General features: G+C 71.1%; 45 protein-coding genes (2 of these 45 cut by a window edge). 22 read left to right on the forward strand and 23 right to left on the reverse strand.

Annotation, left to right across the window (positions count from 1 at the left end; translation table 11 throughout):
* The 6 genes from G4D86_RS17500 to G4D86_RS17525 all read right to left on the reverse strand — a co-directional run.
* A protein-coding gene (locus tag G4D86_RS17500) for a MerR family transcriptional regulator (RefSeq protein WP_163995084.1) crosses the window boundary here: on the reverse strand, positions 1 to 473 show its 5' portion. The gene continues 541 nt to the left of window position 1, outside the view; only the first 473 of its 1,014 coding nucleotides appear in the window; the start codon lies at positions 471 to 473; its stop codon lies off the left edge, out of view.
* A 96-nt stretch (positions 474 to 569) separates the two neighbouring features.
* The gene (locus G4D86_RS17505) at positions 570 to 731 is read right to left on the reverse strand and encodes a hypothetical protein (protein WP_163995085.1); all 162 of its coding nucleotides are present in this window, start codon (positions 729 to 731) and stop codon (positions 570 to 572) included.
* 81 nt (positions 732 to 812) lie between these two features.
* Entirely contained in the window at positions 813 to 1,844 is a 1,032-nt protein-coding gene (locus G4D86_RS17510; RefSeq protein ID WP_163995086.1) for a pectin acetylesterase-family hydrolase, read from the reverse strand.
* 82 nt (positions 1,845 to 1,926) lie between these two features.
* Complete coding sequence (locus tag G4D86_RS17515; RefSeq protein WP_163995087.1) at positions 1,927 to 3,444, reverse strand: class I adenylate-forming enzyme family protein; 1,518 nt, start codon at positions 3,442 to 3,444, stop codon at positions 1,927 to 1,929.
* Positions 3,444 to 5,120, reverse strand: a complete 1,677-nt coding sequence (locus G4D86_RS17520; RefSeq protein WP_163995088.1) for an isovaleryl-CoA dehydrogenase — start codon at positions 5,118 to 5,120, stop codon at positions 3,444 to 3,446. The genes G4D86_RS17515 and G4D86_RS17520 overlap by 1 nt, the downstream gene beginning before the upstream one ends.
* A gap of 131 nt (positions 5,121 to 5,251) precedes the next feature.
* On the reverse strand, positions 5,252 to 6,451 hold the full coding sequence (locus G4D86_RS17525; protein WP_163995089.1) for an FIST signal transduction protein: 1,200 nt from the start codon (positions 6,449 to 6,451) through the stop codon (positions 5,252 to 5,254).
* A gap of 255 nt (positions 6,452 to 6,706) precedes the next feature.
* On the opposite strand from G4D86_RS17525, the gene G4D86_RS17530 reads away from it, so the two are divergent.
* Together G4D86_RS17530 and G4D86_RS17535 are read left to right on the forward strand one after the other, a co-directional pair.
* Complete coding sequence (locus G4D86_RS17530; protein ID WP_163995090.1) at positions 6,707 to 7,735, forward strand: BPSS1187 family protein; 1,029 nt, start codon at positions 6,707 to 6,709, stop codon at positions 7,733 to 7,735.
* A gap of 322 nt (positions 7,736 to 8,057) precedes the next feature.
* Positions 8,058 to 10,901 (forward strand): cation-translocating P-type ATPase, encoded by a 2,844-nt coding sequence (locus G4D86_RS17535; RefSeq protein WP_163995091.1) that lies wholly within the window; start codon positions 8,058 to 8,060, stop codon positions 10,899 to 10,901.
* A 4-nt stretch (positions 10,902 to 10,905) separates the two neighbouring features.
* On the opposite strand, the gene G4D86_RS17540 is transcribed toward G4D86_RS17535, so the two are convergent.
* The gene (locus G4D86_RS17540; protein WP_240360304.1) at positions 10,906 to 11,802 is read right to left on the reverse strand and encodes a DUF547 domain-containing protein; all 897 of its coding nucleotides are present in this window, start codon (positions 11,800 to 11,802) and stop codon (positions 10,906 to 10,908) included.
* Positions 11,803 to 11,863: 61 nt separating this feature from the next.
* Here G4D86_RS17540 and G4D86_RS17545 point away from each other — a divergent pair, with 61 nt between their 5' ends.
* Positions 11,864 to 12,913 (forward strand): aromatic ring-hydroxylating oxygenase subunit alpha, encoded by a 1,050-nt coding sequence (locus G4D86_RS17545; RefSeq protein ID WP_163995092.1) that lies wholly within the window; start codon positions 11,864 to 11,866, stop codon positions 12,911 to 12,913.
* Positions 12,914 to 12,925: 12 nt separating this feature from the next.
* Here the strand turns inward: G4D86_RS17545 and G4D86_RS17550 are convergent, their stop codons facing one another.
* The gene (locus G4D86_RS17550; protein ID WP_163995093.1) at positions 12,926 to 13,144 is read right to left on the reverse strand and encodes a hypothetical protein; all 219 of its coding nucleotides are present in this window, start codon (positions 13,142 to 13,144) and stop codon (positions 12,926 to 12,928) included.
* Between the two features lie 144 nt (positions 13,145 to 13,288).
* Positions 13,289 to 14,716, reverse strand: coding sequence for a TolC family protein (locus tag G4D86_RS17555; protein WP_163995094.1), 1,428 nt, complete (start codon positions 14,714 to 14,716; stop codon positions 13,289 to 13,291).
* Positions 14,717 to 15,030: 314 nt separating this feature from the next.
* Here G4D86_RS17555 and G4D86_RS17560 point away from each other — a divergent pair, with 314 nt between their 5' ends.
* Positions 15,031 to 15,522: a MarR family winged helix-turn-helix transcriptional regulator gene (locus tag G4D86_RS17560; RefSeq protein WP_420821859.1), complete on the forward strand. Its 492-nt coding sequence runs from the start codon at positions 15,031 to 15,033 to the stop codon at positions 15,520 to 15,522.
* A gap of 42 nt (positions 15,523 to 15,564) precedes the next feature.
* Here G4D86_RS17560 and G4D86_RS17565 read toward each other — a convergent pair whose 3' ends face one another.
* Genes G4D86_RS17565 through G4D86_RS17575 form a run of 3 tightly spaced genes read right to left on the reverse strand, consistent with a single transcriptional unit; the run spans position 15,565 to position 17,524 of the window.
* Complete coding sequence (locus G4D86_RS17565; protein WP_163995095.1) at positions 15,565 to 16,356, reverse strand: energy transducer TonB; 792 nt, start codon at positions 16,354 to 16,356, stop codon at positions 15,565 to 15,567.
* A gap of 16 nt (positions 16,357 to 16,372) precedes the next feature.
* Complete coding sequence (locus G4D86_RS17570; protein WP_163995096.1) at positions 16,373 to 16,810, reverse strand: ExbD/TolR family protein; 438 nt, start codon at positions 16,808 to 16,810, stop codon at positions 16,373 to 16,375.
* Positions 16,811 to 16,813: 3 nt separating this feature from the next.
* On the reverse strand, positions 16,814 to 17,524 hold the full coding sequence (locus G4D86_RS17575) for a MotA/TolQ/ExbB proton channel family protein (RefSeq protein ID WP_163995097.1): 711 nt from the start codon (positions 17,522 to 17,524) through the stop codon (positions 16,814 to 16,816).
* A 299-nt stretch (positions 17,525 to 17,823) separates the two neighbouring features.
* On the opposite strand from G4D86_RS17575, the gene G4D86_RS17580 reads away from it, so the two are divergent.
* Positions 17,824 to 19,041, forward strand: a complete 1,218-nt coding sequence (locus G4D86_RS17580; RefSeq protein ID WP_163995098.1) for a hypothetical protein — start codon at positions 17,824 to 17,826, stop codon at positions 19,039 to 19,041.
* Positions 19,042 to 19,090: 49 nt separating this feature from the next.
* Here the strand turns inward: G4D86_RS17580 and G4D86_RS17585 are convergent, their stop codons facing one another.
* From G4D86_RS17585 to G4D86_RS17600, 4 genes are all read right to left on the reverse strand, one after another.
* Positions 19,091 to 20,086 carry an aldo/keto reductase family protein gene (locus G4D86_RS17585; protein WP_163995099.1) on the reverse strand — a complete coding sequence of 332 codons (996 nt, stop codon included), beginning with the start codon at positions 20,084 to 20,086 and terminating at the stop codon, positions 19,091 to 19,093.
* 12 nt (positions 20,087 to 20,098) lie between these two features.
* Positions 20,099 to 20,581 (reverse strand): DoxX family protein, encoded by a 483-nt coding sequence (locus tag G4D86_RS17590; protein WP_163995100.1) that lies wholly within the window; start codon positions 20,579 to 20,581, stop codon positions 20,099 to 20,101.
* A 50-nt stretch (positions 20,582 to 20,631) separates the two neighbouring features.
* Positions 20,632 to 21,456 (reverse strand): helix-turn-helix transcriptional regulator, encoded by an 825-nt coding sequence (locus G4D86_RS17595; RefSeq protein WP_163995101.1) that lies wholly within the window; start codon positions 21,454 to 21,456, stop codon positions 20,632 to 20,634.
* 73 nt (positions 21,457 to 21,529) lie between these two features.
* The gene (locus G4D86_RS17600; RefSeq protein ID WP_163995102.1) at positions 21,530 to 22,114 is read right to left on the reverse strand and encodes an RNA polymerase sigma factor; all 585 of its coding nucleotides are present in this window, start codon (positions 22,112 to 22,114) and stop codon (positions 21,530 to 21,532) included.
* A gap of 124 nt (positions 22,115 to 22,238) precedes the next feature.
* Here G4D86_RS17600 and G4D86_RS17605 point away from each other — a divergent pair, with 124 nt between their 5' ends.
* A complete protein-coding gene (locus G4D86_RS17605) occupies positions 22,239 to 22,451 on the forward strand; it encodes a YgaP family membrane protein (protein ID WP_163995103.1) in 213 nt (70 codons plus the stop codon).
* A gap of 87 nt (positions 22,452 to 22,538) precedes the next feature.
* On the opposite strand, the gene G4D86_RS17610 is transcribed toward G4D86_RS17605, so the two are convergent.
* Positions 22,539 to 24,503 carry an alpha-amylase family glycosyl hydrolase gene (locus G4D86_RS17610; RefSeq protein ID WP_163995104.1) on the reverse strand — a complete coding sequence of 655 codons (1,965 nt, stop codon included), beginning with the start codon at positions 24,501 to 24,503 and terminating at the stop codon, positions 22,539 to 22,541.
* A 956-nt stretch (positions 24,504 to 25,459) separates the two neighbouring features.
* On the opposite strand from G4D86_RS17610, the gene G4D86_RS17615 reads away from it, so the two are divergent.
* The 10 genes from G4D86_RS17615 to G4D86_RS17660 all read left to right on the forward strand — a co-directional run bounded on the left by G4D86_RS17615 (position 25,460) and on the right by G4D86_RS17660 (position 40,837).
* Complete coding sequence (locus G4D86_RS17615; RefSeq protein ID WP_163995105.1) at positions 25,460 to 27,031, forward strand: hypothetical protein; 1,572 nt, start codon at positions 25,460 to 25,462, stop codon at positions 27,029 to 27,031.
* Positions 27,032 to 27,060: 29 nt separating this feature from the next.
* Positions 27,061 to 28,059, forward strand: a complete 999-nt coding sequence (locus G4D86_RS17620) for an AAA family ATPase (protein WP_205519611.1) — start codon at positions 27,061 to 27,063, stop codon at positions 28,057 to 28,059.
* Positions 28,052 to 29,782 (forward strand): hypothetical protein, encoded by a 1,731-nt coding sequence (locus G4D86_RS17625; protein ID WP_240360305.1) that lies wholly within the window; start codon positions 28,052 to 28,054, stop codon positions 29,780 to 29,782. The genes G4D86_RS17620 and G4D86_RS17625 overlap by 8 nt, the downstream gene beginning before the upstream one ends.
* Positions 29,779 to 30,762 carry an ABC transporter ATP-binding protein gene (locus tag G4D86_RS17630; protein WP_163995107.1) on the forward strand — a complete coding sequence of 328 codons (984 nt, stop codon included), beginning with the start codon at positions 29,779 to 29,781 and terminating at the stop codon, positions 30,760 to 30,762. The genes G4D86_RS17625 and G4D86_RS17630 overlap by 4 nt, the downstream gene beginning before the upstream one ends.
* Positions 30,759 to 32,288 carry an ABC transporter permease gene (locus G4D86_RS17635; protein WP_163995108.1) on the forward strand — a complete coding sequence of 510 codons (1,530 nt, stop codon included), beginning with the start codon at positions 30,759 to 30,761 and terminating at the stop codon, positions 32,286 to 32,288. Before G4D86_RS17630 ends, G4D86_RS17635 begins: the two co-directional genes overlap by 4 nt.
* 8 nt (positions 32,289 to 32,296) lie before the next feature.
* Complete coding sequence (locus tag G4D86_RS17640) at positions 32,297 to 33,145, forward strand: DUF58 domain-containing protein (protein ID WP_205519612.1); 849 nt, start codon at positions 32,297 to 32,299, stop codon at positions 33,143 to 33,145.
* Positions 33,142 to 34,866, forward strand: a complete 1,725-nt coding sequence (locus tag G4D86_RS17645) for a BatA domain-containing protein (RefSeq protein WP_163995110.1) — start codon at positions 33,142 to 33,144, stop codon at positions 34,864 to 34,866. Before G4D86_RS17640 ends, G4D86_RS17645 begins: the two co-directional genes overlap by 4 nt.
* Positions 34,867 to 34,882: 16 nt before the next feature.
* Positions 34,883 to 36,223: a hypothetical protein gene (locus G4D86_RS17650; RefSeq protein ID WP_163995111.1), complete on the forward strand. Its 1,341-nt coding sequence runs from the start codon at positions 34,883 to 34,885 to the stop codon at positions 36,221 to 36,223.
* A 12-nt stretch (positions 36,224 to 36,235) separates the two neighbouring features.
* Positions 36,236 to 39,007: a VWA domain-containing protein gene (locus tag G4D86_RS17655; protein WP_163995112.1), complete on the forward strand. Its 2,772-nt coding sequence runs from the start codon at positions 36,236 to 36,238 to the stop codon at positions 39,005 to 39,007.
* Positions 39,008 to 39,445: 438 nt separating this feature from the next.
* Complete coding sequence (locus G4D86_RS17660) at positions 39,446 to 40,837, forward strand: DNA alkylation repair protein (RefSeq protein ID WP_163995113.1); 1,392 nt, start codon at positions 39,446 to 39,448, stop codon at positions 40,835 to 40,837.
* Between the two features lie 85 nt (positions 40,838 to 40,922).
* Here the strand turns inward: G4D86_RS17660 and G4D86_RS17665 are convergent, their stop codons facing one another.
* Positions 40,923 to 42,269: a hypothetical protein gene (locus G4D86_RS17665; protein ID WP_205519613.1), complete on the reverse strand. Its 1,347-nt coding sequence runs from the start codon at positions 42,267 to 42,269 to the stop codon at positions 40,923 to 40,925.
* Between the two features lie 205 nt (positions 42,270 to 42,474).
* On the opposite strand from G4D86_RS17665, the gene G4D86_RS17670 reads away from it, so the two are divergent.
* The gene (locus G4D86_RS17670) at positions 42,475 to 43,527 is read left to right on the forward strand and encodes a hypothetical protein (RefSeq protein WP_163995114.1); all 1,053 of its coding nucleotides are present in this window, start codon (positions 42,475 to 42,477) and stop codon (positions 43,525 to 43,527) included.
* 62 nt (positions 43,528 to 43,589) lie between these two features.
* Here G4D86_RS17670 and G4D86_RS17675 read toward each other — a convergent pair whose 3' ends face one another.
* Both G4D86_RS17675 and G4D86_RS17680 read right to left on the reverse strand, forming a co-directional pair.
* A complete protein-coding gene (locus G4D86_RS17675; RefSeq protein WP_240360306.1) occupies positions 43,590 to 48,383 on the reverse strand; it encodes a translocation/assembly module TamB domain-containing protein in 4,794 nt (1,597 codons plus the stop codon).
* Positions 48,380 to 50,521: a BamA/OMP85 family outer membrane protein gene (locus tag G4D86_RS17680; protein WP_240360307.1), complete on the reverse strand. Its 2,142-nt coding sequence runs from the start codon at positions 50,519 to 50,521 to the stop codon at positions 48,380 to 48,382. Before G4D86_RS17680 ends, G4D86_RS17675 begins: the two co-directional genes overlap by 4 nt.
* A gap of 178 nt (positions 50,522 to 50,699) precedes the next feature.
* Between G4D86_RS17680 and G4D86_RS17685 the strand changes: the two genes are divergently transcribed.
* On the forward strand, positions 50,700 to 51,008 hold the full coding sequence (locus G4D86_RS17685; RefSeq protein WP_163995116.1) for a hypothetical protein: 309 nt from the start codon (positions 50,700 to 50,702) through the stop codon (positions 51,006 to 51,008).
* 111 nt (positions 51,009 to 51,119) lie between these two features.
* On the opposite strand, the gene G4D86_RS17690 is transcribed toward G4D86_RS17685, so the two are convergent.
* On the reverse strand, positions 51,120 to 52,670 hold the full coding sequence (locus tag G4D86_RS17690; RefSeq protein WP_163995117.1) for a 4-alpha-glucanotransferase: 1,551 nt from the start codon (positions 52,668 to 52,670) through the stop codon (positions 51,120 to 51,122).
* 132 nt (positions 52,671 to 52,802) lie between these two features.
* On the opposite strand from G4D86_RS17690, the gene G4D86_RS17695 reads away from it, so the two are divergent.
* Genes G4D86_RS17695 through G4D86_RS17710 form a run of 4 tightly spaced genes read left to right on the forward strand, consistent with a single transcriptional unit; the run spans position 52,803 to position 55,400 of the window.
* Positions 52,803 to 53,384 carry a DNA-3-methyladenine glycosylase gene (locus G4D86_RS17695; protein WP_163995118.1) on the forward strand — a complete coding sequence of 194 codons (582 nt, stop codon included), beginning with the start codon at positions 52,803 to 52,805 and terminating at the stop codon, positions 53,382 to 53,384.
* A 35-nt stretch (positions 53,385 to 53,419) separates the two neighbouring features.
* Entirely contained in the window at positions 53,420 to 54,034 is a 615-nt protein-coding gene (locus tag G4D86_RS17700) for an RNA polymerase sigma factor (RefSeq protein ID WP_163995159.1), read from the forward strand.
* Positions 54,031 to 54,339 (forward strand): anti-sigma factor family protein, encoded by a 309-nt coding sequence (locus tag G4D86_RS17705; RefSeq protein ID WP_240360308.1) that lies wholly within the window; start codon positions 54,031 to 54,033, stop codon positions 54,337 to 54,339. The genes G4D86_RS17700 and G4D86_RS17705 overlap by 4 nt, the downstream gene beginning before the upstream one ends.
* Positions 54,336 to 55,400, forward strand: a complete 1,065-nt coding sequence (locus G4D86_RS17710; RefSeq protein ID WP_163995119.1) for a radical SAM protein — start codon at positions 54,336 to 54,338, stop codon at positions 55,398 to 55,400. Before G4D86_RS17705 ends, G4D86_RS17710 begins: the two co-directional genes overlap by 4 nt.
* A gap of 7 nt (positions 55,401 to 55,407) precedes the next feature.
* Here G4D86_RS17710 and G4D86_RS17715 read toward each other — a convergent pair whose 3' ends face one another.
* Together G4D86_RS17715 and G4D86_RS17720 are read right to left on the reverse strand one after the other, a co-directional pair.
* Positions 55,408 to 55,965: an RBBP9/YdeN family alpha/beta hydrolase gene (locus tag G4D86_RS17715; RefSeq protein ID WP_163995120.1), complete on the reverse strand. Its 558-nt coding sequence runs from the start codon at positions 55,963 to 55,965 to the stop codon at positions 55,408 to 55,410.
* A gap of 35 nt (positions 55,966 to 56,000) precedes the next feature.
* Positions 56,001 to 57,182 carry the 3' portion of a hypothetical protein gene (locus tag G4D86_RS17720; RefSeq protein ID WP_240360309.1) on the reverse strand. The gene runs 195 nt beyond the window's last position, so 1,182 of the gene's 1,377 nt are visible here — the last part of the coding sequence; the start codon falls outside the window, past its right edge — the gene reads right to left on this strand; it ends in the stop codon at positions 56,001 to 56,003.

Below are 57,182 nucleotides of genomic sequence, written 5' to 3' on the forward strand. Positions count from 1 at the left end.
ACGTCGGTGATGAGCGCCGCCCAGTCGGTGTAGATGCGCCGCCAGTTGCCGAAGATGGTCTTCAGCTCGTCGGCGCTGAAGTACTTGTCGCAGGTGGTCATCATCCGGATGGTGGCGAGCCAGTCGTCCATGTCCGGCACGCTTCCGGTCGCCAGCTTGGCCTGGAGCATGCCCAGCCGCGCACGCAGCTTCTCGGCCTGCTCTATCTGCACGTCGATGGCTCGCAGCTGCTGCTCCACGATGACGGGCAGGGTGGTGCCGCCACCGTCGTCCAGCAGCCGGCCGATGTCCTCCAGCGACAGGCCCAGCTGGCGCATCGCCTGGATGGCGTGCAGCCGTGCGATGTCCTCCGGCCCGTAGAGCCGGTAACCACCCTCGGAGCGGGTCGAGGGCGTGAGCAGACCGATGGCGTCGTAGTGGTGCAGCGTCCGCACCGTCAGCCCGGCATGCCTGGCGAGCTCCCCGATTCGCATCCCGTGTCCTCCCGTCCTGGCTTCCAGGATGAACCCTGACGCTACGTCAGGCTCAAGTCCTCAATGCCAGGACTGGGGGCCCATGGGAAGGCGGGGTCACGCCGTGTCGGACGGGGTGTCCGGCTGCTCCTGGGAGACGATGGGCTCCTGGAGGCTCCGCGTGACTTCCGGGACGAGCTCCTCGGTGTCGGGCCGCCGGGCCCACGCGGTAACGCGTCTGCGCACTTCAGCCTGTCGGGTGTCCTGGTCGAGTTCCATGAAGGCGCATCTCCGCGTACGGACCCGGGGACACCCTGGCCCGTCACGAAGTGTATGGATGGCACCTGACGACGCCGTCGCTCAAGGCTCCAGCACGTTGCTCCAGGCGGCATTGCCCTCTACCCACTGGGAGACCCAGTCCTCGAGCGCCACCCCGGTGGTGCTGGTCGTGGTGTCCAGGCTGCCCAGGAAGGTGTGCTGCGTCCCGCGCTTCAGGAAGTACCTCGCGTTGTCCTTCCCGTCGTACGACGCCGTGAGCAGCTGGAGCGTCCGCGTCTCGAAGTCCGCGGCGGAGTAGCCGAAGAAGTTGCTGAGCACGCCGTCCCGGCTCCACGCGAGCAGCCCGAAGCGCGACTCCGGATAGGTGTCCGCCAGGTACGCGGGGAAGCGAGTGAAGTCCGTCCCGCAGTTGGTGCACGAGGCGGGAATCGTCACGCCCCAGTTCGTGAGCCACGTGTCGAGGAGCGTGCCCGCGGGCGTCACCATCTGCCCCGAGTCGGCGAGGACGTGCACCTCGGCCGTGGGGAACGCGGCGGCGACGCGCTCGTAGTTCAACTGCGCGCCGAACGCACCCGCGCTGCTGCCCGCGAGGAACACGCGCTTCACGTTCGGGAAGGTGGAGACGAGCCGGGGGAGCCACGCCTCCACGTTGCTGGCGCCCTTGTGGTGCACCTGCTGCGTGCCGTAGGTCTGCACTGCGTTGCCCCCGTGGACGTCGCCCGTGCAGTAGGGGACGAAGACGTAGGACATGTCCCGGAAGGGGTTTGTCGGCTCCGCCCGGTCGAACATGTACGCGTTGCGGGTGCTGTCGGTCTGGAACTGGGCCGCCTGGTAGCCCGTGGTCAGGTTGCTGGCGCTGCGCAGGACGAAGCACGTCCGCTCGTCCCAGCAGGCGCCGCCTCCCTGCAGGTAGAGGTAGAGGTCCGTGCTCGCCTCGTTGGGGTTGACCGCGATGCCCGTCTGCTCGCCGTTGCCGCACTCGGTGCCGGGGACGTCCACCCAGGTCCAGGACTCGGGCGTCGCGTCGATGGGCGTCTTGTCCTCGTCATCACCACAGGCGGTGAGGGCGAGCGGGAGCGAAGCGAAGAGGAGGGTCAGCAGGAGCTTGCGCATGGCGGCGGTAGTGTCCCCGCCGCCGGAAGCTTCGGCAATCACCCGCTGGCGGCACGGGGGAGGGCCGTGGACTTCTGCACGCTCACGCCCGCGCGTACTTCTTGCGCAGCTCCACCTTGATGACCTTGCCCGAGGGCGTGCGGGGCAGGGTGTCCGCCACGTGGAAGACGCGCGGCGACTTGTACCGCGCCAGGCGGGCCTCGCAGTGGGCGCGCAGGCTGTTCTCGTCGAAGGTGGCGCCCGGCTTCAGGACGAGGACGGCGGCGACCGTCTCGCCCCAGTCCGTGTGCGGAAGGCCGATGACCGCCGACTCGATGAGGTCCGGATGGCTGGCGAGCGCGTCCTCCACTTCCTTCGAATAAACGTTCTCCCCGCCGGTGATGATCATGTCCTTCAGCCGGTCGACGATGAACAGGTAGCCGTCCGCGTCGATGCGGGCGACGTCCCCCGTGCGGTACCAGCCGTCATGGAACGCGGCGGCCGTGGCCTCCGGGTCGCGGTGGTAGCCCAGCATCATCGACTGGCACCGCATCCAGATTTCGCCCACCTCGCCCGGCTTCGCCTCCGTCTCGGTGTCGCGCATCACCTTCACGTCGCAGCCGCTGACGGCATACCGGCCGATGGAGCCCGCCTTGGCCACCTGCTCCTCCGGCCGCAGCAACGTGCCCGTGGGGCCCGTCTCCGTCATGCCGAAAATCTGGAAGAAGCGCTCGGTGCGGTAGCGCTTCGCGAGCAGGCGCGACGTGTCCGCGTCGATGGGGCCGCCGCCATACAGGAAGGTCCGCACGCTGCTGAGGTCGTACCGGTCGAAGTCCGGCACGACGCGCATGGGCATGAGGAAGGCCACCGGGGCGCCGAAGAACAGCGTGCACCGCTCGCGCTGAATCGTCTCCAGCATGCCGAGCGGGTGGTACTCCGGCATCATCACCACCGTGGCGCCGACGTAGAGGCTGCCCAGCAGCAGGTTGTTGAGCGGGAAGCTGTGCCACACCGGCATCGCCAGCAGGACGCGGTCGGTGGGGTCCAGGCCATAGGCCAGGCTGCTGGCGATGCCCGCGAACATGACGTTGGCGTGCGAGTGCAGGCAGCCCTTGGGCAGCCCCGTCGTGCCCGACGTGTAGAGAATCTCCGCGACGTCGCCGGGGGCACAGGCCCGCGAAGGGCGCGTCGCGGGCGCCGGAGCCCCGAACAGCGTCACACCGTCGAGCGTGTCATCCCCGCCGAGCAGCAGGACGCGGCACTTCTCACGGCTGCTGTCGGGCACGCTCGCGGCCAGGTCCTTGTCGGCGAGCAGCACCTTGCTCTCGCTGTGCCCCAGGATGAAGGCCAGCTCCGGCGGAGCGAGCTTGTGGTTGAGGGGCACCGTCGTGCCCCCCAGCCGCAGCGTCGCCAGGAAACCCACCACCCACGAGATGGTGTTGCGGCCGAAGACGGCGACCTTGTCGCCCGGCCCCACGCCGTACGTCTGCAGGTGGCCGGCCATCCGGGTGACGGCCGCGTCGAGCTCGGCGAAGGTGACGCGCCGGCCCGTGGTGACGAGCGCCTCGCGGGGGCCGTACTTCCGCGCCGCCGTCGTGAGCACTTCATCGAGCGTCCACATCACGCCGCCTCCGCGTTGAAGGCGCGCTCGATGAGGGCCTGCATCGGCGCGTGCGCGGGCAGCGTGCCGAACGTCTGTCCATGGGCGCCGCCCAGGCGCGACTCGCAGAAGGCGTCCGACACGGCGGTGTTGCCCGCGCGGATGAGCAGCGACGCCTGGAGCGCGACGGCGAGCCCCTCGACGATGAAGCGCGAGCGCGTCTCCATGGAGTCCGTGTTGGCCAGCTCCTTGTGCAGGCGCGCCGTCGCCGCGTCGTACGCCGCGTGCCCACCCTGCGCCGCGAGCAATTCCGCGAAGAGCGCCTCACGGCTGGCCGGCTCGCGCGAGGCCGCGCGCAGCACGTCCAGGCACTGGATGTTGCCGCTGCCCTCCCAGATGGAGTTGAGCGGCGCCTGGCGGTAGAGGCGCGCCAGGTTGGCCTCCTCGACGTAGCCCGCGCCGCCCAGGCACTCCTGTGCCTCGTTGACGAAGACGGGCGTGCGCTTGCAGACCCAGTACTTGCCCACGGCGGTGGCGATGCGCGCGAAGGCGGCCTCCTTCGCGTCGCGGGGGCTGGCGTCCACGGCGCGGGACACGCGCGCGGTGAGCGTCAGGTGGGCCTCGGACTCCAGCGCCAGGTCCGCGAGCACGTTGCGCATCAGCGGCTGGTCCACGAGTCGCTTGCCGAACGCGGTGCGGTGCCGGGTGTGGTGCAGGGCCTGCACCAGCGCCTGTCGCATCTGCCCGCTGGAGCCAATCATGCAGTCCTGCCGCGTCATCGCGACCATCTCCAGGATGGTGGCCACGCCGCGTCCCTCCTCGCCCACCATCCACGCGAAGGCGCCGTGCAGCTCCACCTCAGAGGAGGCGTTGCTCCAGTCGCCCAGCTTGTCCTTGAGCCGCTGGATGCGGATGGCGTTCAGCTCACCGTCCGGCGTGAAGCGCGGCATCAGGAAGCAGGAGATGCCGCCCTCGGCTTGCGCGAGCACGAGGAACGCGTCACTCATCGGCGCGGAGAAGAACCACTTGTGGCCCACGAGCGCGTAGGGCTGCCCGGGTCCGCGCGCGCTGCCCATCGGCTGGGCGCGCGTGGTGTTGGTGCGCACGTCGGAGCCGCCCTGCTTCTCCGTCATGCCCATGCCGACGGTGTTGCCCGTCTTCTGGGACGCGGGGATGAAGCGGCTGTCATAGGTGGCGGAGGCCACGCGCGGCACCCACTCGCGCGCCAGCTCCGGCTGGTGGCGCAGCGCGGGCACGCAGGCATACGTCATGGTGAGCGGGCAGCTGGTGCCCTGGTCGGCCTGGTTGTGCAGATAGAAGAGGGCCATGCGGGCCACGTGGGCCCCGGGCTTCGCTTCGTTGCGCCACGCGAAGCCGGACACGCCGTGGGCCATGCCCAGCTCCATCAGCTGGTGGTAGGCGGGATGGAACTCCACCTCGTCGCGGCGGTGGCCATAGCGGTCGAACGGGCGGAACTTCGGCTTGTTCTCGTTGGCCAGCACCGCCAGTTGCTGCATCTCCCCGCCCACCAGGGGGCCGTACTTCGCCAGGTCGGCCTCGGCCCAGCCGCCGCCCTCACGGGCCACGACTTCGCGCAGGACGGTGTCCGTCTTCCAGGCGTCGTAGACGAGCGGCGGGGGCTGGTTGGTGACTTCGTGGGTGACGAAGCCAGCGGCGATGGAGTGGGGGTCGGTCATGGTGGAGGTCCTCCCTCGGGCCGGGGCCCAGGCGTCCCTTGCTTACCGTGAATGGGGACCTCAAACCACTGGGGCCCCAGGGCACCCGCACCCCCGGCGTGGCCGGAATTGACGCCTGTTCGTCCGGCGTTTCAGCTGTTGCCCAGGAGCAGCAGGCTGGTCATCAGGTTGCCGTGCTCCGGTCGCTGCGGCATCACGCAGCCCTGCTCGCCAAAGGTGAAGACGGAGACGAATGGCGTCTGGCCCACCGTACGCTGGAAGTCCCGCAGCATGTCGGGGACCTGCTTCTGGATGGTGAGCATGCAGCCCGCGCAGTAGACGAGAAGCGCGCCGGCGAGCTTGTCCGGGGTGAGCCCCGAGCTGCCCAGTGCCCACTCCGCGAGCTGTCCGCTCTGCTTCACGAGCGCCCCTTCCGTGCTGCGCATCAGGACGAGCTGCTCACCTTCCTTCACGTCGGCGAAGAGCGTCAGCGCGCGCTCGGGCAGGAGGACCTTCTCCGGATGCACGACGACGTGCGTCTCGAGGCCGTCCATGGTCCGGGGCACGCCGAGCGGACAGAGCGTCGTGTTGCCCAGCACCGTGCCACCCGTCTGGAGGAACGGCTTCAGCGTGCCGCCGAGCCACTCGTTGTAGACCTCGGCCGCCGGCCGCCCGTCGATGGTGTACACGGTGCGTCCGCTCGCCCGGGTGACGACGCCGCGGTGACGCGTGACGAGATAGCCGCCCTGGCACATGGCCGTGAGCCGCCAGGGCCAGTCACACACGGCGAGCACCGCGCCCGTCCGGTGGACTCCCGCTGAAGACCAGACGGACCACTGTCCGGTGATGTCATTGTCGGCCGCGCTCCCTCCGACCAGGAGCGTGCGCTTCGGCAGCACGTCGTAGAGCCCGGCGAGCAGCGACTCCTCGCTGCCCGGTGTCGCGTGAACGATGGCGAAGCGCGCCGCCTCGGGCGGGATGTGGCCATCCTTCAGCGCGTTGCTGGCGAGCTCCCGGCCCTGGCCGCGGACATCGCCGTTGCGAGCCAGGGCACTCACGCCGAAGCGGAAGCCTTCTCCAACGAGCCAGAGCGCGCTCACGATTCGCTCGGTGCGAAAGCCCTCCGCCGAACCGACCCCCAGGCACGACGTCGCGCCGACGAAGGGCACTCCGGGGAGCTGCTCGACGAGCGCCTTCTGGAGTGCCGGCGTCTGGATGCCGACGGTGCAGTAGACGAACCCGCCCCGCACTCGCGCGCCAGCGGCCTGCTGACGCAGTTGCGTGACGAGCTCTCGCGCGGCGCTGGCCTCATCCATCGCGGTGGAATGGGTGACGACGATGCGAGCCGACATGTTGTCTCTCCGGGGATGTGCGGGACGACCGGGTCCGCGGACGCCGCCGCCGCTCGACGCGAGCGTACCACCCACGGATGCAGCGTCCGGAGACGCGCGGAGTGTGGCTGAGGGGCCTGCTCGACCCCCTCCTGGACCGAAAGTTCAAAGGACCCCGCAACCATTTTTCACGGGCCGTGTTGAAGGACGTGGCGCTCCGTGGGAGCGGCCGTCGCCAGCGGGAGTGAGCCGGCTGGCCATCGAGGAGGCAGCTGCTTGAGCAAGCCGAGGACGTGGATGCGGTGGTGTGCCCCGATTGCGCTGGGGCTGGGACTGGCCATGGGCTGCGGAGCCGAGCCCGCCGTGGAGTCGGGGACGGCTCCACCCGTGGAGAGTGTGCAGCAGGGCGTGACGACCTGCACCGGCCCCACGGGGGCCATCTGTCGCTTCGTCACTCCTGCGGAAGCGGGGACGCCGGGCTCGGGCAACTACCCGGACCCGCACGTCGTCATCCGCCCTGCGGTTCCGACGAAGGCGGAGCTCGTCGTCTTCCTGCCCGGCACGGGTGGCAAGCCGGAGAACTCGCTCAGCGGCAACTACGCGGATGCCGACCACAGCATCTATGCGAGTGCCAGCTCCAAGGGCTACCGCGTCATCGGGCTCACGTACCAGAACTCGCCGGCCATCGGCATGCTCTGCGGGAGCAATGATGGCTGCTTCCTCCCCACCCGCCGCACCCTCATCACCGGCGACGTCCAGCCCGGCAGCGCGGTGACCACGATGAACCGGGAGGACGCCATCATCCCCCGGCTCACCCGGTTGCTCGTGTATCTGCGTGACACGGGGGACCCGACTGGCGGCTGGGGCAGCTTCCTCATGAATCCCTCCTGCATCCCGCTGTTGTGCCGCCTCAACCCGGCGAAGGTCATCGTCTCCGGGCACTCGCAGGGCGGTGGCCACGCGGGCGTCATCGGCAAGGACTACGGCGTGCGCCGCGTGGTCATGCTCGCCTCGCCCTGCGACGCGCTCGGCAACCCGGGGCCCGCCGCGAGCTGGACGCTGCCGCCGTTCACCACGCCCACGGGCGCCGACACGTACCGCGGCCTCATCGCGCGCGGCCAGACGGGCACCGGCTACACCCTGGACCTCTGCGACCCGGATGCGCCCAGGCACTGGGCCCCGGAGCGGATGAACGCGCAGTGGAGCCGCATCACCAGCTCCACCGGCCTGTGCCCCACGGACCCGCACGCCTGTGTCATCCGGGACGCGCAGTTCTTCACCGAGTGGCAGAACCTGTGGCCGTAGCACCGTGAGCCGTGTCGCGAGGACACGCCCGCCGAGGGGCGTGTCCCCGCGGGACTCACGGCGCTGGGTCACCCTCCGGCTACGGCGCGAACTTCAGGAACAGCAGCTCCTCCTGGACGAGTCGTCCGCGAGGCCAGGGTTCATTCGTGGTGCCAGTTGCATTGGCACCTGAGATGCGGAATCGGCGGGGCGGCGCGTGAGGGCACCTCAATGTCCACCGCGCCCGCTCCCGGCCCGGGCGGGAGGTTCCAGCCGCCGAGCTTCCCCCTTGAGATGGAACTGGCGGCCACCATCACCAGATTGGTCGAGGAGGAGCCGCCCCATGCACGACCCGCCCCCTGCCAGCACCCTGGTGCGCACGCCGCCGCCCGCCGGGCCGCCCGCTACCCAGGCGTCCCCGTGGCATGCCCTGCCCCCTGACGCGGTGCTGTCCCAGGTGGAGAGCAGTCCGCGGGGCCTGACTGAAGGGCAGGCACGCGAGCGGCTGGCGCGCTTCGGCCCCAACGTCATCCAGCGCCAGAAGGGCGAGGGGCCGCTGAAGCTGCTCTGGCGGCAGGTGAACAGCCCCTTCATCTGGGTGCTCATCGCCTCCGCGGTGCTGGCCATCGCCATGGGCAAGGTGACGGACGGCCTGGTGGTGGCGGCCGTGGTGGTGCTCAACACCTTCATCGGCTTCGTGCAGGAGTACCGCGCGGGCAAGGCCATCGAGGCTCTCAGTCTCATGGTGCCGGAGAGCGCCACCGTGCTGCGCGGGGGGCAGAAGCAGTCGGTGCCGGCCGCGCAGCTGGTGCCCGGGGACGTGGTGGAGCTGGCGTCGGGTGACAAGGTGCCCGCGGACATGCGGCTGCTCGCGTCGCGCAACCTCCAGGTGGAGGAGGCCGCGCTCACGGGCGAGTCGGTACCGGCGCAGAAGCACGTGGCCCAGGTGGAGGAGGCGGCGGAGCTGGGAGACCGGACGAGCCTCGTCTTCGGCGGCACGCTGGTGACGTCCGGCACGGGCTCCGCGGTGGTGGTGGCCACCGGCCATGCCACGGAGCTGGGCCGCATCTCCACGCTGCTGAGCCAGGCCGCGGACCTCCAGACGCCGCTGACGAAGGCGCTGGCCGTCATCGGCAAGTACATCACCGTGGGCATCCTCGCCGTGTCCGTGGTGCTGCTGGGCGTGGGGCTGTGGCGCGGCTACGAGGTCAGCGAGGCCGTGGTGGTGGCGATTACCCTGGCGGTGGCCGCGATTCCGGAGGGCCTGCCCGCCATCGTCACCATTGCCCTGGCCATCGGCGTGCAACGCATGGCGGCCCGGCGCGCCGTCATCCGCAAGCTGCCCGCGGTGGAGACGCTGGGGAGCACCACCGTCATCTGCTCGGACAAGACGGGCACCCTCACGCGCAATGAGATGACGGTGCAGGCGCTGTGGACGCCGTCGGGCCGCTACTCGCTCAGCGGTGTGGGCTACGCGCCCACTGGCGAGCTGCGCCAGGACGGCCAGCCCCTGGGCGCGCTGCCCGACGACGTGCGCGAGCTGCTGCTGGCCGGCGCGCTGTGCAACGACGCCGCGCTCCAGGGGCGGGGCGGGCGGTGGGAGATGACGGGCGACCCCACCGAGGGCGCGCTGGTGGTGGCGGCGGAGAAGGCCGGCCTGCGCGTGGACGAGGCGCGCACGAAGTACGCGCGCCTGGACGCCATCCCCTTCGAGTCCGAGCACCAGTTCATGGCCACCCTGCACGACGACGGGCCGGAGCGCCGGCGCATCCTCCTCAAGGGCGCGCCGGAGGTGGTGCTGGGCTGCTGCGCTTCGCCTGACGGCGCCACTCCCGAGGCGGTCCTGGCGGAGGTGGAGCGGATGGCGCGGCAGGGCATGCGCGTGCTCGCGGTGGCGGGCCGCGACATGCCCGCCTCACACGCGGGCCTCTCCGAGCAGGACGTGGCCTGTGAGCTGCGGCTGCTCGGGCTGGAGGGAATGATTGACCCGCCGCGCGAGGAGGCCATCGCCGCGGTGCGGGCGTGCCACGAGGCGGGCATCGTCGTGAAGATGATTACGGGCGACCACCCGGCGACGGCGGAGGCCATCGGCGTGCAGCTCGGCCTCCTGAAGGAGGGCACCCCGGGCATCACCGGCGCGCGGCTGGCCACCATCGACGACGCGCAGCTGCCCGAGGTGGCCGTGGAGACGAACGTCTTCGCGCGCGTGGCGCCCGAGCACAAGCTGCGGCTGGTGCGGGCGCTCCAGGCGAAGCGGCACGTGGTGGCCATGACGGGGGACGGAGTGAATGACGCGCCCGCGCTCAAGCAGGCCAACATCGGCGTGGCCATGGGGATTACGGGCACGGCGGTGTCCAAGGAAGCGGCGGACATCGTGCTCACGGACGACAACTTCGCCTCCATCGCCGCGGCGGTGGAGGAGGGGCGGCGCGTCTACGACAACCTCATCAAGTCCCTGGCCTTCGTGCTGCCCACCAACCTGGGCCTGGCGCTCATCCTCCTGTTCGGCGTGGCCTTCTTCCCCATCCACGACATCGGTGGGCACCGGGTGCCGCTGATGGCCATGCTCCCCACGCAGCTGCTCTGGATAAACCTGGTGGCCACCGTGTCGCTGGCGCTGCCGCTGGCCTTCGAGGCGAAGGAGTCGGACATCATGCGCCGCTCCCCGAGAGACCCGGACGCCCCGGTGCTCAGCCGCTTCGTGGTGAGGCGCACCGGCCTGGTGGCGCTGGTGATGGCCGCGGGCGCCATCGGCCTGTTCCTCTGGGAGTACCGGCGCGAGCTGCCGCGCACGGGCCACGCGATGGCGCTGGCCGAGGCCCAGACGATGGCCGTCAACACCGTCATCAGCTTTCAAATCTTCTACATGCTGATGTGCCGCACCCTCACCGGCTCGCTGCGGAAGGTGGGCCTCTTCAGCAACCGCACCATCTTCGTGGGCATCGGCGTGCTGGTGCTTCTGCAGGTGGCCTTCATGTACGCGCCCTTCATGCAGCGGGTGTTCGGGAGCGCGCCGCTGTCGCTGGAGGCCATCGGCCTGTCCGTGCTGCTGGGGGCGGTGGTGCTGCCGGTGGTGGGCCTGGAGAAGTGGCTGCTCCAGCGCAGCGGCACCGAGGTGGTGAAGCAGGTGCACCGCGACAGGGAGGAGCCGCCACGTCCGGGGCCTCGCGAGCGGCTGCCCGCGTGACGCCTCAGGGCCGGGGCTCGCGGGCGGCGGCGTCCGGGAGCGTCCAGTCCTCCGGCGTGTAGACGATGTGGCAGCGGTCCAGCCGGGGGCCGCAGGCGCGGTCCAAATCGCCTCGCGTGGCGCAGCCGGGCCGCTCCTCGCAGGTGTCTGGCAGGAAGGCCCAGACGAACTGGAGCACGTTGCCGCCTCTCCCCTCCGGCAGCGCGCGGAGGAAGTCGTCGCGGTGCGTGTCGAACAGGCGCGCCAGGTGGACGGTGTCGCCGTCCAGCTCCACGTGGTGCTGGTCGGCCATGAAGCGGCGGCTGGCGTCGTTGAGCTGCGCGTCCAGGTACTCCGGCTGGAAGTGGGAGCCGTCCAGCCGGGGGCCGCCGCGCGCACCCTGGAAGAGGGCGAAGTGGATGCGCGGGTCGGCGAACTCGGCGTGCAGTACGCGGTTCTCCAGCGCCCACAGCGTCAGCCGTTCGCCACCCACCGGCCAGGCGCGGCCCCAGAAGAAGCGCCCCAGCCAGGGCTGGCGGACGCTCTCCAGATACGGGTAGCCGTCCACCACCTGCTGGAGGACGAGCGCGTTGTAGGCGTTGAGCCAATAGGCGAGCGCGTCCTCGGACGTGGGGAAGACGTCCGGCCGGTTGTGGGGTGAGAAGGAGGCCAGCGACTCGACGAAGCCGTCCAGCACCTTTCGCTCGCGGCCCACCGACGCGAAGTCCACGTCGCCGTCCGACCGCACGTGCCGCAGCACCTGCTCATAGCCGCTGTAGTGGAAGGGCTCCGCCGCCGCAGGCACCCGCGCGGGCAGCAGGCCCTGCACGTGCAACGCCGTGGTGGCGACGACCAGGGCCGTCACGGCGAAGAGCAGGGCGGGCACCCGGAGGCGGCGCAGGAGGGAGGGCGAAGCGTCCACGGGACACCATCATAGATCAGGCGCGCCCAGGGTTGACGCACGCCGCTATACTTGGGGCGTCATGGTGCCCACGCCCGACGTCATCCGTCACTTCCATCCCGTGCTCCCCGCCCGCTCGCTCGGCAAGAAGCCCGTGCGCGTGGAGGTGGCTGGCCGTGCCTACGCCCTCTTCCGCGACGCATCGGGGAAGCCCGCCGCGCTCGCGGACGCCTGTCCCCACCGCTTCGCGCCCCTGTCGAAGGGGCAGGTGCGCGCGGACGGGCGGCTCCAGTGCCCGTACCACGGCTGGCGCTTCGACGCGGAGGGCAGGGGCGCCAACCCCAGCCAGCCCGAGTTGCGCCACTGCGACGCGAGCAGCTTCCAGGTGGTGGAGCGCCACGACTACCTCTGGCTGGCCGAGCGGGACACCCCGCTGTCCGCCATGCCGGACATGGAGGTGGATGCCGACGAGTACGTGTACGGCGGGGCCTTCTCGCAGGTGTTCGAGGCGCCGCTGCACGTGTCTCTCGACAACTTCAGCGAGGACGAGCACACGCCCTACGTCCACACCCGCCTGGGCTGGGACGACCCGCGCGCGGACCAGGTGGAGTTCGAGGCGCACAACTTCGATGACCGCACCGAGGTGCACTACCGCGCGCCCCAGCGGGCCGCGCCCCTCATGAAGCTGCTCGGCGTGCGCGACGGGGACTTCTTCCAGAACGACTGGGTGACGCGCTTCGACCCGGTGCGCAGCCAGTACACCGTGAGTTGGGTGTCGCCCACGGGCAAGCAGCGGCCGTTCATCACCCGCGCCAACATCTTCTTCGTGCCGGAGACGGCGACCACCACGCGCCTGCACGCCTTCTCGTTCCTCAAGTGCGTGGTGCCCGCGATGCGCCCGCTGCTGCCCGTGGCGGCCCGCGCGGCCGCCGCGCTGACGTGGTGGGAGGTGCGCGATGACGCGCGCTTCATCCCCACCGTCGCGGACACGCCCTACAGCCACAAGGGCATGCGGCTGGACAAGTACGACAAGCCGCTCGTCCACCAGCGCAGGCTCATGGAGCGCATCTACTACCGCACCGGCCCCAGCGTGGCGTCGGTGCCGCTCGCGCGCGAGGCGTCCAGCGGCTGAAGTCGGCGGCCGTCAGTGCACGGAGGGCGCGGGCTCCTGGTAGGGCGTCGCCGTGCCGGCGATGCCCGCGCGGGCCTCCCAGGCGTTGCAGCCGCTGTTGCCGGAGACCTCGAGCTCGAACTCCGCCAGCTCCGGCTGCATGCAGCGGCTCGTCTCGTCGCCGCCCGGCTGGGGATGGTGGCTGTCGAAGTACTTGCAGCCCTTGCAGTTCCCCCACTGTCCGTCCGCCATGACGTCCTCCTCGGGAAAGGGTGGATGCCTCTCCCCCGAGGGTGGGGCTGGTGGTGGGCGCTCACAAGCGCCGCTCGCCACCCGCGCTCCAGGGCAGGCGGCCCGGCGCCCGGGAATGGGCGCCGGGGCCTTGGAGCCCGACGATTACTGCTGGGGCGCCGGCTGCTGCTGCGCGGGCTGCTCCGACTGCGGCTGCGCGGGCTGCTCCATCTGCTGCGGCATCGTCTGCCCCGGCAGCGGCTGGAGGTGCGGCGGCACCGCGTTCGGGTCCTTCAGGTCCGAGTCCAGCGCGCGGGCCTCGAAGGCGCCCACGGAGCGCAAGAGGCGCAGCGCCGCGAGGGCCGACTGGAGGCGCTCGTTGACGAGGCCAATCTCCGCGCTGGTGAGCGCGGTGTTGGCGTCGGCGACCTCCAGGTAGGTGGCCACGCCGGCCTTGAAGGAGACGTCGGTGAGGCGCTGGGACTCGCGCGCCAGCTCCACCGTCTGCTCCGCCTTGAGGCGGTTGGCCAGGGCGCTCGCCAGGTCCAGCTGCGAGCGCTTCACGTCCTCGCGCGCGGTCAGCTCGGCCTTGCGTTGGTTGGCCAGGCTTTCCGCGATGCGGGCGGAGGCCTCGGTGAGGTTGGCCTCGCGCAGGCCGCCGTCCCACAGCGTCCAGGACGCCGCGAAGGTGATGAGCCAGGTGTCGGACTGGCCGGTGAAGCCGCCCGAGTTGGCGATGCGGTACGCGCCGTTGACGCCCACCGTGGGCAGGTAGGCCAGCCACGCGCCCTTCTTGTTGGTGCGCGCCAGCTCCACCGTCTCACGCGAGGCGGCCACGTCCGCGCGCGCCTCGAGCGAGCGCTGGTAGAGCTGGTCGGCGTCTGTCTTCACGGGCACCTCCGGCTCGGGCGGCGCGGCCACGTCGAAGTCGGCGTCGTCGAACGCCAGCAGGGTGGCGAGCACCAGCCGGGCGGAGGAGTACGCGTTCTGCGCGCGGATGAGGTCCTGCTCGGCGCGGGACAAGTCCTGCTCGGCGCGCAGCTGCGCCACGCGCGTCACCGTGCCGGCCTCGAAGCGCACGCGGGTGTCCTTGGAGCGCGCCGCGTTGAGCTCCACCAGCCGCTCCTGCACATTCACGGCCTTCGCCTGCGCCGCGGCGCCGTAGTACGCCTGCGCCACGCCGAAGAGGATTTCGCGCCGCGCCTGCTCCACGTTCAGCGCCGCCACGCGCTCGGACTTGTAGGCGGCGGAGATGCCCGCCCACAGCTGCGGGGCGATGATGGCCTGGCGGATTTCAATCTGCGCCTGGCGCTGCACCAGCGGCTGGATGGTGATGGGCACCGGGGCGATGGGGCCCGGAGGGATGATGGCGGCATCCGAGTTGCGGATGATGACGCCGCTGGCGGTGATGGTGGGCAGGTAACCCGCCCAGGCCTTGCGCGAGGCGGTGTCCGCCTGCTCCAGGCGGGCCTGCGCGACCTTCAGGTCCAGGTTCTCTTTGCGGGCCCGGGAGAGTGCGTCCTCCAGGGTCAAAACGGGCGGCGGTGCCGCGGCCAGGGTGGCCGCCAGGGTCAGCGCCAGAAGTGAGCTCATACCGCCTCTACCTCCTCAGGGGCCCCGCGTCGGCGCGAGCCCACGACGTCCATAAGGACTTGCTACGGGTTGTCTCTGCACTGCGAGCGTCCGGGCTTCTCACCCGGGTGCCCCGGAAACGACAGGAAATCAGCCGTGCGCACCGTGCCGGGGCTAATAGGACTCATCCGCGGCATGGCTACCCGACCTCCTGCCCTCCAGGGCCCGGGACGAATAGGCCAGGGCGTCCGAAATTGGAAGCTCCGGAATGTATTAATCGTCAAAGGTTGATGAAGTCAATTGTTTAGGTGCTCGTGGGGAATTACATTGAAGGCATGAGCAGCGAGCATCTGGAGCGGAAGACGAGGCCGGCGGACTCGCGACGACGTGGCGAGTCCGTCACGGAGGTGGAGGAGCACGATTTGCCACGGCAGGCGTGGACGCTCCTCTTCGAGCTGATGCACGCGCACATGCGCAACTTCCCGGCGCTGGCGGCGGAGTTCGAGCTGTCACCGGTGCAGGCGCACGTGCTGCGGCAGCTCGGCGAGGCCCCGCTGGCGATGAGCACCCTGGCCAACTACCTGTCCTGCGACGCGTCCAACGTGACGGGGCTGGTGGACCGGATGGAGGCGCGGGGGCTGGTGGAGCGGCGCAGCTCCGAGCAGGACCGGCGGGTGAAGATGCTGGTGCTGACGGACGCGGGCGCGGCGCTGCGCGAGCGGCTGCTGGAGCGCATGGCCGAGCCGCCCGAGGCCATCGCCGCGATGGGCGACGACGACCTGCGCGCCCTGCGCGACATCATGCGCCGGGCGCTGAAGCCGCAGTGAGGACGCGAGCGGGGCCACTCCCCGAGAGGAGGAGCGGCCGCTTCAGTCCAGCAGGAAGGTGTACGAGTACTTCATCTCCGTGGAGACGGCCTCGCCGCCCTTGATGGCGGGCTTGAAGCGGAAGCGTTTGATTGCGTCGCGCGCCGCTTCGTTGAGGCCGTAGCCCGGGCCGTTGAGAATCTTCGCGGCCACCACCTTGCCCTCGTTGTCGATGGTGATGGACAGCGTCACCGTGCCCTCGACGCCGGCGCGGCGGGCCTCCTCCGGGTAGGGAATCTTCACCTCGGAGGCCACGGTGGGCTCGGAGTCCACCTGGTAGATGGGCGTGTACTTCGGCGCGGAGTACCCCTTCACCTCCTTGGGGTCCTTCGCGGTGCGGTCCACCCGGCCATAGGACGTGTTGCCCACGGGCGCGGCGAAGGCGCCGGCGCTGGTGGTGGACGACATCGTCATGCCCACCACGAGCGGCGGCGGCTTCGCCTGCGGCTCCGGCGGAGGCGTGTTGTTGGGGGGCGGCGGGGCCTCCACGGGCGGCGGCGGCTTGGGGGCCTCGGCCACCTTGATGGGCGGAGGCTTCACCGGCTTCACCTTGGGCGGAGGCGGCTTGGGCTCCTCCTTCTTCTCCTCGGGAGGCGGCGGCGGGGGCGGCTTCTGCACCTCCACCATGACCAATTCCACCGGGCGCTGGGCGACGGGGCGGGGCCGGTCCGCGATGCGGGCGAGCATCCAGAAGCCGCCAGCGTGCAGCACCAGCGACACGAGCAGGAAGGCGACCACCGCGTTCTGCGAGCGGCGGGGAGGCAATGACGAGCTGTCGAGGACCGCCTGGCTCATGGGCTGACGTCTCGCTTCAGGGCGCGGCGGGCGTGGCCGCGGGAGCCACGTCCTTCTCGATGTTGAGGGCGAACTTCGCGATGCCCTGGCCCTTCACCACGTCGATGAGCCGCATCACCCGGCCATACGCGAGGCTCTGGTCGGCGCTGATGATGGCGCGGGTGTCCTTGTCCTTCGCCACCTGCTCGGCCACCTTCGCGGTGAGGTCCGCCTCGCTCACCTCGGTGCCGTCGAAGAAGAGCTTGCCCTCCTTGTCGAGCACCACGTTGACCAGGCCCTGCACCGTCTCGCCGCCGTTGGCCGCGCGGGGCAGGTCCACCTCCACCGTCTCGCGGACGATGAAGTTGGCCGTCACCATGAAGATGATGAGCAGCACCAACACGATGTCCACCAGCGGCGTGACGTTGATGCCGGTGATTTCCTCGTCGTTGTCCTGCGGGGCGCCCGCCGCCATGGCCTAGCGGACCTCCGCGGCGCGCGGGGCCGCATCGGCAGCGGGACGCTCGGCGCGCAGGCTGCCCACCAGGGCGAAGCCCAGGGCGTTGGCGCGGCTGGTGAGCGTCTTGAGCTGGCGGTTGAAGACGTTGAAGGCCACCACCGCCGGAATCGCGACGGCCAAGCCCACCGCCGTGGCGACGAGCGCCTCGGAGATGCCGGCCATGACGGTCTGCTGGATGGCGGCGCCCTTCGAGGCGGAGGCGCCCAAATCGTGGAAGGCCTTGATGATGCCGAGCACCGTGCCGAACAGGCCGATGAAAGGGGCGTTGTTGCCCAGCGTGCCGAGGAAGGACAGGAAGCGCTCGTACTGGGGACGCTCGCGGGCCATGGTGGAGGCAATCACCTGCTCCACGGTGTCCGCGCCCTGGGCGGTGGACGCCAGCGCCTCGCGGACGACGGCGGCCTCCATGCCGCTCTTGCCTTCCACCGCCTTGCGCGCCGCCTCGAAGTCACCGCGAGCCAGGCGCACGGCCAGGGCTTCGGAGTCGGGCAGCCGGTGGCGGGCGAAGTACACCGCGCGCTCCAGCATGATGGCGATGGAGAGCACCGAGAGGACGACGAGAATCCACAGCACCCACTCGGCGGAGCTGAGCGTCACGCCGAGCAGCTTGCTGCTGAGCCAGCCAAGCTCGGGTTGACCCGTCTGGGACAGGAGGAGGTAGGGCGTCATGAAGGTAGGCCTGGGTGTAGGTGGGCTACGAGCCTGAAGTAACCCGGTTGCCAACTCGCGCGCCCATCTCTTGTTCCCCGAGCCGGGAAAGTCAAATGGAAGGGCGGGTTTGGTGCCCATCCGCTCGGTGGGGGACGGGGACCTGGCGCGGAAGTCGAAGGTGTCACGCTCCCGGTACGCCCCGGGGCCCATCGTGTTACCGGCGGGCGGTGGACGGTGACGGACGCTTCTCCGGAGCACGCTTCATCCTGCCCGCCCGCCCCCTGTATAAGAAGGCGCACTTCGTCACGGGGGAATCCATGATGTTCAAGGGCTTCAGCTTCGCGGTGATGGTGGCGCTGGTGGTCACGGGCTGTGGGCAGTCATCGACCCTGGTCTCCGCGGATGGGCGCTCGGAGGCGGAGGAGTCGGAGGTGACGCCCGAGCTCCCGCACCCGACGACGAACGAGCCGGTGGATGGGGGCTGTGGCGAGCCGGTGCCCCGGCCTCCGCCCGACTCCGACTCCTGCTCCTTGTCCCGGCCGGTGCTGCGCATCGAGGACTGTCCGACGGAGCAGGGCTACCGGGTGACGGGCTACACGAAGCCGGACCCCCGGGGCCCGGAGCTCGTGGTGCTGGGCATCTACGAGAGCAGCAGCGACCACTCGGCCACGGGCGAGGCCACGGTGCACGTGAAGCGGACGACGCCCCATGTGCTGGTCCTCTCCTCCTACGAGCCCACGCGGTGGACGCTCGACGTGGCGCCCGGCGCTCGGCTCGAGCGCGTCATCCTGAACGGGTACCACGCGCAGAGCCTGGCCTCCGTGCCCGCCGGTGTCGCCGTGGAGAACCGCAGCGAGGTGGGCCACTACCTGTCCGCCTGCGCGTACAAGTGGCCGGATGACAACCAGGGCTGCAATACGCAGGGGCTGATGACCGGCTTGCAGCGGCTCACCTCCCACGAGGTGACGGACTTCGCCGGGTGCTACCGCGCCACCCAATTCACCGTGGAGGACGGGCCGGGCTCGTGCCCTCCGCCGCCGCCGCCGCCTTCGCCCGTCAAGCATGAGGCCGTCTGCACGCCGGGGCAGGGCACGCTGTCCACCTACGTCGCGCCGGCCCTGGGCTCGCCCGAGCTGCACCTGCTGGGCGTCTATGAGTCGCACTCCAACCACGGCGGTGGCACCCACCCGGAGGGCGCGGCCACCGTGGACGTGACACGGAAGGCGCCGCTCATCCTGACGCTCTCCTCGTACGAGCCCATCCACTGGACGGTGAACGCCGCGCGGGGGGCGCGCATCCAGCGCATCATCCTCAATGGCTATCACGAGCAGCGCGTCACCGCGCCGGAGGGGATTCCCGTGGAGAACCACAGCGGCCCCGGCAAGTCGCTCGGCGCGTATGCCTACGCGTGGCCGGCCACCTCGGGCGGCAGCGACACGCAGAAGCTCGTCACGGCGTTGGAGTCGCTCACGTCCACGCGGCTGAGCTCCTTCGCGGGCTGCTACCAGGGCACGTACTTCAAGCTCGGCGAGTGAGTCCCGCCGCGCGGCCCCGTCTCTCCAGGAGGCGGGGCCGCGGGTGGCCCTACGGGCGCTGGGGCGGGCTCTCGGTGAGGGCCGGGTCCTTCTGCACGACGGGGCCGAGCACCGTGTCGATGCGGCGCAAAAGCTCCGCCTCCAGCTTCACGCCGGCGGCCTTCACGTTGTCGTGCACCTGCTCCGGACGGGTGGCGCCGATGATGGCGGAGGAGACGCCCTTGTTCTGGAGCACCCAGGCGACGGCGAGCTGGGCCATGGTGAGGCCGGCCTCCTTCGCCAGCGGCTGGAGCTGCTGCACGCGGGTGAGCACGTCGTCCGACAGCAGCCGCGACATGAAGCGCGAGCCATTGGGGTCCGTGGCGCGACTGCCGGCCGGCGGCGGCTTGCCGGGGAGGTACTTGCCGGTGAGCACGCCCTGGGCGAGGGGCGACCAGACAATCTGCCCCAGGCCCTCCGCGTCCGAGGCGGGGATGACCTGCGACTCAATCACCCGCCACAGCATGGAGTACTGCGGCTGGTTGGAGATGAAGGGCACGCGCAGCTCGCGGGCCAGCGCGGCGCCCTTGCGAATCTGGTCGGCGGTCCACTCGGAGACGCCGATGTAGAGCGCCTTGCCCTGCCGGACGAGGTCGGCGAAGGCCAGCATCGTCTCCTCCAGCGGCGTCTCGAAGTCGTAGCGGTGGGCCTGGTACAGGTCCACATAGTCCGTCTGGAGCCGCTTCAGCGAGCCGTCGATGGCCTCGAGGATGTGCTTGCGCGACAGGCCCCGGTCGTTCTTCCCGTTGCCGGTGGGCCAGTACACCTTGGTGAACAGCTCGTAGCCGGCGCGGCGCTGGCCCTTGAGCGCGCGGCCGAGCACCTCCTCGGCCCGCGTGCCCGCGTAGACGTCCGCGGTGTCGAAGGTGGTGATGCCCGCGTCCAGCGCCGCGCGCACGCACGCCAGCGCGGCCTCCTCCTCTACCTGCGAGCCGTGGGTAATCCAGTTGCCGTAGGAGATTTCACTGACGACCAGACCACTGCGTCCGAGATGGCGAAAGTGCATAGGCGCGCGAGACTAACCATGCGCCGGAAGCCTCGCACGGCCGAAGGTGCGCCACAGTCCACCGGCCCACGCCACCCAGGCGATGTAGACGAGCTGGAAGGGGATGCGCAGCCAGAAGTACCAGTCCGGCAGGGGCAGCACGTGCGAAGCGCTGTTCGCCGCGGCCTCGTGGATGTTGGCGGGGAGGATGGCCACGAGCAGCGCGATGAGCCCCAGCGCCGCGAGCCGCCGGGTGCGCTCGAGCAGCATCCCTACGCCCCCCGCGACCTGGAAGGCACCGGAGAGGAGGACCCAGAAGTGCGGGGACGGGAGCTGCGGCGGAATCATGGCCTCGTAGCGCGCGGGCATGAGGAAGTGCATGACGCCGGCCCCGATGAAGAAGAGGCCCGCGGCCACGGCCGCCCTATCCCTGGGCGTGGCGAGCGCCGGGAGGCGGCGCAGCGGGGGCAGGTGCAGCAGCGCGAAGAAGGTGAGCAGGACGAGCGAGAAGGTCATGACGGGCTCCTTGAAGGGTGGCGTCGGACGGGTTGTCCGTCGCTGTGCCTTCAAGATGCGTCGGTGGGGCGGGCCTTCGCTTGAACGAACTGGCTACGGCGTTGGAGCGACGAGGGCGTGGTGCCGAACATGCGCCGGAACGTCCGCGTCAGGTGGGCCGAGTCCGAGAAGCCGGCCGCGTGTGCTGCCTCCCCGAGCGTCCTGCCCGCGGCGATGGCCCCCGCCGCGCGCTGGAGCCGCAGCCAGAGGAGGTAGGGCCGCAGCGGGACGCCGAGCGAATCCGTGAAGGCATGCATCAGCCGCCCGGGTGACAGGCCCGCGACTTCGGAGAGGGCTTCGAGGGACGTGTCCTCGGGCGCGGGCTCGGCGCGCAGGTGGCGCAAGAGCTTGCGCACGCGCGGGTGGACGCGGTGTGGAGCCTCCGGCGTGCCGGAGAGGGCTTCGAGGGTGGACTCCATCCACGGGCCCACGGCGTCGTGGGGGATGGGGCCGGTGCGGGGCAGGGCGCCCAACAGGGCGTCGCGCCGGGCCTCGTCGAAGAGGCGCACCGGACCTTCGAGCGAGGCCTGGAGCCGGATGCCGTCGTGGCTCTCCGGCTCGATGAAGAGGAGGAGGACCTCACTGCCTCGCGCGTCGAGCGAGTGGGCGGCATCGGGCGCCACCAGGACGCCGGCCGCGCGCTCGGCCGGCTTCATGCCCTGCGCGCGGACGGTGAGGGTGCCCTGGCGGCAGAGCACCAGGTGCATCGCGTGGTGGGCGTGCTTCGTGGACTGGTCACCCGGGCCCCACATCGCGAGCGCGGCGGGCCAGACCACCAGCGGCATGTCCGGCCACGGAGCCCGGGGCGCGAGTTCTGGAGGTCGGGCGAGCAGCATGGGAGGTGAGGTCGCTTCCTCGTGTGGCCGGATGACGTCTGAAGTTAGCGCGGCCTCCGTGGGAGTGCAGGAGTCAGTCCTTGCTCGGGGCTGCGTCCGGAATCCCGGCGAGAAGGTGCTCGCGCACGGCGAGGCGGGCCCGGTGGAGTCGCGTCTTCATCGCCTCCAGAGTGAGGCCCATCGCCCGGGCCACCTCGGGCCCGCTGAGGCCCTCGATGTCGCGCAGCACGAGGACCTCGCGATAGGGGGGCTCCAACAGCTCAATCGCCTCGCGCACTCCGCGGACGACCTGCTCGCGGCTGACGGCCTCCTCGGGCGTGGGAGCCGGGTCGGGCAGGTCCAGCGCCTCCGGTGCGTCCACGAGCGAGCCCAGGGCCTTGCGTGCGCTGGCGAAGGGCCGCATGAGCCGGAGGCAGGCGTTCCTCACCACGGTGAGCAGCCATGTCCCCACGGAGGTCTCCTCGCGCAGCCGGGAGACTTCCCGGCTCAGCGTCACGAACGCTTCCTGCACGGCGTCCTCGGTGTCCACGGCGTCGCGGCACACGCGCAGGCCGAAGCGGTAGACGCGCGCCTGGTAGAGGCGCACCAGTTCATCGAGCGCGGCACGGTCCCCTTCGCGGGCGGCCTGAAGCAGGGTTGCGTGGGGCAGGGGGTCCATCCCGTCCCTGGATAACCGAGCCCGCGCCGGGCCGCGAGGGACGTCCGCGAAAAATCCCGCTGAATCCTTTTCCCGCCTCACGGGCTCTCTGGGGCACCCACCCTTTTCAGACGGGAGTGACGCGATGACTCGCAATGTAGGCAACGTGGACAGGACGCTGCGCGCGGTGGCTGCGGTAGGGCTCGGAGTGTGCGCGGTGGTGGCGCCGGTGGATGGCTGGATGCGTGGACTGATGGCGGCCCAGGGGCTCTACTTCCTGGGGACTGCGCTGGCGGGCACGTGCCTGGGCTACCGGCTGATGGGGAGGTCCACCTGCCCGGTGTCGTCCCGCGGTTGAGGCCCTTACGCCGGGCGTGGAGCGCCGGGCCTCCGGATGGGAGTGGTCATCCCACGGAGGCCCGCACTCATCCGCCGTGTCCGCGCATCACCAGCGGTCCTTCGACAGGATGACGGCGCTGTAGCTTCCCAGCGCGAGCCCGCCGTGCGCGGGCATGCCGTCCCGCCCGCCCCACGAGGCCCAGAAGTCATTCGTGGACGTGTTGCCGAAGTCGGGCGCGTAGCCCTGCCAGTCGCTGTTGAAGCGCACCCGCCACAGGCCGTCCGTGGGCAGGCCGAACTCGTACCAGGAGAAGGCACGGCTGCCGAGGTTGACCAGCACCACCACGTCGTCGCCGGGGCCGCCGTGCTGCCAGCGGTGGAAGGCCAGCACCTTGTCCGCGTGGTTGAGGTGGAAGACGTGGATGTTCTCACCGCGCAGGCCCGCGGTGGTGTCGTGCCAGTTGCGCCGCAGCTGGATGAGGTCCTGGTACGCCTGACGGATGCCGGTGAACCAGCCGGCGCGGCTCCAGTCGAGCGGGCTGCCGTCATCGAAGTGGCCGTCCTGCAGGAACTCCTGCCCCATGAAGAGCATGGGGATGCCTGGCGCGGTGAGCGTCAGCGCCGCGCCGAGCACGGACTTCTTCTTCGCGCGCCAGCTCCCGGTGTCGCCCGGCGCCACTTCCGACGGAATGCGGCTCCTGCCGTTGGCCACCTCGTCGTGGCTCTCCGTGTAGATGACGCGCTGGGTGGCCTGGCCGTTGTAACGGAAGTACAGCGCGTCACGGACGGCGTTGAGGTCTCTCGCTTCATCGAACGGCGTGGTGAGCGCGGCGCGCACGGGGTGGACGAAGGACGGGTCCCACTGCGAGTCGCAGCCGGCGCCCTGGGGATGGGTGAGGGCCGCGTCTCCGCCCATGTCCTCCGCGATGACGAGCTTCCATGGGAACTCGCGCTTCACGGCCTCGCTGATGGCGCGGAGCACGTCCCAGCCGGCCGGGTTGTCCACGCCGTTGGCGGTGCGAATCTCCTTCGTGGCGTCCAGGCGCAGGCCGTCCATGTGGTACTCGCGCAGCCACATGAGCGCGTTGTCGCGCAGATAGTCGCGCACCTCGGGGCGGCCGTAGTCGGGGCGTGTCTGGCCCCAGGGCGTGTTCGCGCGCTCGTCCGTGTAGAAGTACATGCCGCCCCTGCCGAACGTCTCGCCGTCGAAGTCCCAGTGGGGCAAATCGCTGGGGCCCAGGTGGTTGTAGACCACGTCCAGGATGACGCCGATGCCGCGCCGGTGGGCCTCGTCCACGAAGCGCTTGAAGTCGTTCGGCGTGCCGTACGAGCTCTCTGGCGCGAAGGGGAAGGTGGGGTTGTAGCCCCAGGAGAAGTCCCCGGCGAACTCGGAGGAGGGCATCAACTCCACCAGGTTGACGCCGAGGTCTCTCAGGTAGTCGAGCTTGTCGATGGCGCTCAGCCAGTTGCCGGGGCCCCAGCCCGGCGCGTCGTGGAAGGTGCCCACGTGCAATTCGTAGAGCACCACCTCGTTGAAGGCCGGCATGCGGAAGTGGTCGTCGAAGCGCCAGAGGAAGTCGCGGTGGTCGACGATGATGCTGTTGCCGGTGGAGGTGGTGACGTCCGCGGCACGCGGGTCATTGCGCCAGCGCCAGTCGCCGTACTTCCCCTGGATGACGTACTGGTACTGGTGCCCGTTCCAGGCGCCGGGGACGTCGCGGGAGAAGTTGCCCGAGGGCTCGCGGGCCAGCTCTATCGCGTGCCAGTTGCTGAACTCGCCCACCACCTGCACGCGCTGCGCGTGGGGAGCCCAGACGCGGAAGGTGGTGCCGCCGTCGTAGGGGATGGCGCCCATGCCGCCGCGCCAGGACGGCTCGGGCCAGGACTCGGGGACGAAGGTGGTGAGGTTCGACGGCGCCTGGAGCTTCTCCGCCGGGCCGAACAGCTCCGGTGCGGAGCGCGTCCGGGGTGTGCGCTGGAGGACTTCGTTGCTGCGTGCCTTGCAGATGGACTCGTGGAAGTCCTTGCGTGGCCGCTTCACCTCGTCTGGCTTCACCTTGTTCGTCGCCATGTCGTCCCCCGGGATTTCGAGGGGCGGCATTCCGACAGCGCGGCCGGGCGAGGGCAACCCGGCGCAGGTACGAACGCGTTCAGTTCAGGGCAGTGGCAGCGAGCGGAATCAGGGCATCGGCCCTCCGCGAGCCTGGCCAGCGCCAATCCCAGACAGAGTGCTTACAAATCTGAATTCATTGCTTAAGCTGTCGTGCTGCGGCAACTCGCGTTCGCCGCGCTTCCGCGCAGGGCGGAAGTCACTGGAGTCACACATATGCTCATGCCAACGCTTCGACTGACTCTCTCCTGCAGTGCCGCGCTTTTCCTCACCTTCGCCACCGCCGCGATGGCCGAATCCACCGGGGCTGCTCCGCAGGCCGTCTGTGAAGGCTCCGCGCAGGTGGCTTCCCGTGAAGGGGATACCCAGGAGTCGTCGTTCCTGTGTTACGAGGCGCTCTGCGAAAGCGACTCGGATTGTCAGGCCGCCTGTCCCACTGCGCAGACCGCGACGTGCGTCCAGTCCAGCTGCCAGTACACGTACTCCGGTGGTGGCCCTGGCGGTGGTGGCGGGCCTTTCTGTTCGGCGCGGTTCTGCTCGGATGATTGGGACTGCGAGTGCAATGGCCGGTATGGCTACTGCGGTTCCGACTCGACCTGCCACTTCTGAGCGCTAGTGGCGACAGCCGGCCCGGCTCGATGCCGGGTCGCGCTGCTCGAGCGTGGCACGGCCTCTTCGCTGGCGGATGCCTTCAATGGCGTGTGTCCTTCAGGAGGCGCATCGCGACGTCGTGCGCGTGGATGGCCCGCTCATGACTCCCTGGGAAGGGATTGGGAGTCCGGGGAGCATGGTGCGGAGGTGGGCCTGGCAGCCGACCGCTCGCGGCGGTGAAACGACGGTTGCCGGTGGGTCCGTGACGCATCAGCCGGGCGTCGCTTGTGGGGAGTGGGCCGAGTGTCCGACACTCCCTCTCCTACATGGCCGCCAGCGAAGAACGCCGCTTCCAGGCATTGGTGCTCGCGCCCGTCCGGCGGGTGCAGCGGCGTCTCAATGCCGTGGCCTGGGCCGAGGCCGGTGTCGCTCCGGTGTGGGCCACCGCCACCGCGTGCGTGCTCGCCCGGCTGCTGCTTCGCGGCGCCGTGGTGTGGGCCTTGCCCCCCTTGCTGGCCGCGGGCTTCGCGTGGTGGTTCTGGCGTGCGCGCTCGCGCGGCGTGTCGCTGGAGCACGCCGCCGTGCTCGCGGACCGCTCGGCGAATGCGGGCGGACTGCTGCTCACGCGTCTGGAGCGGCCTGTTGGTGAATGGGAGCTCACCGTCAACCAGCTCGCCGGTGCGGTGAAGACTCCCGAGGTGCCGTGGCGCAGGCCCGCGGGCGCGCTGCTGGGCGCGATGCTCTTCGCGGGCGTGGGTTTCGTGCTGCCGCTGCCCGCGCCGCGCGTCCGTCCCGCGAATGCCGCCGCCGCCGCGAAGGTGGCCGCCGTGCAGGCCCAGGCGGAGGCCCTCGCGAAGGAGGAGGCGCTGGACGAGGCCGTGCAGGACGAGCTGCGTCGGCTCGCCGAGGAGGTCGCCGAGGGCCGCTTCGACTCCGGTGACTGGGAGGCCGCCGACGCGATGGAGAAGCGGCTCGCGGAGAAGGCCGCCGAGGCCGCCGCCGAGCTGTCTCGCGCCTCCGAGGCCGCGCGCGAATTGGAGGAAGCTCTGGGCGCCGCCGGAGGTGCCGAGGCCACGTCCCGCGAGCGCGAGGAATTGGAGCGCGCGCTGATGGAGCTGAGCGGCGGAGACCCCAGCGCCTCCGAGGATGGCAGCGAAGGTACGGAGCAGGCCCAGGGCGACACCGGTGCGCAGGGACAGCAGCAGTCCGGCGACTCCCAGCAGCAGGGACAACAGGCCCAGGCACAGCAGGGGCAACAGGGACAGCAGGGCCAGGGCCAACAGTCGCAACAAGGTCAGCAGGGGCAACAGGGACAGCAGGGCCAACAAGGGCAACAGTCCGCCTCCGGGCGGGCCCGCTCGCAGGCCTCGGGCTCTCCGGACCAGATTGCCAACCTCCGCCAGTCCCTGGAGCGACGTCGCCAGGCACTGGAGAACCGCTTCGACCCGCAGAAGAACAACGGCTCCGAGGCCCAGGCCCAGCAGGGCTCCGGGCAGGGACAGAAGGGGCAGTCCGGCAGGGGCCGTCCGGGGCGCGAAGGCTCCGGTGAGGGCGAGGGCTCCGAGGGACAGGGCTCGAAGGGACACGCGAGCCGGGGCGTGGGCAAGGGCGCCGGCGCGGGGCGCGGTGGCGAGAGTCAGCCGCTGGTCTACGGAGACCAGGCGGAGATGGACCCGGAGCGGCTCGCCTTCGAGCCGCTGCCTCAGGGCAAGGGCGGTAACGAGGCCGAGGAGCTGTGGGGCCTCCAGGCCGCGGAGCCGTTGCGGCACGCGGGGCCCGCGGGAGCGGGTGGAGCACAGGGCACCAGTGCCCGGGGCGATGCGACGGCGGGGCCCGGTGCGGCGCCGCTGCTGCCTCGCAACCGCGACCTGGTGAAGCGGTACTTTGGGGGCGAGTAGTCGGGGTGTCGTCCAGAAGGGGAGAACACGTGGCAGCGGAGCTTCTCAGTCCCGTCGAGGCGCAGGGTGCGGCGGAGGTGGCGGCGCGGCTCAAGGACGCGCTCAACACCGTGATGCTCGACCAGGAGTCCGTCGTCGAGCAGGTGGTGGTGGCGGTGCTCGCGCGCGGGCATGTGCTGCTGGAGGGCCTGCCCGGCCTCGGCAAGACGGAATTGTGCAAGGCGCTGGCGCGGCTGCTCTCGCTGCCGTTCCGCCGCATCCAGTTCACCCCCGACCTGCTCCCCGGCGACATCACCGGCACCTACGTGCTGGAGGGCGAGGGCCGCCGCGACTTCGTCTTCCGCGAGGGGCCCCTCTTCGCCAGCCTCGTGCTCGCGGACGAAATCAACCGCTCCAGCCCCAAGACGCAGTCCGCGCTGCTGGAGGCCATGCAGGAGCGCAGCGTGACGGTGCTCGGGCAGACGCGCTCCCTGCCCGACCCGTTCTTCGTGCTGGCCACGCAGAATCCCATCGAGCTCGAGGGCACCTACCCGCTGCCCGAGGCGCAGCTGGACCGCTTCCTCTTCCGCGTCCAGGTGCCCCCCGTGAGCGCGAAGACGCTGCGCACGCTGCTCACCACGCGCGTGCGCGGCACCCCTCCGGAATTGTCCCCCGTGCTCGACGCGAGCGGCCTGGCGCGCCTGTTCACCGCCGTGGACCGCGTCCACCTGCCCGGCCCCGTGGCGGACTTCATCGGCCGGCTGGTGGAGGCCAGCGACCCCAGGCAGGCCTCCGCGCCGGACGCGGTGCGCCGCTTCGTGCGCTATGGCGCGAGCCCTCGCGCGGCGCTCGCGCTCGCCGCCTCCGGGCGGGCCCTGGCGCTGCTGCGCGGCCGTCCCAACGTGGGCTTCGATGACGTGGTGGCCACCGCGTCCGCCGCGCTCAACCACCGGCTCGTGCTCGCGTACGAGGCGTCGCTGGAGAAGGTCACCGCCCCGGACGTGGTGCGTGCCCTCCTGCAGGCGGTGCCCGAGGTGCCTCGTGGCTAGCACCCTGACGGTTGCGGTGCTCCTCGTGCTGCTCGGGTCCTCGCCCGCCGTGGCGGACGAGGAGCGCGTGCGCTCGGGCTACCGGAATGCCTCGGGCAAGAGCGAGGTCCTCCAGGAGGGCAACCTGCGCGTCTCCATCCGCACCGGGGTGCTGAAGCCTCCGCGGGGCTACACGCCGGTGGAGGTGGTGCTGCAGAACACCGGTCCACTCCCACTCCAGGCGCGGCTGTCGTTCCAGGGGCACTACGGCTCGGGCTCGCGCACCTCGGAGCGCACGGTGGAGGTGGGCCCCCGTGCGCGCGTCGTCACGTGGCTGCCCGTGCCCGCGGTGCAGCAGGCGGGCAACCTCCATGTGGATGCGCCCGGGCTGCCGAGGATGGTCCAGCCCATGTACCTGGACGACTCGGGTGATGGGGCCGCGCTGGTGCTGGGCACGGTGAAGGACTTCGAGACGGACCTCGGCCTGCGTGAGACGCAGTCGGAGCAGGAGCCCCTCTTCGCCGCCCGCTTCCTCGAGGAGCGCGAGGCGCCCCGCGAGCTGTCCTCGTACGTGGGCTACCCGGCGGTCGTCGTCGCCATGGACGCCACCCGGCTGCCCGCGGACGTGTGGGCCGTGCTGGAGGCGTACGCCGCCACCGGAGGCCGGCTCGTCATCACTCGCCCTTCACGGGACGTGCTCGAGCGACTTCCGCTGCTGCCCGCGACGGGCCGCACCGATGAGTCCCCGTATGGCTTCGGCCGCGTGCGCCTGGGCACGCGGTCTGGAGGCGACTCCCATGGCCTGGTGTTCGAACCCACGGGGAGCGGGACTGCCCTGGGAATGGTGAATCCCGTGGGCCCGCCGCCGCGCTGGGAGCGGGGCAGCGCGCTCCGCAATGGTGCCACGCCGCTGCTGGAGAGCGCGCGTGCGCCGGTGGGGCGCTTCCTCTTCCTCATCTTCGCCTTCGCGCTGGCGGTGGGCCCGGGCGGGCTGATGCTGGCGCGGCGCCGGGGGCCGGTGTCCGTGCTCGTGGCGGTGCCGCTGATATCGCTCGTCACGTGCCTGGCCCTCGTCGCGTGGTCGGTGCTGGTGGACGGCTTCGCGGTGCACGCCGCGCGCTACAGCCTCACGTGGTTGGACGGCGAGCGCTCCCGCGCGGTGACGCTGGGCGTGGGCGCCTGGTACGCCAACCTGACACCGGGCTCGGTGAAGCTCCCCGGCTCCAGCACGCTGCTGCCTCCCGGCGACGCGGAGGAGCCGCCCGCGGACCTGGACTGGACGGAGGGGCTGACGGTGACGGACGGCTTCCTCACGCCGCGCACCTACCGCGAGTGGGGCGAGGTCTCCGTGCTGCCCACGCGCGCGCGACTGGTGCTGCGGCAGGAGGGCAACGCGCTGCGAGTGCAGAACGCGCTGGGGGCGGCCATCGAGGAAGGTTACATGCGCCGGGGCAACGCGACGTACCGGCTGCCCGCGCTGGAGGATGGAGCGGAGGCGGCGCTGCAGGGGCCCGTGCCCGAGAGCGAGCTGGCCCATCCGACGGAAGTGTTGATGGACCAGCTGGGCGCCGCTCTGTTCGACCGGCTCCTCAAGAACAAGGCCGCCTTCCGCGCGGACCTCCCCGAGGGTGGCTTCATCGTGCGCACCGGGGGGCGGGGCATGGCTCCCACGTCCTCGGTGAAGGTGGAGCTGGAGGCCGGCATGCACCTGGTGCGCGGTCAGGTGCAGGAGGTGCGGCCATGAGCCTGCTGGAGGTGAAGGGGCTGCGGCGCGACTTCGGGACGCTGCGCGCCGTGGACGAGGTGTCCTTCAAGCTGGAGGCCGGCAGCATCCTGGGCTTCATCGGCCCCAACGGCGCGGGGAAGAGCACCACGCTGCGCATCCTCGCCACGCTGGACGTGCCCACCGCGGGCGAGGTGCTGCTCGACGGGCACTCGCTGGTGGACGCGCCAGACAGGGCCCGGCCGCTCATCGGCTACATGCCGGACCGGTACGGCACCTATGACGACGTCACCGTCTTCGAGTTCCTCGACTTCTTCGCGCGCGCCTACGGGCTGAAGGGCGCGCAGCGCAAGCAGCGGGTGGACTCCGTCATGGCCTTCGCCGGCCTCACCCCGCTGGCGCAGAAGCTCACCACCTCGCTGTCCAAGGGCATGCGGCAGCGCGTGGCGCTCGGGCGCACGCTGCTGCACGACCCGCGGCTCCTGCTCCTCGACGAGCCGGCGGACGGGTTGGACCCACGCGCCCGCATCGAGCTGCGCGAGCTGCTGCGCGCCCTGGCGGACCAGGGCAAGGCGGTCATCATCTCCAGCCACATCCTCACGGAGCTGGCGGAAATCTGTGACACGTGCGCCATCATCGAGCAGGGACGCCTGCTGGCCACGGGCAAGGTGGAGGACATCCTCCAGCAGGGCGGTGGCCACGCCGTGGCCCCGGAGCTGACGGTGCGGCTCGCGACGGGCGCGGAAGGCGAGGCCCTGTGGGCACGCGCGGAGCGGCTGCTGCTGGAGCAGCCGCGGGTGGCGCGGGTGGCGCGCGAGGGTGAGTCGCTGCGCGTGCGGCTGGAGCTGGAGGCGGGCGCCGGGCCCGCGCAGGCGGACGCGGCGGCGGCGGTGCTGCTGGCGGCGCTGGTGTCCGCGGGCCTGCCGGTGTGCGCGTTCAACGCCCGGGAGCGGAACCTCGAGGATGCGTTCATGACGGTGACGAAGGGGAGGGTGGCGTGAGCACGCCCGTGGACACGGCCGCGAGCACGGCACCGGAAGCGGAGGCGCCCGTGGCGGGAGGCACGGCGGCGAGCGTGGCGCCGTGGTGGGAGCGGTGGGGCGACAGGCTCAACCCGCTGGTGGTGAAGGAGGTCCGCCAGGGCCTGCGCACGCGCATCTTCTGGATGTGCTTCGGGTTGATGCTGCTGGCGTGCGTGGTGCTGTCACTCATTGCCTACGTGGAGGTCCGCGAGGCGGCCTTCGCGCGCCATGGCCGGGGCTTCTTCTTCTCCTTCTTCTTCTGCCTGGGCGTGGTGCACTTCTTCATCATCCCCTACAACGCCTACCGCTCCCTCGCGCGCGAGCGGGAGGACGAGACGTGGGTGCTGCTGGTGCTCACCGGCCTGGGGCCCCGCCGGATTCTGCGCGGCAAGATGACGTCGTACCTGGTGCAGGCGGGCCTGTATGCGTCGGCGGTGGGGCCCTTCCTCCTCTTCAGCTACTTCCTCAACGGCATCGCCCTGCCCACCATCCTCATCATCCTGGCGCTGGGGGCGGCGTGGCTCGTCTTCCTCACGGTGGTGGGCGTGTGCGCGGCGACGCTGGCGGACGGGCGGCTGGGACGCGCCTTCATCCACTTCACGCTGCTGGCCGCGCTGGCTACCGCGCTGGTGCAGGGGCTGGTGGCCGCGTTCGTGATGAGCGACGACGGAGACCGGCTGCTGCGCGATGACGATTTCCTCTACGCGGCGGGCATCTCGCTGCTGTTGATGCTCACCGACGGGTGGTTGCTCTTCGAGGCGGCCGCGGCGCGGCTGTCGCTGCCGACGGAGGACTACACGCGCGGGCCGCGCCGGGCGCTGCTGGCGCAGGTGCTGCTGGGCATGCTCGGCGGCGTGGCGGTGTGGTGGGTCGAGGGGCGCGACCACACCGTGTCGGAGGTGTTCGGCATCGTCGGTGCGCTGCACCTGCTCGCGGTGGGGCTCTTCGTGGCCACGGATGCGGACGGCCAGGCACGGCCGCTGCGCGCGGGCACGCGGCCATGGTCGCTGCTGCGGCCGGGCGCGCTGCGGGGCTTCCGGTTGGTGGTGCTGTTGCTGGTGGCCTGGGGATTGTTGTTCGTGGGGCTGGAGGTGCTGTCCGCGGACATGCCGCTGCGCGGGGAGTCGATGCGGATGGCGACGGTGGCGATGCCCACCTACGGCATCCTCTTCCTGTCGGTGGCGGTGCTGCTGGGACGGATGTCGCGCTCGGACCGGCTGTCCTCGCCCGCGGCGGTGCGCCTGCTCTTCGTGGCGTCGGCGGGCCTCGCCGCGGCGCTGCCTCCGCTGGCGGCCGTGTTGATGGAGTTGGAAGGGGATGACGGGCTCATGAACCTGCTCAACCCGGTGGTGGGCATCGTCAACTTCGGCTCGTATGACTACTCGACGTCGGGCCCGAAGATGACCTGGGCGCTGCTGGGCTTCGTGGTGGGCGTGGCGGTGCTGGCCGCATTCGCCGCGGACCGGGTGCTCGCCGAGCGCGAGAAGCGGGCCCACGCCTCGTGAGCGCGAGGATGGACGAGGCAGCCGTCGCGCGGCTGGTGCCAGGGCTGGCACTGGCGCTGCCGCGTGTGCCCCACCGGGGCCGGGTGGGCGAGGTACGCGCCACGTCCGCCGGAAGCTCGCTGGAACTGCACGACTTCCGCGCGTACCAGCCGGGCGATGACCTGCGCCAGGTGGACTGGAATGCGGTGGCCCGCACGGGGGACCTCATCCTCCGCATCCGCCAGGACGAGGTGTCTCCCCGCGTGGAGGTGGTGCTGGATGGCTCGCGCTCCATGGCGCTGTCGCCGCGCAAGGCGGCGTGCGCGCGCGAGGTGGCGCTGCTCGCGGCGGAGGTGGCGGCGCGGCAGGGACTGTCGCCCACGTTGATGGTGGCGGGGGCGCGGCCGGAGCGGGCGCAGGGGAATGCGTGCCGGGCGGCGCTCCAGGTGGCGGAGTTCGACGCGCGGGATGACTTGTCGGCGTCGCTGGGACGGCTGCCTCCGCTGCGCCCGTGCGGACTGCGGGTGGTGGTGAGCGACTTCCTCTTCGAGGCGGACCTGCCGGCGCTGTGCTCGCGGCTGTCGCGGGGGGCGTCGGGGTTGTTCCTGGCGCAGGTGCTGGACGCGGAGGACCTGGACCCGTCGGGCGGCGAGGGCGCGCGGCTGGTGGACGCGGAGAGCGGCGCGGCGCTGGAGGAGTTGCTGACGGAGGATGTGCTGGCCGCGTACTCGCGCCGGTTCGCGGAGCACCAGCGTGGGTTGAGGGCTGCTGCGATGCGGGCGCGCGGGACGCTGGTGACGGCTCCGGCGTCGGAGTCGCTCGCGGCGCTGGTGGCCGGGCCGCTGCGGCCCCTGTTCCTCGCGGGAGGTGGCGCGTGAGCTTCGGCTTCCCGTGGGGATTGCTGGCCCTGGGCGCGCTGGCCCCGCTCGTCGCCGCGTACTTCCTGCGTCGTCGGCAGAAGCCCGTGGTGGTGAGCGCGCTGTTCCTGTGGCGCACGCCGCGTCCCCGCGCCGAGGCGGGCCCTCGCTTCGAGCGCTTCACGCGCGAGGCCTCGCTGCTGCTGGAGGCCCTGGCCGTGGTGGCCGTGGCGCTGTTCCTCGCGGACGTGCGGCTCGGTGAGACGGCGCGGACGCGGCACCTGGTGCTGGTCGTGGACGGCAGCCTGTCCATGTCCGCACGCGGCCCGGACGGCGTGACGGTGCTGGAGAAGGCGCGCCAGGAGGCCGCCAGGCGTGTGGAGGAGGTGGATGCCACCCTGGTGACGGTGCTGGCCAGTGGCCTCGCGCCGCGCGTGTTGGCGGGTCCGGAGGCGGAGCCTTCCCGTGCGCTCGCGGCGCTGGAGTCCTTCCACGCCCAGGGCTCGGACCATGACCCCATGCCCACGTTGATCTGGGCGCAGGAGCTGGCCGGTGCCGCCAGACGCGTGGTCTTCCTCACCGACGTGGCTCCGGAGAACGCGGCCCTCGTGCCGGAGTCGGTGCGGTGGATGGCGCTCGGGACGGGGCGCGACAACGTGGCGCTCGTCTCCGCGCAGCGGCGCGACGAGGGCAACACGGCCACGGTGACGCTGCGGGTGGCGCGCTTCGGCGCGGGGCCCCAAGAGGTGGAGGCACGGGTGCGCGCGCAGCCCGGCCCCGGCGCGAAGCAGGGCACCGAGCGCGTGGAGCGCGTGCGCCTCCCCGACGAGGGCACCGCCACCGTGCGCCTCACCTTCCAGGGGGCGGGGGAGGTGGAGGTCTCCCTGCCCGACGATGCGCTGCCCGAGGATGGACGCGTCCGCCTGCCGCCCGCGCCGTTGCGTCCCGTCGCGGTGGGAATCGCGGAGGGACTCGCGGCGCCCGAGCGTCAGGCCGTGGAGCGCTTCCTCGCGGTGGCGCCCGAGGTGGAGAAGGGCGCTTCGACAGGAGAGACGCTGCTCATCGGTCCCCGGGGGACGGATGCGCGGGTGACGGTAGGCGCGGCGGGGACGCTGCGCACCTTCCTGGGGCCGTTCTTCTCCGAGAAGGGACACCCGCTGCTGGATGACGTGCAGCTCGCGGGCGTGCGGTGGACCGCGGGGGACAACCCGCCCGGGCGTCCGCTGGTGACGGCGGGTGAGGCGGTGCTCGTGTCCGAGGAAGAGGGCGGACGAGTGCACCTCAACGTGGACCTGACGCGCTCGAATGTGCAGCGCGTGACGGCGTGGCCGGTGTTGCTGGGCAACGTGGTGCGCGAGGCGCGGCGCACGCGTGAGGGCTTTCCCCGGCGCCAGCTCACCCTGGGCGAGCCGCTGCCCGTGGTGACGGTGCCCGGCGCGCGCTACACGCTGGTGGGCCCGGAGGGTCGCCGCCCCGTGTTTGGCGCGGGGGCGGTGGACCTGCCGCCACCCTCGGGCCCGGGCCGCTACGTGCTGGAGCGCGACGGAGACGAGGTGGACACGGCGGAGGTGCTCGCCCTGGACGCCCGCGAGTCGGACCTGCGCGGGCGTGGCGCCGTGGACGTCGCGGCGCGCGAGGCCGGTGACGACGAGGAGCACGGCGCGCCGGGACGGGCGCGCTGGCCCCTGGTGCTGTTGCTGGCTGCGCTGGTGGCGGACTTCTACGTCACCCGGCGCGTGTGAGTTGAGTGCCCAGGCCATGCAAGGGAACGAACAAGGGGCCGCGTCCGAGCTGAGTGATTTGAGCCGGCAGCTCGAAGGGGGCCTCGAAATCATAGAGGCGGCCTTCGAGTGCTACCGGCTGCTGTCCGCCGCGCTCCGCAAGCGCCGCTGGAAGTCCCTGCTGCGCCTCCAGCCCGCCCTGTTGGAGGCCACCATCACCCGGGAGCCGGAGGTGCTCGAAGCGCTGGAGGCGCTGGAGCGGCGTGCGGAGCGCGAGCCCGACGGAGCGGGCATGGCCAGCGCGCTCCTGCGAGAGCTGGATGAAGCCCGCGTGGCCCTGGCGAGAGACCTCGACCGAAGACTTCCGGCGGACCCGGGCGCGCTCTTCGTGAGCCGGCTGGAATCATTGAAGGCCGTGGTCCTCCGTCCGCTGCCGCTTCCCCCCGGGGCGGGTGAGCAGCGATTGCTGGAGGGCACCGCGGTGCTCCCGCCGCTCCGGATGTCCCTGCTCCTCATCGCGCTGTGCGCGGGGGCGGCGCACTTCGTCGGTCCCCTCTGGGCCACGCTGCTACTGGCGGCCCTGGGTGCCAGCTTTCCGCTGCGCTCCGGCCGGTACTGGCTCACCACCGAGCGACTCCTCTGGCAGTCCCGTGGGGACGAGCCGGTGCAGGTCTCCCTGGAGGCCATTGGCGAGCGGAAGCTCACACCCTCCGGTATCGAGCGGAACCTCGCCGTCAATCGCCTCACGGGAAGCATCACACTGCACCGGCAGGGGGTCCTGCTGCGCCATGTGCCGCGAGCGGGCCAGCTCGCGGCGCTCCTGTCCATCCGGCGCCGCAAGGAATTCCAACGCGCTGCCGCCACGAGAGACCCGCACCGCGCGGTGGCGGTCATCCCCGTGTTCCGCACCACGCCGGAGAAAGCCTTCGGCGTGACGGATGACCGTCGCGCGGGACTGGTCGTCCTGCGGCCCGGCTTCATCGCCTTCTTCCCGTACGTGCCCGCCGCCCCGCTCCTGGATGCCATCACCGAGCCGGAGGGCTCCCCGTCCCAGCTGCTCGGCGACAGCCGGGATGAAGTGCCCGTGTCCATGGAGCTGCTCGTGGAGCAGCTCCTGCTCCTCCCGGAGGAGGACATGGACCGGATGCTCCGACGGGCGGCGGGGACCGGGTATCGGGGCGCGCTGCTGTGGAAGCCGTCCGAGGTGCGCTGCACCTTCAAGCCCATCATGTTCACCCTCAAGCTGGCCCAGGGGGCCATTGCACTCTGGGTCAACCTCTCCTGGACGGAGTGCAGGGCCGCCGAGCGCGTCATCTCCCGCTGGCCGGGACAGGCCGTGCTCGGGGGCCCCCCGGAAACCCCTCCCACAAGGCGATAGGCTCTGCCCTCGATGACCTTCTCCCTTCCCCAGGCGTGGGTGTTGCTGCTGCCGCTGGGCCTCTTCCTCTGGAAGTACGGCCGGCGGCCCGGCCCGCCCATGTGGCTGCGGGCCGCGCTGCTGGTGCTCGCGGTGGGCGCGCTGTCCGGCCCCGAGCTGCGGCTGGCGGACGCGGGCAGTGACGTCGTCGTGGTGGTGGACCGCTCCGCCTCCATGCCCCGCGACGTGGACCGCACCGCGCAGGAGCTCATCACCCTGCTGGAGGCGCAGCGCCGTCCCGGAGACCGCGTGGGCGTCATCACCTTCGGGCGCGAGCCTCGCGTGGAGCAGTCGCTGTCCGCCGCCGGCCGCTTCGGCGGCTTCTCACGGCCGGTGGACGTGGAGGCGTCCGACCTGGCCGCCGCGCTGGATGCGGCGGGCGGCCTCATTCCCGACGAGCGCACCGGCCGGGTGCTGGTGCTGTCCGACGGGCGGGCCACGGGCGTGGACGCGCGCGGCGCGGCGCGGAGGCTGGCGGCGCGAGGGCTCGCCGTGGACTGGCGCCAGCTCGCCCGGCCCGAGCCACCGCTGGATGTCGCCGTCGTCTCGCTGGACGTGCCCGGCTCCGTCGCCGTGCGCGAGCCCTTCCAGTTCTCCGCCGTGGTGCACGCCACGGCGGCCGTCACCGGCACGGTGCGCCTGGAGCGCAATGGCCGCGTGCTGGTGAAGGGCCCCTTCGACTTCACGCCCGGCGCCAACGTGCTGCCGCTCAGGGATTTGGTGGAGGAGCCGGGGCTCGTGCGCTACCAGCTCACGGTGGAGGCCCCTGGCGACGGCGTCACGGAGAACGACAAGGGGCTCGCGGTGCTGCGCGTGGAGGGGCCGCCGCGCGTGCTGCTCCTGACGAACCAGCCCCGGGGCACGCTCGCGAAGGCGCTCGCGGAGACGGGCATGCAGGTGGACGTCCGAGCGCCCTTCCGGCTCACGCTGGATGATTTGGATGGCGTGGGCTCGGTGGTGCTGGAGAACGTCGACGCCAACACGCTGGGCGAGCCGGGGCTCCTCTCGCTGGCGTCCTACGTGGAGCAGGCCGGTGGCGGGCTCGTGATGACGGGCGGGCGCAGCAGCTTCGGCGAGGGCGGCTATCGGCGCTCTCCGGTGGAGCCGCTGCTGCCGGTGTCGCTGGAGATGCGCGAGGAGCAGCGCCGCGCGGCCGTGGCGTTGAGCGTGCTGATGGACTGCTCATGCTCCATGGGCGTCACCGTGCCCGACGGGCGCACGAAGATGGAGCTGGCCGCCGAGGGCGTGGTCGCCGCGCTCACGCTGCTCAATCCGAAGGACGAGGTCTCCGTCCACATGGTGGACACGAAGTCCCACGAAATCTTCCCGCTCAGCTCCGTGGAGGCGGGCCTGCCGCTGAACGAGGTGGCGCGCGGCTTCAGCGGGGGCGGCGGCATCTACGTGGGCGAGGCGCTGCGCACGGGCCGGAGCGAAATCCTCCGCAGCGACAAGCCCACGCGGCACGTGCTGCTCTTCTCCGATGCGGCGGACTCCGAGGAGCCGGACGACTACCAGCGCACGCTGGCCGAGCTGCGCGCGAAGGACGTGACGGTGTCCGTCATCGGCCTGGGCTCGCCGAAGGATTCGGACGCGGACCTGCTGAAGGAGGTGGCCTCGCGCGGCGGCGGGCGCATCTACTTCGCCGAGGATGCGATGAGCCTGCCGCGCATCTTCAGCCAGGAGACGCTCACGGTGGCGCGCGCCACCTTCGTGGACGAGCCCGCCTCGCTGGAGGGCGCCCCGGACCTTCCGCTGCTGGGCCGCCTGTCACCGCAGGGGCTGCCGCAGGTGGGCGGCTACAACCTCACGTACCTCAAACCGCGCGCCAGCGTGGCGCTGCGCACGCTGGACACCAACAGCGCGCCGGTGCTGGCCATGTGGCCGCGCGGCGCGGGCCGCACGGTGGCCTTCACCGCGGAGGTGGATGGGCCGTACACGGGCGAGCTGCGCCAGTGGAGCGCGCTGCGCGCGGCGCTGGAGGCCATGGTGCGCTGGACGCTCGTGGGCGCGACGCCCGTGGGCGAAGCGGTGGTGCGCTCCGAGCGGCGCGGCCACCTGCTGCGCGTGACGCTGGACCTGCCTCCGGGCGAGCCGCTGCCGGGCGCGCTGCCCACGCTGGTGCTGCTGCCGGGAGACGGACGCACCGCGCAGGTGGAGAAGCCCATGCGCTGGGAGGACGAGGACCGGCTGGTGGCCGAGTACCCGCTGCAGGGCAGCGGCACGTGGCACCCGGTGGTGCGCCTGGGCTCGCGGGTGCTGCGCGCGCCGCCGGTGACGCTGCCGTACGCGCCGGAGTTCGAGCCCGGCAGCGCGAAGGAAGGACTGGAGCTGCTGCGCGCGGTGGCGGCCGTGGGGGGCGGCGTGGAGCGCCTCTCCATGACGGGCCTCTTCATGGAGGCGCCCGAGTCACAGGGCCGACTCGCCCTGGCGCCGTGGCTGGCGGGCCTGGCGCTGGCCGTGCTGCTGGCGGAGGTGGCCGTGCGCCGCTTCCTCTCCGGGCCTCGCGTGCGCAAGCCGGCCGTGGTGTCGGTGGCGAAGCCAGCGTTCGCTGGCGCGCCGGCCATCAGCTCCGTCCCTGTTGGCGCGGCCCCCGCCGTGGAGCGGAAGCGCGACTCGGAGGGGCAGGGCGAAGGCGTGCCGGTGGCCACGCCCACGGAGGCCGAGGTCGCGAAGCCGAAGGAGGGCGGGGTGGACTCCGCGCTGGAGGCGGCTCGCGCCCGCGCCCGGCGACGGCTGGACCGGTAGCCGCTCGGAGGGCTGCCGTGCGCTCACGGCAACCGCGTGACGACTCCACGGATGGAAGGTGCGGGCTGGCCGGACTCGGAACGAAGGATCAGCGGTGAGGCACAGCCCGCGATGAAAAAGTGCAGGCCGCCCCGGGTTCGAGATGGGCAGTCAATGGTGTGGGGCGGCCCGCGGTGAAACGGCGCGGGTCGTCCCGGACTCAGGATGCAAAATCACAGTTGGGGGGCGACCTGCGGTGAGGCACGGATGACCCCATGCTTGGAGGGGGAACACAGATGCGGGGCATTCCGTCCCCGTGGTTCTCACAGGGCGAAGAGGAAGATACACGCGAGGTGTACGGAAGGCAACAGAATTGGAATATTCCTTCTGTGCGATAATTCATGAGCCTCACGGCGCGAGGTGTCACCCGTCACGGGCCCATTCCTCTCCGGGGGGGCCGTGGCAACCTTCACCGCCATGGACCTCCAAGAGACGATGCAGGAGTTGGAGTCATTGGGCTCGGAGCAGACCCGGAAGACGTTCCTCCGTCACGGCGCGCCGGAGCCGCTCTTCGGCGTGAAGTTCGGGGACCTGGAGAAGCTGCGCAAGCGCATCAAGACGAACGCCGGTCTCGCCGAGGCGCTGTGGGACACGGGCAACGCGGATGCGCGGATGCTGGCGACGATGGTGGCCGACGCCGCCGCCATGTCGTGGGAGCACCTGAATACCTGGGCGCAGGCGCTCAACTGGCACTCGCTCGTGGATGTCTTCGTCAGCAACGTGGCGCTGCGCTCACCGCACTTCAAGACGGCGGTGGAGACGTGGACGGCCCAGGCCGGGGAGCTGCAGAGCCGCGCGGGCTGGCAGTTGCTGGCGGCGCTGGCCACCAAGACGACGAACCTGGTCGACGAGGAGCTCGCTCCCTGGCTGCCGCGCATCGAGCAGGGCATCCACACCGCGCAGAACCGCGTGCGCGAGGCGATGAACACCGCGCTGATTGCCATTGGCGGGCGGGGTGGGGCGCTGCGTGAGCCGGCGCTCGAGGTGGCGAAGCGCATCGGCAAGGTGGAGGTCGACCACGGTGACACCGCCTGCGAGACGCCGGATGCGGCGGAGTACATCGAGCGGATGCGTGCCCGGAAGGAGGGCGGCATGGCGAAGGCCGCCGCCGTGGCGAAGAACGCCGTGGACAGCGTGAAGGACATGGCGGCGAAGGCGCAGAGCGTGGCGTCGGGCGCGAGGAATGCCGTGGCCAACGCGAAGAACGTGATGGCCGGCGCGAGGAGCGCCGTGAGCAACGCGCAGGGCGTGGTGTCGGCGGTGGCGAAGAAGGCGGCCGACGGTGCGCGGAACGTGGTCTCCGGCACGGCGCGGAAGAGGTCCGCGGACGCGAAGACTGCGGTGGCGAAGAAGGCCCCGGCTCGTGTGAAGCAGAGCGGTGTGGCGAAGGCTTCGGGCGGCGCGAAGAAGAACGGGGCGGCGAAGGCTCCGGCAGGCGCGAAGACTGCGGTGGCGAAGAAGGCCAGCCCGGCGCCCGCGACTCGCAAGGCGGCGGCGGTGAAGCGCACCTCCACCCCGGCGGCGAAGAAGGCCACCGCGAAGCGCGGCGCCTCCACGCAGACGAAGAGGGCCACGGTGAAGCGAGCCGCTCCCGCGCCGAAGCTGGCCACCGCGAAGCGCGGCGCCTCCACGCAGACGAAGAGGGCCACGGTGAAGCGCGCCGCCCCCGCGCCGAAGCGGGCCACGGTGAAGCGGGCCGCTCCCGCGCCGAAGCGGGCCACGGCGAAGAAGACGACGACTTCGGCCCGGAGCAAGACCGGCGCGAAGAAGAGCGCGCGCTCACGCTCCTGATTCGCGCGGAGCGGAGCCCCGGCGCTCCGCCCGCACCGGATGACGGCGGCTCCCGCTTGGAGCCGCACACCGAGGCCTCAGTCCACTACGGCGTGCACAGCCGCTGGCCACCGGCCTGCTTGTAGGCCCGCACGCGGCCCACCAGGTTGGCGTTGTCCGACTCCGGCGTGGTCGTCCCGTCGATGCCGGCGCCGAATGCGAAGCCCACGGTGTGGGCCGCGGCCAGCTCGGCGGTGTGCGCGAAGAAGTAGTCCACGCGGTTGTCCTTCCACGAGTCGCCCGAGTTGGGCAGGTTCGGATTGCCTACCGGCAGCTGCCACCAGAAGTTCGGCTTGTTCAGCCGCTCGGAGAGGACCCTGGCCCAGGCGAAGGCCTGATGGAAGTGGGGCAGGGTGGCGTTGGACGCGTCCCACCACGTGTCCTCACCCCGGTTCACCTCGTACCAGCCGGCGTCGCGGTCCGCCGCCTCGATGACGATGAAGTCCGTGTCGGCCGCGCCCAGCTTCAGCAGGAAGTCGGCCACCTTCCGGGCCTCGCCCGCCACGTCGAAGGACGCCTGCGTGTTGAGGTACACGTCCATCTTCGTGGCCCAGGGGCTCGCGTGCAGGCCCACCTTCGCGTTGGGCGCGTACTTGCGCACCATGGCCACCATGCACTTCGCCAGCCCCGCGGCGTTGTTCTCCTGCGTGCCGCAGTCCGTGGCATTGGCGGTGGCCACCTGTGCCGGCACCGTGCGCGGGTCTCCATTCGAGTTGAACTGGAGGTAGCCCCACAGGTCTGGCTCGAGGTGGAGCAGCGCGCGCTCGGCGCCCACCTGCTGCAGCGCGAAGCGCCAGTCGTTCAGGTAGCGCCGCATGAACGCCACATCGTTCAGCTTCGTCAGCTGCGCGGCGCCCTCATTCTCACGGCTGCCCAGCAGCTCCACGTAGTAGGTGATGAAGGGAAGCTGGCCCCGGCCCTTCGCCACGCGGATGAAGTCGCGCACCATGGCGCCCGGGGTGGCGGCGATGTCCTGCCAGCAGCCCCACCACTGGCACTGGTACTGCCCGCAGGAGCCCTCCTGCGTCGTGCAGCTGCTGTTGCAGGCGGTGCAGACGTTGGTCGAGTCCACGAGCCGGCTCGACACGTAGAGGTAGTGGACGTCGAAGGGCGCGCTGGCCGCAGTGGCGTCCTCCATCTTCGCGCCCACCAGCAGCCGGTCCTTCCCCAGTGACTTCAGGAGCGAATCCCCCAGGCACGCCGAGGGCTGGGTGCCGCCGTCGGTGCCCGCGTCGGTGTCGCCATCGGTGCCCGCGTCCGTCCCTGCATCCACGCCCGCATCGGACGAGGGCTGCTTGTCGCCGTCATCCGAGCTGGAGCAGCCCGCCAGCGCCAGCAGGCCGAGGGTGAGGAACGCGAGTCGCTTCAGCCGCTTCGGAGGAGGAGTGCGCATACGGCTCCCGACGCTACTCCGTCGCCACGCCAGGGCGTCACTGGACGCACGCACTTGGGGACGGCCCGGCCGGCCTGCTCGTCCATCCGCCCCGCGTCCAGCCAGGAGCCAACAATCCGCCAATCTTTCAAATCAAGAAATTCTTGAGAATTGCTCAGCGCCCCGGCTAGACGCTCGGCTCCCTTATTCCCCCCGAGGATTCTTGATGAAGACGCGAGTGTGGATGCTCCTGGTGCCCGCGCTGCTGGCGGCTGGCTGTGGCCCCGTCGACGAAGCGGAGGCGCCCGTCATCGACGAGCTGACCGGTCAGGTGCTGCAGGAGGCCACGACGAAGTACGACATGCACCGGCTGATGGAGGACGCGGACATCGTCGGCGGCCAGTGGATTACGCCCGCGCAGGTGCAGGCCTTCCTCCAGCAGAACGGCTCGTACCTGGCCACGTACAAGGACCCGGCCTGGGGCAACAAGACGGCCGCCACGCTCATCGTCGAGCGCTCCAGGGCGTACACCATCAACCCGCTGTACATGCTCGCGCGCATCCAGGGCGAGTCGAGCCTCATCCAGAGCGGCACCTCCACCAACCTGTCCAAGGCCACCGGCTGCGGCTGTCCGGACGGCAGCGGCTGCGACGCGCAGTACACGGGCTTCGGCAACCAGATTGAGTGCTCGGCGAAGAAGATGCGCGGCTACTTCATCGACCTGGACGCGGGGCGCACCACGGTGTCCGGGTGGAAGGTGGGCCTGACGAAGAACACGTCGGACCCGTGCACGGTGACGCCCGCCACCAAGGCCACCGCCGCGCTCTACACGTACACGCCCTGGGTGGGCGCGTATGCCCTCCAGTGTGGCCGCACCACCGTGGGCGGCTCGTCGCTGATGGCCTCCATCTACAACCGCTTCAAGTCTGCCTATAACTGGGGCAGCGCCCCCACCACCTGCTACACCGAGACGGCGGGCACCTCGCTGCCCGTGAATGGCTGCGTGCAGAGCTCGTCGGACGCGCTGTGGCGGCAGTGCCTGTCGTCCGGGGCCTTCACCGCGGGCAGCACGACGAAGCCCACGACCTGCACCGTGTCCTATCCGTGGTGCTCCTCCGCCACGCTGGGCCGCTCCGTCCCCGCGCGCACCTGCGTGCAGTCCTCCGGGGACTCGCAGTGGCACCAGTGCGGCGTGGAGGGCGCATGGCAGAGCGCGCCCACGGCGCCCACCACCGGCTCGGGCCCCGTCGGCACCTGCTTCGAGCTGTACGCGCTGTAGCCTGAGCGAACGCTCGAGCACGGGCTCCCGTCCAAGTCACGGACGGGAGCCGCCCGGGCGCGTCAGTATTCCTTGCTCCAGATGAGGTCCAGGCCTCCCGAGCGCGCGTCGCCGTACTGGCCTTCCAGGCTCCACCGCGTGCCGAGCTGGTACTCGAAGCGCACGGCGTTGGCGTTCTCTCCCTGCTGGAGGTTGGCGCCGACGCGGCCGGTGTAGCCCACGTAGATCTTGTCCGTCACGTACGTGCCCACCTCCAGCTTGGTGCCGGCGAGCCCGGAGTCACCGGCCTCGATGGAGAGCACGTCCAGTGGGAGCTTCGCCGCCAGCGCCTTGCGCGCCTCGTTGGCGACGAGCGAGCCCACCACGGAGGCCGCCTGGGCGCTGGCCGTCATGGACGCGCCCGAGCCGCGCTCCAGCGTGCGGCGGCCGGTGGCGAGCAGCGTATAGATTTCCGACTCCGGCAGCGGCGGGTCGCTGGTGGGCTTCAGCGTCAGCTCCCGGCCCTGGCCGCGGATGGTGACGAACACCGTCACCTTGGCGCTGTCGTTGCGGTGCTCGGCGGTGACGTTGATGTACGGCACCGTCGCGGGCCCGGTGAAGCGCACCTGGCTGTCTCGCTGCACGTCGAAGCGGCGGCCCAGCACGTCCACGCGGCCGCGCAGCACGCGCACCTCGCCGAACAGGCGCGCCTCCTCGCGGTACTCCACGCGGAAGTCCTCGGAGAGGCCCAGCTCGACATTCACGTCCGAGCCCTTCACCCAGACGTTGCGCGGCGCATTCACGTTCACCCAGTACGTGCGCAGCGGTGCCTCCTGCGGCGTGCCGACGTCCTCGTCCTCTCCGGCCTCGTCCACGGCCTTCGCGAGGTCCTCCGCCTGCGCCCCCACGCCGCTGCCGCCCACGGCCGTGCGCTTGCGGTCGCTGGGCGTGGCGTCGGGGATGTTCTCCTCCTTGTCCTTCTCGGCCATCCCGGCTGCCCCCGGTGTCCCGGGCGAGGCCTGCTGTTGCTTCTTGCGCTTCTTGCGCTCCACGGGCACGCCGTTGCGCACGAGGACGACGTCACCGGGCCGCTCCAGCGGCTGCAGGTCCTTCCGCTTCAGCTCCGGCAGGGTGATGGTGGCCTCGGGGATGGAGACGTTGCGCAGGTTGACGAGCCTCTCGGACAGCGTGCCCTCCACCTTCGCGCGCAGGCTCACCAAGGCCATGAGCTGGTCGTCGAAGATGATGGGGAAGTCCTGCGTGACGAGCGGATGCTCGTTCCCCTTCGGGCTGGACAGCTCGTACTCCCCCGCGCGGGTGCGCACGGCCGTCAAGGGCGCCTCCAGCCGCAGCGAGCCATTGCCGGCCTTCGCCGACAGCGTCCGCAGTGCAATCGACTCCTGGCTGGCCTCCAGGGCGAGCTGGATTTCGCGGTACTCGCCCAGGCCCATCAGCCCCAGCACGCCGTCCTTCCACGCCAGGGTGCCCTGGAAGGTGGGCGCGCCCACGGTGCCGGCGAGCTTCGCGTCCGCCTGCACCAGGCCGCCCAGGCTGCGCACCATCTCCGTGGCGCCGGAGAGGAAGGACGGGTCGAAGTTGCGCGCCTTGAGGGATACCTCCAGCGGCGCGCGCGTGTACTGCAGGCCCTTCTCGAAGGCGGGCAGCGACACGTCCAGGTCCACGCCGCCCGTCACCAGCATGGTGCCGCCCGCCGGCGCGGTGAGCATCGCGTCGAAGGCGGAGTGGATGCCCTTGTACGTGTAGTGCAGCCGCGCCTGCCCCAGCCCCAGGGCGCCGACGCCCAGCTTCTGCACGCCCGCGGTGAGGTCCACCTCCGGCGTGTCCAGCGTGCCGCGCGCGGCCACTTCCATCGCCAGCACGCCCTGCAAGCCCTGCGGGTTGGTGCCCGGCGTGGGCGGCGGGCCCGACGTGCGGGCGCGGGCGAGGCCGGGCAGCTCTTGAATGGCCACCGGCATCAGCCGGCCGCGGATGCGGAAGGGGATGCGGCCATAGACTTCACGGTCCTGCAGCGCGCCCAGGGGCGCGAGCAGCGTGGCCTCCAGCTGCGCCAGCGGTCCTTCCTGGCGCTGCACCGCGAGCGTCACCTTCACGTCCTTCTCGCCGCCCGTCACGGTGAGCTGGCCGTTCTGCGGCGGAACGCCATTGGCGGTCGCCCCCGCCACCTGCACGGCCAGCCGGCCCTGGGGCACCAGCACCGAGCCCTTGATGTCCACCTGCGCGGACACCTTGCCGTCCGGCCTGTCCACGCCCGGCATGCCTTCGAGCAGCTTGAGGGGCAGGTCCGCCACGCGGGCCTCCAGCTCCAGCGCCGCGCTCAGCGCCTCCTCGGGCGTGGGCGGCTTCGCCATCAGCCCGCCCAGCGTGAAGGGCGTGCGCAGCGCGACATACGCCTGCGAGGCGAGCCCCTCCAGATTCAGGCGCGCGTCCAGCGTGCCGTCCTGCGCGTCGGATGCGGCGGTCAGCTCGAAGGCCAGCGGGTCCTTGAGCGAGAAGCCCGGCGGGGGCACCTGGTAGCGCATGTCCTTGCCGCGCAGGACGAAGTCCAGCTTCGGCTCGCGCGCCGGGCCCACCACCGCCAGAGTCCCGGAGAGATGGCCGCTCGGGCCCTCCGGCTGCTTCACCAGCTTCATCACCCCGGCGACGTCCAGGTCCTCCAGGTTCACCTTGAGGGACATCGGGTCGCGGCGGCGCTTGAGCACACCCTGCACCGGCACGTCGAAGTCCGCGGTGAGCTTCGCCACGGGCAGGTTCGCGGCCAGCTTCCCGGTGGCGCGGTCCTTCACGTAGCGCGCGTTCACCGACGCCTGGAGCCCCTCGTAGCCCTGCACGCGTCCGTCTTCCCAGCGCAGGTTGGCCTCCGCGTCCGGACGTGGCAGCCGCCCGCGCGCGGCCACGTGGCCCGTCACCGTGCCGCCCAGGCCGAGCGACTCGGGGACGAAGGCGCGCGGCAGCGTCGTCAGGTCGAACGCGCCCAATTCCACGCGCGCCGTCACCTGCTCGCCCTCCTTCGCGCCGCGCAGCGACAGCGACTGCGGGCCGGAGGTGAGCGTCAGCGCGGGCTCCACCTCCACGCGTCCCCCGCCAAAGCCCACGTGCGAGGGGCGCTGGAGCTTCCAGGTGGCCTCCGGCCAGGACAGCGACAGCGCGTCCACCGCGAGCCCCTGGCCGTCCTCGTCCACCATGCCGCCCAGCGCGAGGCCCAGCTGCGCGTCACCCTGCACGCGCACGGTGGCGTCCAGCTTCCGCTCGCGCGTGGCGACGGTGGCCGCCAGGTCCTTGAAGTTGCGCCCGCCCGTGCGCAGCTGGGCCACCACCACCGAGGCGTCCGTGTCCAGCGGCCGGGTGACGTCCGGCAGCTCCACCTTCACGGACAAATCCTTCAGCGCCAGGTCCGGGCCATACGCCAGCGACGCGAAGCTGCCGTGCGCCTCCAGGCCCGGCGTGCGCAGCGGGCCCTCCACGACGAAGTCCAGCGTGCCGCTGCCCGACATCGGCGCCACCGTGCCCGGCAGCAGCTTCGTCAGCGCCTGGGATAGCAGGGCCAGGTTGCCCGCGGTGAAGCCGCCGTCCACGCGCATCTTCTCCTGGGTGCCCTGGCCCTTCGCGCGCAGCGAGGCGCCCGGCAGCAGCACCTGGAGCCGCGACAGCGTGTACTGGCCGTTCTTCGCGCTGGCCTCCAGCTCCACCGGGCCCAGCGGCTGGCCCTGGTACTCGGACGGGGAGATGGTGAGGTCCACCTCGCCGTCCAGCGTCTCCAGGCTGGTGCCGCCGCCCTTCGCGGCGAGGTCCGCGTGCACGTTCGTCTTCGGGCCCTCCGCCACCAGCTGCGACAGGTCCACGTCCCGGGCCTTCGCGGTGAAGCCGCGGGTCTTCATGTGCTCCAGGTCCAGGTCGCCCTTCAGCTCCAGCTTCGCGTCCGCCGCCTGCGCCCGCGCGTCCGCGTTCACCAGGTCGCCGTCCATGCTGGCCGTGCCCTCCAGCGACACGGGCACCAGCAGGGGATAGGTGGGCACGAAGCCCTTGAGGAACGCGGGCGGCGCCACGAGGCGGCGCACCGTCACCTGCCCTTGCAGCTTGCCTTCGGGCTGGCCCGGGGGCGGCTCCGGCGGCAGCTTCACGTTGCCGCCCGCGTCCAGCACCAGCCCCGCGGCCTCCAGGCCCAGGTCCGCCTGGAGCGCGCCCTCCTCGCCACCGCCCTTCAGCGACAGGCGCACCGGACCGGACACGGGGAGCGCGAGCCCGCCGGTGGCCTCCAGGGTGGCGTTGAAGCCCTGCGTCGCCGCCGCGTAGCTCGCGGTGCCCTTCGCGTCGAAGTCCTCCAGCCGCACGTGGCGCTCGGGGCCGTCCTCCACCTCCTGGCGGAAGTCGACGTAGCCGTCCTCGAGCACCAGCTCGTGCACGTCCAGCTTCAGCTTGCCCCGGCCCTTGGAGGGCTCCTCGGGCTTGGGCTCGCGGGGCTCCAGCGCGCGGGACAGGTTGAGGCCGCGCTCGTCCTGCGCGAGGTACAGGCGCGGGCGCTCCACCTTCGCCAGCGAGAGGTCCACGTGCTGGCGCACCAGCTGGCTCAGGCCCAGGCGCGCCTCCACGCGGGCAATCTCCGCGACCAGCTCGCCCTCCGGGTCATACAGCTTCAGGTCCGTGAGGATGATGCCGCCCGGCCACAGGTCCAGGCCGCCCAGCTCCAGGCGGCCGGAGAGCTGCTCGTTCGCCAGCGCGACGCCCTTGCGGACGAGCCACGCCTCCCCGCTGGAGCTGGTGAGGAAGACGAGCGCGCCCACCACGGCGAGCACGAGCACCGCCACGAGGCCGCCAAGCCCCCACAGCAGCCTGCGTCCCCAGCGCTTCCGGTCGCTCAAAACGCCTCTCCAATCGACAGGTGCAGCGCGCACAACCCGTCCGGGGCGCCCGCGAAGGTTGCTCCGCGAGTCTTCGGGCCGGTGGTGCTCCAGCTGCTACCAATCCCGAAGCAGCCGCCGGAGTCCGGATAGATGTACCCCGGGGTGGCGACGGGCAATCCCCTGCCGATGTTCAACCGCCGCGCGATGTCCAGCCGGATGGGTCCGACCACCGTGAGGTAGCGCAGCCCCAGGCCCAGCGCGTGGTAGTGGTCGGGACCGAACAGTTTGGGGCTGCCGGGCGAGCTGAAGTCGGCGATGCCCACCAGGCCGGAGTCATAGAAGGCCGCCACCACGAGGCTCTCGCTGAACTGGTAGCGCACCTCCAGCGAGCTCTCGAAGAGGCTGTTGCCGCCCACCGGCACGGTGTCCCACTGCTCGTTCTGCGACAGCACGATGTTGGACTGGCCGTCTCCAATGGGCTCCTCCACCGTCTCGGGCAGGGCGGCCATGGGGGACAGGCGCTGGCCGTTGAAGCCGCGCATGGCGGTGGCGCCGCCGGAGAAGAAGCGGGTGACGACGGAGCTCTGCCCGTTGCCGGCCGGGTTCAGCGTCCCCAGCCGCACCTTCACCGCGAGGATGAGCCGCTTCTCCTCGTCCAGGGGCCGGAAGAAGCGCACGTCCGGCAGCAGGCGCACGTAGGTGTAATCGCCGAAGAAGAGGCCACCGCCCTTCTGCACGGACAGCGCCAGGTAGTAGCCGTCGCGGGGCTCAATGGGGTCGTCCCGGCGATCCCAGGCGAAGGCCACCTCGAGGTAGCTCAGCGCCACGTCGCACTGGGTGACGTTGTTCGGGCAGCCCAGGACGATGGGCGGCACGGCCGCGTCCGCGCTGACGCGCCCGGTCAGCCGGTACACCTCGAGGTTGTACGAGGGGAAGATGGAGAAGCTGGCGTGGGGCTGCCAGATGACGCCCGCCTGGAGCTTCCCGCCCCAGAAGTCGTACGCCTGCTCCAGGCCGCGCTCGGCGGTGAGCGACGTCTGCAGGCGTAGGTCCCGGAAGAGGAAGCGCGGCTGCTCGAACTCGGTGGTGACTTCGAAGACGGGGCCGGCCTTGCTCCGGTTGAAGACGTTGGGGATGAAGGCGTAGCCCAGGCGTCCGCGCACGGTGAAGCGGCGCAGGCCGCCGCGGAAGTTGCGGTGCGTCCACTCGCCCAGCACGCGCGCCTCCTGCCGCGCGGCGTCGATGCCGAGACCGCCACCCAGCCGCACCGAGCGGAAGGGCGACTCGCGCACGTCCACCACCACCGGCACCGTTCCGGACTCCCGGTCCGGCGCCCCGCGGTTCACCTTCACCGCGCCGAACACGCCCATGCGGAACACGCGCGCCTGGGCCTCGGCCAGCGCCGTCTCGCTGTACCAGTCCCCCTTCTTCAGGCTGCCCTGCACCTGCTCGATGATGCGGCGCGGTGGCACCTGGGGGTTGGCGTCCGTGGCGACGAAGGTGTTGCCGAAGCGGTAGCGCGGGCCCGGGGTGATTCGCAGGTCCACCGTGGCCTGCTTCGTGGCCAGGTCCACCCGCACCTCGCCGCCGGCCTCCGCCTCCGCGTAGCCCAACTCCCGCAGCCGGCCCTGCACCAGCCCCTTCGTCTCCTCCCAGGCCGCCTCGCGGAAGATGTCCCCCTTCTTCATGGGGAGGTCCGCCATCACCCGCTTCCGGTGCTCCTCGCGGAACTCCGGCGGCAGCGCGTCCAGGCCGGACTCCTTGATTTCGCCGATATGGGTGGGCTCGCCCTCCTTCACCTGCACCGCGAGGGAGACCGCGTTGGCGCCCTGCGGCTTCACCTCGCTGGAGACAATCTCCGCTTCGTAGAAGCCCTGGGCCTGGTAGTAGCGCTGGATGCGGCGCAGGTCGGCCTGCCAGGCGTTGGCGTCGAAGTAGCGCGGGCCGCCAAAGGGCCAGAAGCCCCACCAGGGCGTCTCCGAGGTGAGGATGCGGTCCTTGATGTCGCCTTCACCGACCTCCTTCGTCCCCTCGATTTTGAGGTCATTGACCTTGGGGCCCGGAGGGCGCTCCTGCGTGGTGGCACAAGCGGCCAGCAGCAGCAGCAGCGCGGCGGTGGTGGCGAGGCGGAGGGTTCGGGGATGGGCGGCGGCCACGGGGGCGTTCTTAATCCGTGTGCCCGCCGCTGACTCGCCTCTTGCCAACGGAAAGTCGCCCCACTGTCGCATTCCGAGACCTGCGCGAAGTCAACAGTGTCCGGTGTCTCGCGCCGACAACCCCTCGTAATACAGCGACACGTGCAAGGCGGGCCGAGGTGCGCAAGATTGGCGCCCTATGTCCCTGTCCTGGCGAATGAGAGTCCTGGGGTTCTCCGCGCTGGCGGTGTTCAGCTCCGCGTGCGGCGTGTCCGATGACGAGGTGGTGAAGCTGAAGGAGGGCGAGAGCTTCGCGGACGCGCCCTACTGTGGCTCGTTCGGCTGCGAGGACCCGTACCAGCTCTGCGCCGAGGTCTTCCTGGAGTTCGGCCGCTCGCCCGCCATCTGCGTCTCCGACAACATCTGCGAGCGCCTGGAGTGCGCCAACCCCAACCGCCGGTGCGCCGTGTTCGACGGCTTCCCCGGCCAGGTGAAGTGCATCGACTGAAGGCCGCCTGGGCGCCCGGAAGCGGATTCCGGGGGGCAAGGTATTCCCTCGCCAGCGCCTTCCCGGCGGAGACCTCCTCGCGGAGGTCGTCCGGTGGGAAGGGGTGTTCCTCTAGCGCCGCGCGGAGGCGGTGAGCCAGGCCAGGCGCTCGGCGGCGCCGCGGGTCTGCTCGTCCTTCAGCAGCGCGTCCGCGTCCTGGCTGATGCGGTAGGCCCAGTTCGAGTCGCTCATGGAGCCGGGCAGGTTGATGCGGTCTCTCGTGCCGAGGATGTCCTGCCAGGGCAGCACGCACAAATCACTGCCGGAGTTGAGCGACGATGCCAGCATGGCGCGGTGGACCTCCGGGGTGAACTCGCGCGTGACGGGCACGCCGTTCATCTCCGGCCACGCGCGGGCGGCGGCCTGGCGCTCGTCGTCGCGGGCGCCCTCCCACCACTCGGCGACGGTGTCCGTGTCATGGGTGCCCGTGGTGACGAGGGACACCGCGGGGAACTGGTGCGGGTTGCGGTAGGTGTTGTCGTCGCGCTCCCAGCGCATCACCCGGTAGCCCGGCAGCTTCAGGTCCGCGAGGATGCGGCGCACGAAGGGCGGAATCACGCCCAGGTCCTCGGCGACGATGCCGGCGCCTTCCGACAGCAGGCGGAAGTGCTTCTCGCCCAGGCGCTTGTGGCTCTCCTCGTCCGGAGGGACGAAGCGGCCGGTGGGCGTCTGCTCGTCGCGAATCCACTGGCGGAAGTAGCCCACCGCGTGGTCCACGCGGCGCAAGTCATAGTAGCTGGCCGCCTTCTTCGCGCGCTTCTTCAGCCACGCGTAGTCGTCCTTCTCCATGGCGGCGAAGTTGAAGTAGGGCAGGCCCCAGTCCTGGCCGGTGGCGGAGAAGTCGTCCGGAGGCACGCCCAGGCGCGCGTCGCGCGGGAGGATGTCCGGGTGGGCCCAGCAGTCCGCGCTGTCCTGGCCGATGATGAAGGGCTCGTCGCCGCACAGCAGCACGTTGCGCGCCTTCGCCTGCTCGCGCACCGCGTCCCACTGGACTTCCGCCACCCACTGGAGCCACGCGTGGTAGCGCACCCGGCGCTCCAGCTCCTTCGCCTTCGCGGCCAGCGCTTCCGGCTGGCGGTGCTTCAGGGCCTCCGGCCACTCCCACCAGGGCCGGCGGTCCTCCTGCTCGCTGATGGCGGTGAAGAGGGCGTAGCTCTCCAGCCACTCGCCCTGGGCGTCGCGCCACTTGCGGAAGGCCTTCGCGCGCTCGGACTGGGGGCCCCAGTGCTGGGCCTCGAAGGTGTCGAAGGCGCGCGCGAAGGCGGCGTCCTTGAGCGGGAAGACCAGGTCGTAGCGGACGCGCGGCGCGGCACGGGCCTCGGAGAGCTTCTGGCGCTGCTCCTCGGAGAGGGCGGCCTCGCCACCGGAGGCGGTGAACTCCGGCAGCTTCTGCAGGTCGATGAAGAGCGGGTTGAGGCCGAAGGCCGAGCGCGTGGAGTAGGGGGACGGGTCGCCCGGCGCGGTGGGCAGCAGCGGGAGCACCATCAGCAGGCGCTGGCGCGCGGCCTTCATCCAGTCGAAGAGGCCGTCCATGGCGCCGAAGTCGCCAATGCCAAAATCCGTCTGCGAGCGGAGCGAGAAGAGTGGAAGCAGGAGACCGGAGAGCCGGCCAGGTGTGGACATGGTGCGGCGCAATCTGCCCCAGCCCCGCTCCGGTGTGAACTGCTCCGACACCGAGCAGTGCGCGGGGGCTCCACTGCCTGACGGAACAGACTGCAGGCGGCGCCGCCAGCTGGCCCCGGGTACTATCCGAACGTGAACTGTCTTTCGGAGTCCTTCTATGCGCGGCCCGCGCTCACCGTCGCCCGGGAGCTGCTCGGCACCCTGCTGGTGGTGGAGGGAGGCGGAGTGCGGCGGGTGGGGCGCATCGTCGAGACGGAGGCCTACATCGGCGAACACGACCTGGCCTGCCATGCCGCCAAGGGCGTCACCCCGCGCACGGAGGTCATGTTCGGGCCGCCGGGGCGGGCCTACGTCTACCTCATCTACGGCATGCACAATTGCTTCAACGTGGTGACGGACGCCGTCGGGGTGGGCGCGGCGGTGCTGGTGCGGGCGGTGGAGCCCGTGGACGGGCTGGCCGAGGGGGAGCGCACGGACGGGCCCGGGAGGGTGTGCAAGGCCCTGGGCCTTACCCGGGAGCACAACCGAGTGGAGCTGTTCTCACCCGCGCTGCACCTGTTGCCGGGGGAGCCCATCCCGGAGGCCCGGGTGGCGCGGGGGCCCCGCATCGGCGTGGACTACGCCGGGGTGTGGGCCGCGGAGCCCTTCCGGCTGTGGGTCCGGGACAGTCAACACGTCAGCCGGCCCCCCAAGGGAGCGCGCAAGCAGCCTTGACGGAAGTCGTCGCGGCTGGTTGGGTGCGCCCCGCCATGTCCGACGAGGCCGCCAGGGAAGAGGACCGACAGCTCCTCGAGAGGGCACAGGATGGGGACGTTTCCGCCTTCGAGGCCCTGGTGGATGCCCACCGGGACAAGGTGTACGGCCTGGCCCTGCGCATGACGCGCTCCGAGGCCGACGCCGCGGAAATCACCCAGGATACCTTCCTGTCCGCCTACCAACACCTCAAGGATTTCCGGGGGGATGCCGCCTTCGGGTCCTGGGTGCACCGCATCGCCGCCAACCACGCGCTCATGCGCCTGCGCCACCGCCGGGTGGCCCAGGCGGCCGAGCAGGAGCTCCAGGGGCCGGAGTTCACCGAGCGGGGCTCCCTGGCCGAGTACCCCATCTCCGACTGGAGCCGGGACGCCGAGGAGAAGGCCCTGGACGCCGAGCTGGGGACGGCCATCCAGCAGGCGACCGACCAGCTTCCGCAGGGTTATCGGGAAGTCTTCCTCTTGAAAGACGTGGACGGCCTCAGTTACGAACAGATTGCAGAGACGACGGGGGACTCCATCCCCGCCATCAAGAGCCGTTTGCACCGTGCCCGGCTCGCGCTCCGTGAAGCCATCGATGATTTCTACAACCGGGACAGTCGCGGGGCGTGAAACGCGACGAAGCGTCCGGCATCTTCGAGAGGGACAAGGGCGCGCCGCAGCCAGCCGAGGTTCGGATGTATAATTGCAAGGATTCGATCAACCTCCTGCTGGAATTCCTCGATGGCGAGATGTCCGCCGAGGAGGCACAGCACGTGAAAGAGCACCTGCGCGGGTGCAGCCCCTGCCTGGACTTCCTGCGCACGTACCGGGCGACGCCCGGGCTGTGCAAGAAGGCCCTGGCGGCGAAGATGCCGAAGGAAGTCTCCGAGAAGCTGACCGAGTACCTTCGCTCCAAGATCAAGTCCGCCTCGTGAACCTGAAGCAACTGTCGCTCCCGGAGCTGGAGGCCGCGCTGGCCCCGCTCACCCCGTCGCCCGCCGCCGTCCGCAAGGTGTTCGCGGCCGTCTTCGCCCATGGAGCCCAGACGGTGGAGGACGTGGCCGGGGCCCGTCAGGTGCCGCGCCGCGTAGGAGACTACCTGCGGGAGCACGCGGAGCTGCCGACGCTGCAGGTGGTGGAGCGGCGCAAGGCGGACGACGGCTTCGTGAAGTACCTCTTCGACTCGCCGCTGGGCGGGCGCGTGGAGGCGGTCCGCATCCCCATCTTCGACGAGAAGTACGTCATCTGCGTGTCCAGCCAGGTCGGGTGTGCGCTGGCCTGCGACTTCTGCATGACGGGGAAGCTGGGCTTCAAGCGCAACCTCCAGACGTGGGAGATCCTGGACCAGGTGCTCCAGGTGCGCGCGGAGGCGGACCGGCCGGTGCGCGGCGTGGTGTTCATGGGGATGGGCGAGCCGCTCCTGAACTACAAGGAGACGCTGCGCGCGGCGGACATCCTGCGCACCCCGGCCGGGTTCTCCATCTCCGGCGAGGCGATTACCTTCTCCACGGCGGGCCACGTGCCGGCCATCCGCCGCTACACGCGCGAGGGCCACCCGTACCGGCTGGCCTTCTCCGTGACGAGCGCGATTCCGGAGAAGCGCGCGCAGGTGCTTCCAATCGAGAAGACGTACCCGCTGCCGGAGTTGATTGAGGCCATCCGCGAGTACAGCAGCGTGCGGCGCGAGCGGGCCATGATTGCGTACGTGGCCATCAGCGGCTTCAACCTGGGGCGCGAGGACGCGGAGGCGCTGAAGGTGGCCTTCGAGGGCATCCCCATCAAGGTGGACCTCATCGACGTGACGGACCCGACGGGGAAGTACCTGCCGCCCACGCCCGAGGAGCTGAGCGCCTTCCGCGACTACCTGCAGATCCTCAAGTCGCCGGTGGCGCGGCGGTACTCGGGCGGCAAGGAGATTGGCGCGGCGTGCGGCACGCTGGCGGCCACGCAGTACGGCGGCACGGTGATGCAGCGACCCGAGCCCACCGCCTCGTGAGCGCGGCTCACGCGCTCCGGAGCAGCTCCTCCAGCAGGGCCTGACCTTCGGGCCACGAGCCCAGCTTCGCCGCGCTGCCCAGGTGGCCCTTCGCGCCGACATTCACCAGCCGGGCACCCCAGTCCGCGGCGAGGCCGGTGACGCGGTCCATCGTGATGTAGTTGTCATCGGTGCTCGCGACGACGAGCGAGCGAAACGGCAGCCGCAGGCGCGGCATGGGCGCGAAGCCCACGGTGCCCGAGGGGAAGTCGGGGGCCTCGGTGTCGCTGGGCGCGACGAGCAGCGCGCCGTGCACCCTGCCAGCGCTCGCCGGATGGGCCGAGGCCCAGTGCGCCACCAGGATGCACGCGAGGCTGTGCGCCGCGAGCACCACGGGCCGCTGGGCGCCCGTGATGGCGCGCTCCAGCGTGGCCACCCAGTCGTCGCGCCGGGGTGTGTTCCACTCCGCCTGCTCGACGCGCTGGCAGTCCTTCCGCTCCCGCTCCCAGTGGGTCTGCCAGTGCTCGGGCCCCGAGTTGTAGAGGCCCGGCAGGAGGAGCACGGTGGGAGCGGTGGCGGTCGACATGGAGTCCCCGGACGTTACCGGGGACCCCCGTCAGGTCAAGGGACGAGCGGCACGGTCCAGAGCTGGTTGGCCGCCGTGTCGTCGAAGGCGCCGAAGAACACCCGCTGGCCCACGCGGGTATAGGCGTACGGATAGGAGCTTCCGTCCGATGAGATGTCCTTCAGCAAGCGCGTGCCCGCCACGGTGCCGTCCGTCACCCAGGGCTCGATGCCCGAGGCGTTGTCGTACGCGGCGAAGAAGACGAGGCCGGACTCCACGGCGACGATGGGCGAGCCGTACTCGTCGGAGAGGCTGAGCGGCCGGCGCAGGAGCTTCGTGCCGGCCTTGGTGCCATCCGTCACCCACAGCTGCGTGTCGCGCGGCGCGGGGCCCCCGCTGCCAATGGCCAGCTCGAAGTAGATGCGGTCCGCCGTGGCGCTGAAGTTGTTGAGGTAGGGGAAGGCGTCCCCCTGGTCCGCGTAGGGATTGGGCAGCGTGGCGACGTGCTCCTTGCCGCCCGCGCCGTCCAGGCGCAGACGGAAGATGGCGAGCCGCTGGTCCACCGGGTTGGACAGGGTGACGTAGAGGTACTCGCCCAGCGTGGTCATCAGCTTCGGGTAGCGGCCGTCGTTGACGAAGGTGTACAGGCGCACAGTGCCCGCGCGGGTGCCGTTCGTCTTCCAGACCTGGGTGGCGCCCTGCGCGTCGTACGAGGTGAAGAACGCCAGTGGTCCAGCGCTATTCACCTCGATGGGCGCGTAGCCTCCCGCCGTGGAGAGCGAGCGCAGCGGCTGCGTGCCCGCGCTGGTGCCATCGGTCCTCCAGGCCGTGGTGGTGCTGCCGGCCTCGTCGCGGACGAAGAAGATGAGCACGTTGCCCGCGCGCGCCGTCCGCCAGTCGACCTCGACTCCCGTCCCCAGGTCGCGGATGCGGACCGTGCCGGAGGCGGTGCCGTCGCTCTTCCACACCTCCATGCGCGCGGGCGTGGAGTTCGTGGCCGGCACCTCGCGGAAGAAGGTCAGCGTGCTCCCGAGCGCGGTGAGGCTCGTCAGCCGCGAGTCCCCGGCGCCCGGGGTGAGGTCCTTGACGAGCCGGGTGCCGCTGGTGGTGCCGTCACTCACCCACAATTCGTTGCCGTACACGGGCTCGCCCACGGTGAAGAAGAGGCGCGTTCCCGCCGGGGCGAGCTGCATCACGTGGGTGTTGATGGCGGGGGGAGGCGCCGCGGGAAAGCTCTT

The organism is Pyxidicoccus caerfyrddinensis (assembly GCF_010894405.1).
GTDB classification, from domain to species: Bacteria; Myxococcota; Myxococcia; order Myxococcales; family Myxococcaceae; genus Myxococcus; species Myxococcus caerfyrddinensis.

Coding starts and splice junctions, on each gene's coding strand:
- G4D86_RS17565 (WP_163995095.1), bottom strand. CDS start 16,356: ATGAGCCAGGCGGTCCTCGACAGCTCGTCATTGCCTCCCCGCCGCTCG.
- G4D86_RS17545 (WP_163995092.1), top strand. CDS start 11,864: ATGGTGCCCACGCCCGACGTCATCCGTCACTTCCATCCCGTGCTCCCC.
- G4D86_RS17510 (WP_163995086.1), bottom strand. CDS start 1,844: ATGCGCAAGCTCCTGCTGACCCTCCTCTTCGCTTCGCTCCCGCTCGCC.
- G4D86_RS17685 (WP_163995116.1), top strand. CDS start 50,700: ATGTCCCTGTCCTGGCGAATGAGAGTCCTGGGGTTCTCCGCGCTGGCG.
- G4D86_RS17590 (WP_163995100.1), bottom strand. CDS start 20,581: ATGACCTTCTCGCTCGTCCTGCTCACCTTCTTCGCGCTGCTGCACCTG.
- G4D86_RS17650 (WP_163995111.1), top strand. CDS start 34,883: ATGCAAGGGAACGAACAAGGGGCCGCGTCCGAGCTGAGTGATTTGAGC.
- G4D86_RS17670 (WP_163995114.1), top strand. CDS start 42,475: ATGAAGACGCGAGTGTGGATGCTCCTGGTGCCCGCGCTGCTGGCGGCT.
- G4D86_RS17555 (WP_163995094.1), bottom strand. CDS start 14,716: ATGAGCTCACTTCTGGCGCTGACCCTGGCGGCCACCCTGGCCGCGGCA.
- G4D86_RS17600 (WP_163995102.1), bottom strand. CDS start 22,114: ATGGACCCCCTGCCCCACGCAACCCTGCTTCAGGCCGCCCGCGAAGGG.
- G4D86_RS17515 (WP_163995087.1), bottom strand. CDS start 3,444: ATGTGGACGCTCGATGAAGTGCTCACGACGGCGGCGCGGAAGTACGGC.
- G4D86_RS17520 (WP_163995088.1), bottom strand. CDS start 5,120: ATGACCGACCCCCACTCCATCGCCGCTGGCTTCGTCACCCACGAAGTC.
- G4D86_RS17610 (WP_163995104.1), bottom strand. CDS start 24,503: ATGGCGACGAACAAGGTGAAGCCAGACGAGGTGAAGCGGCCACGCAAG.
- G4D86_RS17595 (WP_163995101.1), bottom strand. CDS start 21,456: ATGCTGCTCGCCCGACCTCCAGAACTCGCGCCCCGGGCTCCGTGGCCG.
- G4D86_RS17715 (WP_163995120.1), bottom strand. CDS start 55,965: ATGTCGACCGCCACCGCTCCCACCGTGCTCCTCCTGCCGGGCCTCTAC.
- G4D86_RS17570 (WP_163995096.1), bottom strand. CDS start 16,810: ATGGCGGCGGGCGCCCCGCAGGACAACGACGAGGAAATCACCGGCATC.
- G4D86_RS17630 (WP_163995107.1), top strand. CDS start 29,779: ATGAGCCTGCTGGAGGTGAAGGGGCTGCGGCGCGACTTCGGGACGCTG.
- G4D86_RS17505 (WP_163995085.1), bottom strand. CDS start 731: ATGGAACTCGACCAGGACACCCGACAGGCTGAAGTGCGCAGACGCGTT.
- G4D86_RS17615 (WP_163995105.1), top strand. CDS start 25,460: ATGGCCGCCAGCGAAGAACGCCGCTTCCAGGCATTGGTGCTCGCGCCC.
- G4D86_RS17560 (WP_420821859.1), top strand. CDS start 15,031: ATGAGCAGCGAGCATCTGGAGCGGAAGACGAGGCCGGCGGACTCGCGA.
- G4D86_RS17585 (WP_163995099.1), bottom strand. CDS start 20,086: ATGCACTTTCGCCATCTCGGACGCAGTGGTCTGGTCGTCAGTGAAATC.
- G4D86_RS17550 (WP_163995093.1), bottom strand. CDS start 13,144: ATGGCGGACGGACAGTGGGGGAACTGCAAGGGCTGCAAGTACTTCGAC.
- G4D86_RS17575 (WP_163995097.1), bottom strand. CDS start 17,524: ATGACGCCCTACCTCCTCCTGTCCCAGACGGGTCAACCCGAGCTTGGC.
- G4D86_RS17700 (WP_163995159.1), top strand. CDS start 53,420: ATGTCCGACGAGGCCGCCAGGGAAGAGGACCGACAGCTCCTCGAGAGG.
- G4D86_RS17665 (WP_205519613.1), bottom strand. CDS start 42,269: ATGCGCACTCCTCCTCCGAAGCGGCTGAAGCGACTCGCGTTCCTCACC.
- G4D86_RS17535 (WP_163995091.1), top strand. CDS start 8,058: ATGCACGACCCGCCCCCTGCCAGCACCCTGGTGCGCACGCCGCCGCCC.
- G4D86_RS17605 (WP_163995103.1), top strand. CDS start 22,239: ATGACTCGCAATGTAGGCAACGTGGACAGGACGCTGCGCGCGGTGGCT.
- G4D86_RS17640 (WP_205519612.1), top strand. CDS start 32,297: ATGGACGAGGCAGCCGTCGCGCGGCTGGTGCCAGGGCTGGCACTGGCG.
- G4D86_RS17655 (WP_163995112.1), top strand. CDS start 36,236: ATGACCTTCTCCCTTCCCCAGGCGTGGGTGTTGCTGCTGCCGCTGGGC.
- G4D86_RS17690 (WP_163995117.1), bottom strand. CDS start 52,670: ATGTCCACACCTGGCCGGCTCTCCGGTCTCCTGCTTCCACTCTTCTCG.
- G4D86_RS17580 (WP_163995098.1), top strand. CDS start 17,824: ATGATGTTCAAGGGCTTCAGCTTCGCGGTGATGGTGGCGCTGGTGGTC.
- G4D86_RS17525 (WP_163995089.1), bottom strand. CDS start 6,451: ATGTCGGCTCGCATCGTCGTCACCCATTCCACCGCGATGGATGAGGCC.